The sequence below is a fragment of the Nonomuraea sp. NPDC001699 genome, assembly GCF_053596455.1.
This window is the reverse complement of sequence record NZ_JBSFGF010000010.1, coordinates 57,672-115,342: the sequence shown is the minus strand read 5'-3', so window position 1 is coordinate 115,342 and position 57,671 is coordinate 57,672. Positions and strand designations below refer to the sequence as shown.

The window sequence follows — 57,671 nt, the reverse complement described above, 5'->3', positions numbered from 1 at the left end:
GAGTGGTGGACAGGCCGCCGGTGTGCCGGGGGAGTCCCGTCTTGTCGAGGGCGCCGAGCGGGGCCAGGTAGTCCAGGTGCGGCAGGTAACCGGTCGCGTAGATGACCGTGTCGATGGTCTCGCGTTCACCGTCGGCCCAGATGACGTGGTCGCCGTCGAAGGCGGTGAACATGGGACGGCGCTGCAGGCGACCGTCGTCCAGGGCTGCGGCGTAGTCGCCGGTGTCCATGACCAGGGTGCCGGTGGCGATGCGGGCCAGCCAGGCGGGCGGAAGCTGGTCGAAGCCGGTGGTGGTGTGCCAGTAGTGCACGTCCTTGCCGCCGACGATCTGTGGCATGAGTTGCAGCGGCTGGCGTGAGGCGATCGTGACGTCGGCCATGTCGGCCAGTTCGTAGGCGACCTGGATGGCGGAGTTGCCGCCGCCGACCACCACGACGCGCTGCCCGGCGTAGTGCTTGGGGGTGCGGTAGTCGGCCACGTGGAGGGCTTGGCCGGTGTAGCCGTCCTGGCCGGGCAGGGCGGGGATGTAGGTGTTGCCGAAGGAGCCGCTGGCGGCGATCACGCCCATGGCGTGGAGGGTGTCCCCGGCGGCGGTGTGGACGTGGAAGCCGCCCGAGCCGTCGGCTTCCGCCGCGGTGACGTGGGTGCCGGTGCGGATCTCGACGTCCAGGCTGTCGGCGTAGCGCTGCAGGTAGGCGACGACTTCGTCGCGGGTGGGGTAGTGGTCGCCGTCGCCGGGGAAGTCCTGGCCGGGCAGGGCGCTGTAGCGGGCGGGCGAGAACAAGGTGAGGCTGTCGTAGTAGCTGCTCCACGAGCCGGTGGGCGTGTGCCCGGCTTCGAGGATGACGGGGGTGCGGCCGGCGTCGCGCAGTGCGCGGGCGGCTGCCAGGCCGGACTGGCCGGCGCCGATGACGATGGTGTCCATGCCGCCGGATCATATCCTCATATACAGAAATGACAATACGGTAGAGTCGTGCCATGCAGACGGCAGGCAGCGGCATCCAGCTCACCGACGCGGCGCGAGGCTTCCTCAAGGCCCTGGCCAGCGACACCCGCCAGCAGATCCTGTTCCTGTTCGAAGGCGGGGTCGAGTTGACCGTGGGTCAGGTGGCCGAGCGTCTGTCGCTGGCCCAGTCGGCCACCTCCACGCATCTGGCGACGCTGCGCGAGGGCGGGGTGCTCGCCTCGCGGCGCGAGTGGAAGACCGTCTACTACCGGGCCAACCCCGATGGGGTGCGGCAGGCGCTGGCCGACCTGCAGGCGGCCTTGGCTGCGTGCTGCCCGCCCGGCGAGGGGCCCTCTGTCGGCGGTTGCGGCTGACGGGAGGAGGCGGACGTACGTCAGAGTCTGAGTGCTCTGCTGATTTGACAAACTTCTAAGCAGTGGCTCAGAATCTGAGCTGTTTAGATGAAGTTCTATTCAGGAGGTGCGCGATGCGCGCTCTGCTCACCAACCTGCGCCGCCCGGCCGACACCTCGGAATTCACCTTCAACGAGGCCACCGCGGAGGTGTGCGACCGCGTCTGCCGCGCCGACGCCGCCATCGAGCGCGCCCGCACCTCCGCCCTGTCGTCCTTGTCCTTCCGCTGACCCGCACGCCATCTGGAGAGCCGTCATGAGTGACAGTTGCTGCGGCACCGTTGCCGTCGAGATCGAGCAGTTCGCCACCCCTCAGCAGGCCACCTCCGGGCAGACGGGCGACCTGCCCGTCGCCGTGATCGGCGCAGGCCCGGTCGGCCTGGCCGCCGCCGTCCACCTGACCGAGCGGGGCATCGACTTCCTGGTTCTGGAGGCCGGTGAACAGGTCGCCGCGTCGATCGCGCAGTGGGGACACGTACGGGTGTTCAGCCCGTACCGGTACAACATCGACGCCGCGGCCCGCCGCCTGCTGGAGGCCGACGGCTGGACGGCTCCTGTCTCCGAATGGCTGCCGACCGGCGCCGAGATCATCGACGACTACCTCGCCCCGCTCGCCAAGCTGTTCGGCGACCGGGTCCGGCTCGGCGCGCGGGTGAGCGCGATCAGCCGCCTCGGCTACGACCGGGTCCGCACAGCCGGCCGCGAGCAGGCCCCGTTCCTGATCCGGCTCGACGACGGCACCGAACTGCAGGCCCGCGCGGTCATCGACGCCTCCGGCACCTACACCAGCCCGAACGTGCTCGGCGCGAGCGGCCTGCCCGCCCACGGCGAGAACGAGGTGTCCGTCGACCACGCCCTGCCCGACGTCCTCGGCGCCGACCGCGACCACTACGAAGGCAGGCGCGTGCTGGTCGTCGGCGCCGGCCACTCCGCCGCCACCACCCTGCTCGCCCTGGCCGAACTGGAGAACACGCCGATCACCTGGGCGATCCGCGCCGGCAACGCCACCCGCACCTACGGCGGCGGCGACGCCGACGCCCTCCCCGCCCGCGGCGCGCTCGGCACCCGGCTGCGCGCCCACGTCGAATCCGGCCGCATCCAGTTGCTGCCCGGCTTCTTCACCCACCGCGTCAACGCCACCGACCAGGGCGTCGAGGTGGTCAGCCGCGACCCGTCAGGCCAGGAGCAGGCCGTCATCGTGGACCGGATCGTGTCGGCCACCGGCTACCGCCCCGACCACTCCATCGCCGCCGAACTGCGGCTCGACCTGGACCCGGTGCTCGGCTCCCCCCGCGCCCTGGCCCCGCTGATCGACCCCAACCAGCACTCCTGCGGCACCGTCCCGGCCCACGGCGTGGACGCACTCGCCCACCCCGAGCCCGGCTACTACGCGGTCGGCGTCAAGAGCTACGGCCGCGCCCCGACGTTCCTCATGGCCACCGGATACGAGCAGGTCCGCTCGATCGTGGCGGCGATCGCCGGGGACTGGGAGGCGGCCCGCGACGTTCAGCTCGACCTGCCCGAGACCGGCGTGTGCTCCTCCAGCCTGGTCGAGGCCCAGGAGCAGCGGGTCGGCCTGGCCACCGGCATCAGCGGCGGCCTGCTGTCCACCCCGCTCCCCCTCGCCACCGTGAGCGCCACCGCCGAGTCCGGCGGCAGTTGCTGCGGCTGAAAGGAAACCCCGGATGTCCGACGGCTACCCCACCGCCGCCCAGAAGGAGGCGCTGCGCCTCATCTGCGACCACGAGCCGATGCCCGCCCGCCAGTTGGCCGACGACCTGGTCGCCGCCCGCAAAGCCAGCACCAACCCCGGCTACGCACCGGCCATCGCCCGGATGGCGGGAACGCTCGCCTGGCGGCTGCAGGCCCAAGGCTTCATCGCCGAGACCCGCGCGGGCGGCTGGGCGACCACGGCTGAGGGCCGCGCGCTGATCGCCTGCCCGGCGTGAGTTCCCCCGCCGAGACCGCCGCCCTCGAACGGCAGGGCGGCGGTCCGCCGCGTTCCGGACACGGCCGGCGGGTCGTCGCCGCGCTGGCCGTCACCCAGACCATCGGATACGGCGTGCTCTACTACGCCTTCTCCGTCTTCCTCGCCCCCATGGCCCGCGACCTGCACGCCAGCAACACACAGATCGCCGCGGCGCTCACGCTGTCCGTCCTGATCGCCGCACTGTGCGCGCCGCTGGTCGGCCGTCTGCTGGACGCCCGCGGCGGGCGCGTCCTGATGACCGCAGGGTCGGTGCTCGGCGCCGCGGCGGTGCTGGCCTGGTCGCGGGTGGAGACCTTGCCACAGTTGTACGCGGTGTTCGCGCTCGTCGGCCTCGCCTGCTCCTTGGTGCTGTACGAGGCCGCCTTCGCCGTCATCGTCTCCCTGTACGCAGGCAACGAGCGTGGCCGGGCCAACGGGCTGCTGGCGCTGACCATCGTGGCCGGGTTCGCCTCCTCGATCTTCCTGCCGCTGACCGGCCTGCTCGTCGACCGGTACGGCTGGCGTACGGCGCTGGTGATCCTGGCCCTGGTCTACGGGCTGGCGGCGATCCCGCTGCACGCCCTCGTGCTGCACCGCCGCGCCCGTACGGCGAGGACGCAGGCGTCCGCTGAGGCGCAGGAGCGGGCCGCCATCGTCAAGGCAGCCACCCGCCGGCGGCCGTTCTGGCTGCTGGTGATCGCCTTCACCGCCAACGGCGGCGCGGTCGCCATCGTGGCGGTCCTGCTCATCACCTACCTGGTCCACCTCGGCCACTCACCGGTGCTGGCCGGGCTGCTGGGCGTGCTGTCGGTGACCGGACGGCTGGTCACCACCGGCCTGCAGACCCGGCTGCCGGCCGCCCTCATCGCCGCCGCCATCTTCGCCCTGCAAGGCGTGGCCGTGCTGTTGCTGCCGCTGGTCGGGCGCAGCGTGGCGGGCGCGATCGGCGCGGTGCTGCTGTTCGGGCTGGGTTTCGGCATCGCCTCGATCACGCTGCCGCACCTGCTGGTCGGCCGGTACGGCACCACCGCCTACGCCTCCCTCGCCGGCCGCATCGCGATCTTCTCCGTCGCCGACAAGGCCCTGGCCCCGCTGGGCGCGGTCGCCCTGGCCCAAGCCGTCGGCCATGGCTGGGTGATGGGCGCGGTCGCCGCCGCCTGCGGGATCGCCGCGTTCGCGCTGCTGGCCTATCATCGCCTAGGATTTAGACAAGCTTCGAATCAGGAGGGCTTGTCATGATCGTCCCGACGGGCCAGTGCTGCGCCCCGATCGCCCGCGAACCGCTCGGCGAGGTCGACGCCGCCGAGCTGGCCACGCTGCTCAAGGCCGTGGCCGACCCGGTGCGGCTGCGCCTGCTGTCCATGATCGGCTCCCACGCCGGCGGCGAGGCGTGTGTCTGCGACCTGACCGGAACCTTCGACCTGACCGCGCCCACCATCTCCCATCACCTGAAGGTGCTGCGCACCGCCGGGTTGATCGACGGCGAACGCCGCGGCACCTGGGTCTACTACCGGATCATCCCCGAGGTGGTGAACAAGCTGGGCGCGCTGTTCACTCCGCTCGCCGAGTCCGTTCCCGGGCCCGCCCCTCAGCCCGCTGAGGGACGCACCGAGCTGGAGCTGCTGCCCGCATGACGGCCGCCCCCCGGCCCGTCGACGTCCTCGTGATCGGCGGCGGGCAGGCGGGCCTGGCCGCCGGCTACTACCTGCGTCGCGCGAAGGCCGACTTCGTCATCCTCGACGCCCAGGACAGCGCCGGTGGAGCCTGGCAGCACGCCTGGGACAGCCTGCGCCTGTTCTCACCGGCCCAGTACAGCTCACTGCCCGGCCGCATGATGCCCATTCCGCCGGACGGCGGCTACCCCAGCGCCGCCGAGGTCGTCACCTACCTGACCGACTACGAACGCCGCTACGACCTGCCGGTGCTGCGCCCGGTGACGGTGAACGCCGTCCGGCGCGGCGACGGTCACCTCCTGGTCGAGACCGGCCACGGCACTTGGCAGGCCAAGAACGTGATCAGCGCGACCGGCACCTGGTGGCGCCCTTACGTCCCGCACTACCCCGGCATCCGCGACTTCCGCGGCGAGCAGCTGCACACCGCCGGCTACCGCGGCCCCGAGCCCTTCCATGGTCGCCGGGTGCTCATCGTGGGCGGCGGCAACTCCGCCGCGCAGATCCTCGCCGAACTCTCCCGGGTCGCCCGGACCACCTGGGTGACGTTGCGCCCAGCTGTAGGTCTGCGGCCCCGGACCATGACCCGGCCTACACCTGCGCGTTGACGCCGTGAGGGTCAGGCGTGACGGGCCATCTTGACCGCTGAGATCAGCAGGACGACAGCAAGAGCCGGAACGAGAACGGGAGCGGGGATCGCATCGAGCATCAGGCCACCCAGGAGAGCGCCGGCGACGGACCCGGCGGCCATCACGGCCAGGAAACGCAGATGCGCGCCCAGCACTGCGAAGCTGCCATCGCGGCTGTAGCGGGCGAAAGCCGCCAGCATGGTCGGCAGCGATACCAGCAGCGACAGGCTTCCGGCGGTCTTGATGTCGAGCGCGTACAGCAGCACGATCGTCGGGATCAGCAGCTCGCCGCCGGCCACGCCCATGATGGCCGCGACCACGCCGATCCCGAACCCAGCCGCCACCCCGGCCATCGCCTGGGCCGCGCCGGGAAGCGTGAGCGTGCCGAGGGTGGTGGTGTGGGTCAGAGCGAGGGCGGCGGCCATGAGGACCATCAGGGCGGCCAGCACCTTATACAGGGTGGCGGCGCGCATCCGCACCGTCCAGGAGGCGCCCGCCCATGCGCCGACCAGGCTCCCGGCCAGCAGGTTGACCGCGACGGTCCAGTGTCCGGTCAGGTCCGCGAACGGGACGGCGGCCAGCCGGGCGGGCAGCGCGACGAGCACCACGACCAAGCTGACGGCCTTGTTGAGGATGACCGCTGCCAGTGCCGCGAATCCGAACACGCCGATCAACAGCGGCAGCCGGAACTCCGCCCCGCCCAGGCCGATCATCCCGCCCAGCACGCCCACGACCGCCCCGGCGGCGAAGACCAACGCGGGCGAGCGCAGCGCACGGCCCGGCACTCGGCTGTCCTGCTCGGCCGCCCCCGTCACATTTTCCTCTTTTCGAGTAGGAATTACTCGATGGTAGCGGGGATCGGCCGGCTCACGGCTGTTCGCGGATGGTCACAGCTGTTCGTGGAAGGCGGGCAGGCCGCCGGTGACGTCGGCGCGGGCGAAAGGGAAGTGGTCAGGAGCGCCAATTCTTTCGTCCTGATGAGCGACCTGAAGATCACAGTCGACCTCGGAGTCATGCATATCCTGCCCCGTACCGCCGCCGCCGTAGGTGCCGCGATCGTCACCGCCACACTGATTTCCGTGCCCGCCCAGGCGGCCGGGGCCTGTCCTGAGCACTTCGACCGTCGGCAGAACCGCTGGATCAATGACGGCAGGGAGGGGGACTTCGGTATCCCCAACGGCCCCGGCAGCGGCATCTACGTATGCCGCAACGGCGTCTGGGCGAGGTGGTAGCAAAATACTCACGGCACGAAGAGCCGCACCCGGCTGTGTGTGGGCGACGCCTCGGCCGGGTGCGGCCACGTGATGGCCTTACCTGTTTGGGCCACGCCCGTCCGGGTGACCTCAACGCCCAAGGGGTGAAGTGTCACATGATTGCGGCCCCTTGGCGCTAGGCCCACTCGGCGCAGGGGGCAACAAGAGACGGATGCCGATACGTCGGGTGCAACGTACATAGTCAGACAGGTAAACGTATTGTAATCATCCAGCTACCGAACGTATCTTCTAGGTGGTGCTTCACAGACGACGGCCCCTTCACCTGCCGTCCCACCGCCCTCTGATCGGGAGGTAGCCATGCCAAGCAATCCCACCACCCCCGCCGCCAACACCACGGGTGGCTCGACCTGGCTCCAGACGGACCCGCTCAACTTCAGCCACACCATCACCGGCGCCGACCGCGTCTACGAGCGGATCTCCGAGGTCCCGGAACTCAAGATCCCCTTCCCTGGCGTGTGGGAGGTCTCCTACCACGCCCGCCCCATGCTCGCCGTGACCAGCAGCGCGAACGCACTGTTCGTCCACACGGCCATCTTCAAGAACGGCGCCGTCATCTCCGGCAGCGAGGCAGTGACCGGCATCCAGAGCCCAGCCCACGGAAGCCAGAACACCGCCGGGCAGACGTTCCTGCACATCTTCGCCGCCGGGGACGTCGTCACCCTCCACGGCTTCCGTATCGGGCAGGCCGGCACCGCCGCCGTGGCCAGCAACTCCGACGGACGCACTGGAGTGATGGCCCACTGGGTGGCCCCCGGCTTCTAGGCCATTTCCCGTCAGAGCCTCCCCCGCCCGGTCCTGGGCGAGGGGGCTCTGGCTTGTGATGTGACGCGCCGTCTGGCGCTGAGCCGTTCCCCATAGATTGCCCGAACTCGGAGCCGCAGGTCGATGCCGTCCCGGGTGCTGGAGGGCGACGACACGGGCACCCCTGCGGTTTGACCGCTCCGCATGCAACGCGGCCTCCGGAGCGGTTCTCCAGAGGCCGCAATGGCAGGCGACGACGCGGTTCTACGGCACAGGGACTTCGCGCACGAGCCTGGAGGTCCAGGGGCACCAGACGAGGCCGGGCAGGAACGCCGCGCCGGCCTCGTCCAGGTTGTCCTCGACGTACGGGATGGTCGCGTCGCAGACCTCGAACGCCTGGTCGAAGAAGTCGACGGTCTCGGGGTTGTAGTGGTAGCTCCAGCGCGGGTTGTAGAGGGCTTGGCGCTTGAGGATGCGCCCGATGACGTGCGGTCGATCTGTGGTCTCGCCGTTCACCAGGTCGCGGGCGTGCTGGATCTTTGCGGGGTCGGTGAGCCTGATGATGAAGCGCTCGCGGGTGATGTCGGTCATCTCGAAGTAGGCAGCGTTTGCTGCTTGAGCGGGTGCGGGGGCGGCGACGCCGAGCGCCGTGATGGCGGTGAGAGTTGTGACGACTTTTCTCAGAGTGCGGTTCATGGCGCTGCCCACCTCGCGTGATTACTTAGCGTTGTATTTATGTGCGCTAAGTAATCACGCGAAGATCGGCCATGTCCTCTGCCGTGATAGTGATAAGACCGTCACTTTCTGTTGTGGCGCATAGGGCATGCTGACCGCCGCGGGCTTGGGGATTCGGTCGATGCCTCCACAAGGCCCGCCATCCACCTAAGCGGCACAGAGGGATACGACACCGCCATCGCCGCACGCCTCGGGCTGGACAACATTTCCCGCACCCCGCTGTACGTGCTCGGCGCCGGACACCCAGCCCCCATCCCGACCCTGACAGCGGACACGCATACCTCGGCGGGCAGGACGCCTTCCGCGCCACACCCCTCAGGTGAGCCAAGGCATGCAGACCTCCGGCAGCCTTGAACGCGAGCCCGGAGCATGCGCGCCGTCCGCTCTGCGGCGTCGCGGTCCATCGGCGGGCCGGGGTGGCTCCGGCACATGTGCAGACGGGCGCCGGATCCAACAGTACGGATGAGACGGATATGGGCGAATCCTTTGCAGTCGGACGTGACGAGCCGAGAACATGCACCGTGAGCCGAAGAAGAAACCGCCCGCCCCCCGACAGGCCCTGGCTCGCTGGGGCGCCGTAGGAGCACGCATTACCGCCATGGTCTTCGCCGCTCGTTCGGCTCGTTGACGCACGCCAGGCGCTGGGGCATCGGACCGAGGATCGTATGCTCGGCTCCTGGAGTCCGCCGGCAGATGAGCAGGGTCTCGTCGTACGGTGCCCGGCCTCGTCCTGAGCCCTCGCCGCGGGCAAGCGCCGGCCTCCCGTGCAGCCGCTGTACGACTTACGAGTGGCAGGGTCCGGCGCGGTCATGGCGATCCAGGCGTACCACGACCAACACGTAGCCGTCTGGGGCCCATCTGCCCGCCCCCGTGCCCTCAGCCCGTGGGCAGAAGCTCGTTGATCAGCTTGTCGACGCGGGTGCGGATCTCGTCGCGAATGACGCGCACGGCATCGATGCCCTGACCGGCGGGGTCGTCGAGCTTCCAGTCCTCGTACCGCTTGCCGGGGAAGATGGGGCAGGCATCGCCGCAGCCCATGGTGATGACCACGTCGCTGGCCTCGACCGCGTCCACAGTCAGGACCTTGGGCTGCTCAGCGGTGATGTCAATGCCGACCTCGCGCATGGCCTCGACGGCCGCGGGATTGACCTGATCAGCGGGAGCAGAGCCGGCGGATCGCACCTCGACGCGCCCCTCGGCCAGCTGGGTCAGCCACCCGGCGGCCATCTGGGAACGGCCGGCGTTGTGCACGCAGACGAACAGGACGCTGGGCTTGTCATGCATGTACGGGCTCCTTGGTGAACAGACGGCGGCCGGCCAGGCTGACGTAGACCAGGGCGACCAGGACGGGAACCTCGATCAGCGGGCCGACCACACCGGCGAGCGCTTGACCGGAGGTGACTCCGAAGACCCCCACGGCGACGGCGATGGCGAGCTCGAAGTTGTTGCCCGCAGCGGTGAAGGCGAGCGTGGTGGAGCGCTCGTAGCCCAGGCCGATCAGCTTGCCGATCAGGAACGAGCCGCCCCACATGATGGCGAAGTAGGCCAGCAGCGGCAGCGCGATGCGGGCGACGTCTCCAGGCTGGGAGGTGATCGTGCCGCCTTGCAGGGCGAACAGGATGACGATGGTGAACAGCAGCCCGTACAGCGCCAGGGGACCCACGCGCGGCAGGAAACGCTCCTCGTACCAGGTGCGGCCCTTGGCGCGCTCGCCCAGCTTCCTCGACAGATATCCGGCCAGGAGTGGGATGCCGAGGAAGATGAGCACGTACTGGGCGATGTCCCAGGCCGAGACCTCCAGCGCGGACTGCGCGAGGCCGAGCCAGCCGGGCAGCACCTGCAGGTAGAACCAGCCGAGCGCGCCGAAGGCGATCACCTGGAAGACGGAGTTGAGCGCGACCAGGACGGCGGCGGCCTCGCGGTCGCCGCAGGCCAGGTCGTTCCAGATGAGGACCATGGCGATGCACCGGGCCAGCCCGACGATGATCAGGCCGGTGCGGTACTCGGGCAGGTCGGGCAGGAAGATCCACGCCAGGGCGAACATGATGGCCGGGCCGAGGATCCAGTTGAGCACCAGGGAGGAGAGCAGCAGGCGACGGTCGCCGGTGACCGTACCGAGGCGGTCGTAGCGGACCTTGGCCAGCACCGGGTACATCATGAGCAGCAGGCCGAGCGCGATCGGCAGCGAGATCTGTCCGATCTTGACGGCGTCCAGCGCGGTGTCCAGTCCGGGCACCAGGCGTCCGAGCAGCAACCCCACGCCCATGGCCGCGATGATCCACACCGGCAGGAACCGATCCAGTACCGACAGGGCGCCGATCACGCCGGCCGACGGCGCGGTGGCCTGTGCGGGGCGAGCCGACATCACGGCGACACCACCACCGCAGGGGCCGGACCGCCGGCGGGCAGGGTCAGCAGCGCCGACAACTCACCCAGCGTCTCGGGCACCAGGCGGTAGTAGACCCAGGAGGCGCGCCGCTCGGAGGTCAGCAGCCCGACTTCTTTGAGCACCTTCAGGTGGTGGCTGATGGTCGGCTGGGACAGCTCGAAGGCGTCGGTGATGTCGCACACGCACACCTCGCCGCTGGCGCGGCTGGCCACGATGGACAGGATGCGCAGCCGCACGGGGTCGCCCAGTGCCTTGAACACGCGCGCCACCCCGGCCGCCTGCTCGCTGTCCAGCGGTTCACGGGTCAGCGGCGGGCTGCACTCCAGGATCTCCAGCAGTTCCATCCACTGCCCTTTCCGTATAGACGTTCATCGAAATAGGTATATGTCTATATTGACATCTGTCTCTGCGTGCTCGGAACGAGGAGTGCTCTCAGCCGGCCGGGACGCCGATGTCGGCCAGCAGGGCGCGGACCCTGCGCTCGACGTCGTCGCGGATCGGGCGGATCTGCTCCGGCGTCTTGCCGTCGGGGTCGTCCAGGTCCCAGTCCAGGTAGCGCTTGCCCGGGTAGACCGGGCAGGCGTCTCCACAGCCCATGGTGACCACCACGTCGGCGGCCTGGACGATCTCGCTGGTCCACGGCTTGGGGAACTCGCCGGTGATGTCGATGCCGCGCTCGTGCATGACCTCGACGACGGCCGGATTGATCAGCTCGCCGGGCTCGGTGCCGCCGGACCAGCCGAGCGCTCGTTCGCCGGCCAGGTGGGCGAAGAAGCCGGGCGCCATCTGGGAGCGGCCGGCGTTGTGCACGCACAGGAACAGCACGTTCGGCACGCCGCTGCCATTCTTGCCCTCGACGCGGGCCGGCGCGCGCAGCCGCTGGCGGGCGAACCGCTCGGCCAGCAGCGGCAGGTAGTTGGCGATGACGGCACGGCCGGCGAACTGGTCGTAGCTGGTGTGCAGGAACCGCTCGATGGTCTCGGTGCCGAAGGTGCCGGCGAACTCCTCGGCGAGCGTGCGGGCTGCGGTGAGCAGGGCGTGCTGCTGATCGACGGTCAGATCGGCGTGGCGGTAGGTGCTGTCCATGAAGGGCTCCGGCGGCGTCGCTCATATCGACGGCTGTCGATTTCGATGCTCATCGATATTGGCAGCCGTCGATGTCATGAGGATGAACGCCAGGCCAACTTCGGCCCTCGTGGTTGCTCAGGCGCCGATCAGCGCGCTGCGGCGTTCGATCAGCATCACGTCCCGCCAGACGCCGTGGTGCCGGCCGATGCGCTCGCGCGTCCCCACCACGTGGAACCCGAGTGCCTGGTGCAGGCTCAGGCTCGCGGCGTTCTCGCCGAACACGCCCGACTGGATCGTCCACACGCCGGCGTCCTCTGTGGCGGCGATGAACGCCGTCAGCAGGGCCCGCCCGATGCCGTGGGCCTGGCAGCCGGGATGGACGTAGATGCTGTGCTCGACCACGCCCGCATACACCGGTCGGGACGACACCGCCGAAGCCGCCACCCAGCCGAGCACCTCGCCGGAGTCGCCATCGGTCGCCACGTACCGCAGGTGTGGCAACCGGCTCGCGGTGAATCCTTCCCAGCTGGGTGCGGTGGTCTCGAAGCTGGCCTGGCCGGTGTCCAGGCCGGCCTGGTAGATGGCCAGCACCTCGGCGGCGTCGCTCTCGCGCATCGGCCGGATCTCCAGGCCGGGCCCGATGGCGGGCTTGACGGCCTGGACGATGGCCGAGTGCACCCCGTCGCCGTGATCGGCGCTCAACGTGATGGCGACCTGGACGAAGCCGGCGGCGACGAGCAGGTCCCGGTACTCCTGCACGGTGAGCGATCCGGCGGCGCAGCCGATGCGTTGCTCGGCCCGCTGCCGCGCCTGCTTGTCGAGCACCTGCGCGGTGACGACGTCGCTCACGCCGAACCGGCCGCCAGGCCGCAGCACCCGGAACGCCTCGGCCAGCACCGCCGCCTTGTCGTCGGACAGGTTGATCACACAGTTGGAGATGACCACGTCGACCGTGTGGCCGGGCAGCGGGATGGCCTCGATCGTTCCGTGCAGGAACTGCACGTTGGCCACGCCTGCCTGTTCGGCGTTGTGCCGGGCCAGTTCCACCATGGCGGGGCTGGCGTCCAGGCCGAAGGCGGTGCCGTACGGGCCTACCCGGCGGGCTGACAGCAGCACGTCGATGCCGCCACCGGAGCCGAGGTCGAGCACCGTCTCACCGGCACGCAGCTCGGCGACGGCGGCCGGGTTGCCACACCCCAGACTGGCCCGAAGCGCCCCGTCGGGAAGGGCGGCGGTGTCGTCGTAGCCGGCCGGGCCGAAACCGCCGTCGGTAAAGGCGGCGGGGTCGCAGTCGGCGATGCGTTGCCCGTTGAGCGCGTTGCGGGCCAGGGCGGAGTAGTGGTCGACGATCTCGTCGTGTGCCATGGGATCTCCTCAGTCGCAGACCGGTGCGGCCGGCACGGGGTTGCCCATCACCACGTCCGCGGCGGTGGGGAAACAGCTCACGCAGTTCTCGTTGATCCGGTACAGGCTGGAGGTCCCCTGCCGCTCCACCAGGACGAACCGCACCTCGGACAGGATCTTCAGGTGGTGCGACACGGTGGACTGCCCTACTCCGGAGGCGGCCACGATCTCGCCCACGCTCATCGGCTCGCGCCGCCGCGCCAGCAGCGACACGATCTGGATGCGGGTGGCGTCGGCCAGGGCCTTGAACCAGCTCGCGTACTCCTCGGCCTCGGCACGTGGCAGAGGCTCCTTCGCTTCATTCATCGAACATCGACGATAGACGATTAATTGCGAAGAGGGAAGCCCGGCTTGCGGACTTCGACGTAGGGCATCGGCCGTCGCGTTCGGGATCTACGCCATCCGTGCCGAGAGCCTGGTGCGCATCTGCCGCAGGCCCCCTGGACTCGCGCGTCTCGTTCGGGAGGACGGCGCGGGAAACAGACCCAGATGCCAACAGCGACCTTCGGCGCAGGACGACCCGCACCGGCCTTCAGCGAGTAGGCAACAATCGCCAGACAGGACAACCAGTAGTCATGCCGGTCAAGGCCGGGACGGTACTCGAAGGAGCCTTGGAAAGTATCACCGAGCCGCATGACTTGACCGGAGAAATCTCGGATCGATTTGATGCGCGAAGTAGAGCACAACAGGCTTGACCGGTGCTTGGGCGAGTATGCGATCAAGCCCGGCGTGTTCCGGCCGTTTATCTTTCCATCCGGCCCTGCTGGTGGGCGTTGTGCGGTCGAGGCGCGCGGTAGTCGACAGCTCGAACCCAGACATTTTGCCCCGCTGTCGGGTCCCAATGCGCCGGGCGCGTGCCGAAGAGCATGTGATGAGCATGAACTCGGTCATTCTCGCCTCTCGGAAGAGGCTCAGGAACCGAGAAAGCCCAGGTCGGGTAGGGTGTGGAGTGTAGGGCGCCCGGGGCTCGAACCCGGAACCTACGGATTAAAAGCCCGCAGCTCTGTTTGTGCGTGTCAGAGCATGCCGCATTGTGTCCCACGCGTTCACAAGGTGTCAGCGCGAATGCGTCGATGTCGGGACATGCATGCACGAAGCGACCGTCGGTGATCCGTCCGTATATGTCGAGAGTAAAGCCATGCGCTGCTGCTGATTGCTGGAGCTGCTCGGCTCGGAGTCCGATGCCGGTTTGACCAAGAGTTGGCCTCCCATCCTGTCCTAACTCGGCCTTTCTGGCCGGTATTTAGATCAGTGACAGGGGTGATTGGCCCGCCAGATCGGGGCGTCCGATGGTGACCGTACAGTCCAGCTACTTCGCCGGATCTTCATGTGCCTGTCGCGCAAGCTGAGGCTGCCGCCGTGCGATCGGCGAGGGGCTCTCTGCGTGAGGCTGGCGTTCTCCGGCGAGGCATGTAGCCCGAGGGCCCGGTCCTGGGTGCGACGTGGGCCGGGGCACTGTGACCAGCGGATATCGCTTGACATGGGTGGTGAAGGTGGGCGTCGATATCGACCGCCCCGGGTCAGCCGGTGGCGCCCGCGTCCCCCGCTACGGTCCCTTAACGGCCCGTACGGGCCGACCGGTGCCGCTGTCGGTGGCGTCTAGCAGCGGCCGAACCGTACGGGGCGCCGGTGTGGGAGCGCCGCAGGAAGCGCGACGTCAGGCAAGCCGGCGACGCGAAATCAGCGAACAAAGGAAGGCGCAACAGCGACGATGAACGGAACCACCTTCAAGACGTGTTCCTGCCGGAATGAGGCGACCGGCAAGAAACTGGGCAAGGCATGCCCGAAGCTGCGCCGCCCCGGCGGTGGGGAGCGGTGGAGCAGCACCCACGGCCGGTGGGCCTACCAGCTGGAGCTGCCCGCGCACGCCGACGGTCGGCGACGCAACCCGCTGCGCCGCCAGGGCTTTGCCACGCTGGAGGAGGTGGAGGCCGAACTGGAGCACGCCCGCGCGCTGCTGGCGCTGGATGAGGACCCGCACATCCAGCGGAAGATCACCGAGCTGATGCTCTCCATGCTCAAGGACACCAAGGCGCTGCCGCCGGTGGAGGAGGTGCGGCGCAAAGTGCGCACCCGCCAGGACCTCAACCCCACTGTCACGGTCGTCGAGTGGATGGACGAGTTTCTGCGGCGTAAACGGAAGATCGACGTGACCATGCGCCGCTCGTAAGAGGCGCACATCCGCCTGGATCGGCTTCGGGTGTCCGATGTGGCGGGCATGTTCGATGCGATCGAGGAGTTCAACGATGTCATCACCACCGCCCGTGCCAGCGGCGACCCTGAGGAACAGGCCAGGGTTCGGTATCGGCGCCCGGTCGGTCCAGCCACCATGCACCGCATCCGCGCCACTCTCCGGCATGCGCTGAACATCGCGATCAAGCAGGACCGGCTGATCGACTTCAAGCCGGCTGCGGTGGTCGAGCTCCCCGACGCCGAACGCCCGAAGGCGCTGGTGTGGACCGATGAGCGGGTGGCCGACTGGAGTCGTGACCTGCTGCATCGGCTCGGAGTGGAGGAGCGGCGGCGCGGGGCCCAACTCAGCCGCGCCAGCATGATCAACGTGTACGCGTCTGTGCCGCGGCCATCGCCCGTGATGGTCTGGACGCCCTCCCACACCTACACCTTCCTCGCCCAGGCGGCCACCCACCGGCTGTCCGCGCTCTACCGGCTGATCGCTCTGCGCGGGCTACGCCGGGGCGAGGCGGTCGGGCTGCGCTGGAAGGACGTCGACCTGAACGCCGGAACGGCAGGGGTGCACTGGCAGATCACCCAGCTAGACCGGGAACCGGTACAGGGCAGGCCGAAGACCGAAGCCGGCGACCGCACCATCGCCCTGGATGAGGACACCGTCATCGCGCTACGCGCGCACCGCAAACGGCAGACGGCTGAGCGGCTGGCCGCGGGCGAGGCGTGGACGGATAGTGGGTTCGTTTTTCACCGACGAGACTGGCCGGACCTTGCATCCGCAGCAGGTCAGTGACCAGTTCTACCTGCTGGCCTTCCAGGCGGGGTTGCCGCCGGTGCGGCTGCATGACCTCCGCCACGGCGCCGCGTCGATCATGCTCGCTGCCGGAGTCGATCTGAAGGTCGTGCAGGAGACGCTCGGACATGTCTCGTCCACCTTCACCCGAGACACCTACACCAGCGTCTACCCAGAGGTGGCCCGCGCCGCCGCTGAATCCACTGCCGCCCTCATCAACACTGCAGCGGCTGGCGCTCAGAAGGTGCGGCTGATCAGCCTGCCGAGTCGAATCGGTGCGTCCCCCATCTGAACCGCTGAACGACGCAGGCCCGCCGACCCTTCGGCGGGCCTGCGTGCTTGGTTCTCCACGGCCAGCATACGGACGGTTCAGCTGGTCTATCCCTAGCTTGCGCTGCAAGGAGGCGAAAGGATCGGTGCGAGAAGCGGCGGATCTTTTATCTGCTGGTCAGAAAATGCCTGTTGAGCTCGACGGGGCGGCTTGGGTAAGACTTGACCCGGCGAGAGCTCATCGCTGACTCACGGGCGCCGTGCAGGTCTTCCGGCTTGGTCTTCTGTCGGTCGTCGCCGGGGTCTGAACTGACGATGGCGGTCTAAATGATCTACCGGCATACACGGTGCGTACACAAGAGCAACCATCGAGCAACCAGCCATGATCAACAACAAGATCCGAGGGTGGCGAGAAGCGAGAAACCCCAGGTCGGATGCGGTTTTGATGAGTAGGGCGGGTGGGACTTGAACCCACGACCCACGGATTATGAGTCGGCTCGATTGGTGCCGCTCCGTGCCACTGAGTGTCGTTTTGTGTCGATGGAGCCGGGATTCTCCCCGCCGTCGTGTTGTCCTGTGCCGACGCGTGCCGTGCTGTATCGCGTACACGCGAGCAACCGCCGAGCAACCCTGCGTTCTTGACCATCGGCATTATGTGTCATTTATCCCTATGGCGAGACTGTTGTGTAGGGCCCTGGTTCCGAGATGAGGCCCGAGCCCCACGTAGATTGCATCGTATGAGCACCCGCCGAGCAGCCCATCGGCCGGCGATCCCGTCCGTGAGCCAGGAGGACTTACCGTTGATCTCGGGTGTGATGCGCAGCCTGCTAGGCGTGCATGGATGTGGGTTTTCGGCAGGTGCAGAGTTGCGGGGTGAGTGAGGTCGTCACGGTGGTGCCGTCCACGATCTGCGCTGGCGTGATGGCCGGGGCCGAGATGTCGACTCGGAGGCGGGCCCGCTGGTGGTGATGGTCAACGTGGGCGGGTAGTCGTCCTCGTCGAGTTTTCCGACGCGGTGAACAAGTGCGCGCTGTGGAGTACTCCTGATCGCTGGTGAGCTAAACCGGCATCCCCCCGATGTTCGCTACCGGATCCGGAGCTACGAGATTGCGGTCGCTGGTCGCTGGTCGCTGGTCGCTGGTCACGCAGAGGCACGGTTGCTCGGTACTCAACCAGCGCCCGAGGACCAGTCAGACGTACTCAGACGGCCGAGGTTGTGTCACTTGAGCTGTCCAACGACTATCCGTCGTTGGAGGATACTGACGCGTCTGTCGGCTGTGCTGCTAGACCGCACGGGCGCGGGCATCATGGAGCTGGTGAAGGAGTCCAACCAGGCTCGGGCAGATCTACCGCGTCCGGGCGACGTCACGGCTGAGACGACACGCCAACCAGCTGAGGGCCGGGTACAGGCGGGCGTGAGAGCCTTGGCGCAGGCCATCCGAGCTTGACAGAGGACCTGTATGCGGAGCGGATGATCGAGTAAACCATGAAAATTGTCGGTGTTCTTGGGCAGAATTACCACAGAGAGGAGGGGGCATGTCTCAAGATGGCCGTGACGTTGACCAGCACACACCCCCGCCGAACGGGTGTAGATGGTGCGGAATCGAGGAACGCAATCACCTCCAGCGCTGGAAGCCTGAGGTGGGCTGGCATCAGTGGGTGGCGCCAACGTCGGAGCAGCGCAAGGAACGCATGCTGGCCCGAAGAAAGCGCCAACGAGCTGAAGATAAAGCTCAGTTCCTACAGCTCAAGCCGCTCTTATCCTGAGTTCTCTGAATATATCACGCAGTTGATCGGGTACCTGTGAAGGCTCTGTCAGGGCCAGCGCAAGCTGGAACATCATGTCCGGCTTCCCGCCCGGTCCCTGATCGCTCTGTTCCTGCAACATAAGCTGCACCTTCGCGCTGAATTTTCCATTGCCGCGGAGCACCTTGAAATCTTCAGCTCTCCAGGAGAATTCGTTCCTGGGCCATATCTCATTGGCGACCGAAGCCCACAAATCGTCGTTGAAGAGTTCCTCGAACTCGTTGAATTCTCCGGGCTCTCCGATCATTTTCACGATCTGACTGGTCTCTGCGCCAAAGGTCTGACGCAGCCGTTCTTCCTTGAACATGCCTCGCCCCGCAGTGCGACTGTCGGCGTCCACGGCAACCATGACAGATCGACCGTGTTCGACCAGGTAGCGAGCTAGATGCAGCGCCCCCTCGTTGTTGCAGCACGCCCAGAGGGCGATCCCAGCCGACTGAAGGGACATTCCCTCGGAGAGACGGAAGAGTAAGGGAATCGCCCGCTGCTCCGAGGGGCCCTCGACCGCGAGGAAGCAGCGTTCGTGCAGGAGGACAGAGTTACGAAGCCCCAAAGCGGCGGCGATCTGTTGCAGGTGCTTGTCGATGCTGTCGTGGTCGCTCGCTCCGAGACGCTCAACCACGGTACGGCCTTGCTGCAGTTTCAAATTCACCACGTCAGAGATGTCGACGCCATCGATCAGGTTCATCGAGTGCGTGGCAACCATGACGCTGACATGGGGAAGTGACGACTGCTCACGGATGAGCTGCATGATCTGACGCTGATGACCGTAGTCCAGATGGGTGTCTGGCTCGTCGTAGACAATGATCGTTTGCGTGCGAGGCGGGCTGGCGCTGCCGTCATCTTCCTCGGTGACGGTCGGCTCCACACTTTTCTGGCTGGACAAGAGCTCGCTGGTCCATTCCCAGACGGCGAGTGCGACACGCCGCGCACTGCCCTGGCCGGAGCGTTCCAACCCCACATGCTCGCCAGAAGATCGCGCCAGCCGTATGCGGGCCGCTCGAAAGCCCTGCGTGAAGGAAACCTCCGGCTCGACGAAAACATCGGTGAAGTCAGGGCAGCGACTCTGGATGTGATCGCACAGAGACTTGGCGTCTATGCGCAGCCGCTCTTTGACCTCGGCTTCAACTGTCTGTAGCCGCTCCTGCAGGGACTCATCCGCTACGTGTGCTTGGAAACGGCCCTGCAAGACGGACCTCACAGAGTCTTCGGCGGGCTTATGGCCGCTGAAGGCCACTACCTGCGGCAACCTGCTCGCCACGCCCGATGGGACCCCCACCCAGCCGACGGGGCCTGAATGCTCGGCGGCATAGGCGCGAAGGACCTCCTCTAGGTCGGCGCGCAGCTGCGGGAGAGGCGAGATCCCGAACTCTTTCGCCAGTTCTTTCAGCCCGGGCACTCTGTGAACTGACAGATCGCGCAACCGATCATCGTCAGGGATCGGTAGCCAGCATTCGAGATGGGGGATCAAGTCCTCGCCTGCGTACCGTCTGATCCGGAGCCGAGGCGGGAGCTTGAGCGTTTGCTGTTCCCACTCGTCGAGCGTGAAGACCCCTTCTACCTCGGTTTTCTCATGACGCTGCGCAACGTCAGTCTCGCCGTCGTCGCGATTGCGCGCCATGTACGTTCGGTCGTCCTCGACCACGCTGTAGTCGCCGACCAGAAACTGCAGAGCGGCGAGTACGGCAGTCTTTCCGCCATCGTTGTGACCGGCCAGGATGGTGGGTGCGCTGACAGGGATGTCTGCGACCTTGGTGAGCGAGCGGAAGCCGCTGACGGAGAAGCTGCTGAGATGCACGGTTCCTGGGCACTCCGTTCGTTGCGTAAGGGCCGGTAAGCGGACCCAAGAAGCCCTCTATCCGTGGCAAACTCCATACGCCAAGGGCTCACGTGTACCAGAGCCATCGTAGATCCCATTCTCCACACTGCGTGACAGTTTCCGCCACCAAGTCGGAGCGAAGAGCCACTGCGGGAGCAGCGCTTCCGCCGAGGCTGAAGGCAGTCGGATCTCGAAGGGCCGACTGCGTCCTGAACGACGGACGTCGCGACATCACCGCATCCTCCACCGGCAAGGCCCAGACTGGCCGCCCAGCGTCTATCCCGATGGCCACACGTATTCGGCTTCGGCGCTCGACGGTACAGCGGGCAAACCGATGTCCCTCGGCGGTAGTTGCTGCAGACCTTGCGGGCGCCGTAGACGCTGTAGTCGTCGGCGTGGATGCCCTGGATGTGGGTGTCCAGTTCGGCCTCGCACAGGAATCGAGTCGATCAGCGCCCAGGCGCACATCCGTGCGTGCCATCCTCTCTGAGTAACAGTCTTCTCACCATCTGCTGTCATCAAGCGGACATGCTCGATAGTGTCGGCGTTCATGGCGTCCAAGATCTGGGAGGCCTCGATGTACATGGTGCAGGGCCCTGCCTGGAGCACCACTGGGCTCGACGTTGCCGCGGGCAGGTATCCGCTGTCGATCGAGCGGCACGTGATGCGGATGGCCGATCTGCTGGTGCCGGGTGTGACGACGGTGACGCCGCACGCCCGCTACTACAGCCTGCACGCCCTCGTCGCCATCGAGACTGAGCGCCGCCGGCTGTCCCCCCAGCAGGCGCAGGACCTGCTGCGCCGTAGTGAGGTCGTCATGGCGGCGGTGTCGTACGCGCACGACCACGGTGAGACCGGGCTGCCGCGGGCTCACGGCCTCGATGCCCTCGTGGGCCGGTTGCAGGGCGGCGAGGTTGTCATGGCCGAGGCGGCGCTGCCCGTGAAGGGCGGCTATGTGCGCAACGTGTGGGGCTTTTGGAATCCGTACGCGGCTTCCGAGGTCTCCCTTGGGATCCTCGCGCCCGCGAGCATGCCGACCCCGGGCCCCGCCTGTGCGGCCGAGCAGGTAACCGCGGGGCTCGATGGCATCCTGGAGCTGGCGGCTCGCCAGAGCCTGGCCGTGGACGAACTGCGCGGCCATCCGCACCTGTGCGTGTGCGCCGGTGGTGGAGCGACCGACGGGACGTGGCTGGCGAGGCTGCTGTGCCTGCCTGGCGAGCAGCCCGCCGAAGACGCCGGGCTCAGCAGACGGAACACGATCCGGCTGCTCGTGCGGGTGATGCGGACCCACGAGATTGGCGACGTCACCAATGATGCAGACCGTTGATCGCGTATGGCGACTTCCTGACGAGCGACCCCGTCACTGCCCCATTGGAGACGGCTCCGCTCTGGCGCGGGGTGGTGTTACGCAACTACGCGGTCAGTGCCTGGCGGCGCCTCTGGTCATGGCTCGTATCCCGGGTCGACGGCTTGATGCCCGCCGACGACTTGGCCGAGCGGTTCGCCGACAGCATGCCGGACGGAACGCTGGCCGCTTTCATGGATGGGCTGCCCTCCACCGTCACCCCGACGGGCGCCCCCGCCCCGGCCGAGGAGCAATTGCGGACGAGCGACCTGCCCGATCCGGTACGCGAGCTGGCGGTTCTGATTGTCAACGCCCGGCGGGTGAAGGAACTGTCCGGCCGGGTACGCGACGCCTTCCTCGGGCAACGCGGCGTCGAGCTCGGCCCCGAGTGGACGGCGTGGCGGCTGGCCGAGTCGCGGTCCGGCTCCTCGCGTGACTTCGCCCGGCGGCTCACCCACGACCTGCTGACCCGCGGCCGGCGCGTGGCCCTGTCGAAAGCCCGTCGGCGGCCGGATGGGACGTTGTGGCTGCCCACCCGTCTCCACGAACGCGACGGGTTGCTCTTTCGGACCAGCCAGGAAGGGCGCGGCGATGTGGGCCTGCGGCTGGCGCAGCTCACCTCCGTGCTGGCCGGCGCCGGGGTGCTCGAACTGGCCGAGGGGACCTGGCGAGTGACCGATGCCGGGCAGGTGCTCCTTGACTGAGCCGCTGGTGGACTTGGAACTCGCCTCGCCGCTGACGCTGCTGATGGAGGAGGAACGGTACGGAGACCGGCAGGCCGAGGAGGCCTTGTTCCTCAGCTTCACCACCGACCTCGGTTTCTTCGAGACGGTGGCGCTGGGCGTCGCCCAAGCATGCGAGGCACGGGTGAGTCTGGTCGGCGATGCTGCGATGAGCACGATCGATCCGAGGGCCGTGCGCCGTGCCGGACGCGCCTACCTGCCCGGCCAGGCCGTGTGTGGCGGAGCCTTTCATCCCAAGCTGATGGCGCTGGTGGGCCCCCAGCGGGCCACCATCGCCATCGGCTCCGGGAACGCCACGCTCGCCGGCTGGCAGGCCAACGCGGAGTTGTGGACCGTGCTGCGGGCAGACCGACACCACGTCCCCGACCTGTTCGGCGAGCTCGTGTCGTGGCTGTCCGGGCTACCGGACCGGGTCCGGTTTTCCAGGGGCGTGCCGGAGGCGCTGCGCCGGGTCGCCGCCGGTCTCGCGGCGCTGCGCGAGCGGGCCGAGGTCGTGCACCCGGACCTGCGGCTGGTGTCGTCCAGCGGACGGCCCATTATGGACCAGCTCCCCGCAGGCCCGGTCGACGAGCTCGCGGTGTGTGCGCCGTTCCACGATCCCGGCGCCGTGACCCTGCGCCGCCTGGTCGAGCGCATGCGGCCGCGGCGGTTGATCGTCAGCTTTCAGCCCAGTTTCACCGAGCTCGACGGCCAGGCGCTCGCCGATCTCGTTGCCGAACTCGATGCCGACGTCCGCCTCGACGATGAACCTCGCTACCGGCACGGCAAGCTCATCGAATGGGTGGTCGAGGGCCGCCGGTATGCGCTCACCGGCAGCCCCAACCTTTCGGCCGCTGCGCTGTCCACGTCCCTGGAGAATGGCGGCAACTGCGAGCTCGGCCTCATCGCGCCGATTCACGCTTCCCGCATTCCCGAAGGCGCGACCGTGCCCACCGCCGATCTACGGCCGCTGAAGTTTTCGATCCGCCCGCGCACAGAGCGGAAAGGCCCGCTCCTGCTTGGCGCCACCCGGGTCGAGCAGGGCCTGCACGTCATGTTCGCGCGCACGCTCCGCACCGGCGGATACCTGGAGCTGTCCGTCGCCGCGGCCCCGCCCGAGACGTGGGAACGCGTCGGTGAGGTGCCCGCCGACGTCGCCGAGGTCCTGCTGACCAAGCCCGCCGACGGCGGCAGCCGGCTTCGCCTCGTCACCACCCTGAACGGCCAGGCACGTCCCAGCAACATCGTCTTCGTCGTCGACCCCCTCCGCGCGCAGAACCGGTACGGCCTCAGCGGTACCCCCGCACCGACGACCGAGCCCGGCCAGCTGTTCACCAACGAGCAACTGGCCAGTAAGTTCCTCACAGACCTCAGCACACTCGCCACCACGCTGACCCGTCCGCCCGCTTCGACCGCCGCGCTCTCGGCTATGGCACCTGCCGAGACCGTGCGTGCCGAGGTCGTCTCCCGATCCGGTGGCGGCTGGGCCACCTACCTTGACGAATGCTCTGGACGTCTCGGAACGCCTCTGCTGCGTTTCGCCCTCGGACTGCCCGCCCTCCCGGTCGAGCAAGAAACCGCCTACGAGGAGCTGCTGCCGGTGTCCTGGGACGAGCAGTTCGCGGACGACGCCGACGCCGGACTCGACAACGACGACCCCGAGACCGTGGCCGACCCGCCGACCGCCGTCACGCCGCCTCCTGACCTGCGCATCACTGGCGCCGCAGTACGCCTTCGCTACCAGCGGTGGGCCGATCGTCTCACCCAGCTCGCGCCGACACTGGAGCTGCCGGAAAGGATGCTCGTCACAAGGCTCCTGCTCTGGACCGCTGCGGCAGGCGCCTGGGACCGCGATGACCACGCCTGGCTCGGCCTCCTGGCAGGCGCCGTACGTGAAATGGGTGCCGACACGCCTCCCGCCGAGGTGGAACCGCAGGTAGGCAGCCTGGCGGCGGTCGGTCTCGCAGTGCTCCGCGCCCACGCGCCCCGCCACGTCAGCACCGCCACCACGGTCGCCTTCAACCGATCCGCCGCCGTCGTGGACCACCTCCTTCCCGCCGCTGAACCCGAATACGTCGAGCAGTACTGCAAACTGCTGCGGGAGGCGTTCGGTCCGACGTTGAGCCCGGAGGCGGTGCTAAAGCTCGCCGCCGAGATCGTCCAGGCCGACCCTCACGATGAGGCTGTGCGCACGCTCGCAGAGCAGGGGCGCGACGTGCACCGGCACGGTGAACGCCTGCTGCACGTCACCGGCACCTTCGGCAACGCACGGCTCGTTGCCCTCCAAGCTGTCGCGGCAGCCCAGGCATCTGACCTCGTCGGCGCCTGGGCCACCACATCCGGCGGCAGTTGGGCGCTCGTTGTCTGGCGTCGGCCGGATCTCTTCACCATCGAGGCCGGGCCCCGCACCTTGTGGCGCCACTACCGGCTCACCGGTCTTCGCGATCCACGCAGCCTAGCCGCTCAGCGCAGCTTTGACGGCGCCCCGACGGTGTCGCACGGCCCGCTGCGGGGGCCGTTTCCCGAGGCACTCGCCGTGCTGGCGGACCTGAACCTACCTCCTGATCCCCGACCTCCACATGACTGCACTTGGGGCTGAGCGCCGTGCGCCAACGACGTCCTTCCTGGTAGGCAGCTCACCTGTCGACATATGCCGATCCCTGACACGACTTAGATTGTTCTCGCGGGGCCATTGCGGATGCCTGACGTGTGGCGCTTTGTGGTAGTTGGAGGCGATTTTATAGCTGTTAGGATCGGTTGTCCTTTAGTGGATGTCCGGCAGCTTCGCACGCAAAGCAGGTACATCCTGTTCGTTTTGAAGTGCTGTTCAGAAAAGCGCGCTTACAAGCTCAATCGCGAGACATCTTGTTTGTTCCTATGCCTAAACTTGGACGCCGCGCCCCGCGTCGGCGTCGAGCGCAATGAGGTCCGTGTATGGCCGGAGACAGGAGCGATCGCGTTGACCGACCCGCCAGAGCTGACCTTGGACAATCTCGCCGGTGAGGCAGCGGTGCTGCGGGTCTACCGCCAGATCTTCGCGGTGCTCGCTCGCGAGGCCGGAGCGATGATCGTGGACTCGAGCACGATCGATGTTGATGAAGCAATCTTGGAAGCCTTCGCCGAGGCGGGCAGCGAAGGGCTGACCGCGGAACAGGCGGTCGCCGCCTGCCGACAATGGGGCGCTCAGATAGCAGGGCGGCGGTTCGAGGTTCTACGTGAGTACGGCGCGATCAACAAAGTCGTTGACCGGCCGAATGAGCGGTACCACAGGGCAGCGTTTGCGCCTTATGTGATGCTGCTGTTCTTGCGGCGTATGGCAGAACAGGGTGGCCAGTCGGAACTGCGCCAGCTCCTGACGCTGGAGCAATTGAACGTCAAGAGCACCAACGCCACATCCGCCGACGGCGCGGCCTCGGTGCGCCGGTTGACCAAGGTGTTTCGGTTACTGGGTAATGAACTGGCCATCCTGGCAGCGGGCAGCACAGCCGAGACACTCGGCGACAACGCCCAGCTCCTGTGGGGTAACGAGTCGCTTATTGGCCAGGCTAAGGACGTCCATGCTGTCGTGCTGGGTAGATGGCCCGAACTCGATCGCGATTGCGCGGAACTCCGGGTCGCGCTCGCCGCCTACGCGGATGCGATCGACGCGGCGGCGGGCCGTCTGATCGCGCAAGCAGGCACCACTCGCGCGTTGGGCCTGCTTTCAGTGGAAGCATGGCGTACCTTCGGCCGCGATTCGAGCCCCAAGGCGCTAGCCGCGGTGCTCGACCGGTTCGTCTTCGACGCGCCCGCGCCCTGGTTCTCACCACAAGCGCTGATCGAGGCAGTGGAGGCGGGACGCCAGATCAGCACGGCGCGGGTTCCGCCTCCCCGCTCGGACGACACCGAGCTGGAACCTGAGGCCGATGCTGGTATCGCTGATGACGCGGAGGAACTCAGGGCCATCGCGGAGCGATTGCTAACGCACTCGGACTCGGTAAGCGTTGTCGATGTGCTGGATGACGCTGGTGACTGGATGTCCGCACGTCGCGTGCTCGCCGAGGTCACCGCCATTCATCACCACCCTGATCTCGACTACGAACTCGTGTGGCGGGACGGCGTACGGATCGAGCTGTCGGCCAGCCCGTCCTGGACGTCGCATGGGCGCTTCCGGCGCGGTAACCGGGCGTGGGGAGACGTGGGGTGAACGAGGCGGAAACGGCACTGTGGTGGGCGCGCGTCCGCGCCGCCGGCCCGCAGCGCGTAGCACCGAGCAGCGCCTTCCCGGCGGGAATGCAGCGCCTGGTCGAGTCCGATGCCACGGCGGTGTGGCTGCTGGCCGTGCTTCCCGAGGGGGCGAAGCCGAGCGTGTCGGAAGAGTTGGGGCTGTCTGTGCTTGCCATCGAACAACCCAACGACACCGCGCGCGTGCTCGCCGCGTGCCTGCGCTGCTGCTGGGCGGAACCGACCGGACCGATATGGCCAGGGACGCCCGCGTCTAAGGATGAGGTGGCAGCGGTGTTCGGGGAGATCACCAACCGGGACGAGGCCGCCTCCAACCGAGCCTTGCTCGCGGCGCTCCGGCGCCTGGCTGGCGCCGCCTGGCTCCTGTGGGACGAGCCCGGCCAGACGGTGCGGCTCGGTCCGCGAGTCGCGGCGTGGGGATCAGCGGATCTCAGCGCCCTGCGCGAGCTGAGGCGGATGTTGCCCTCCTCCGCCGGCACCGGCCACAGGGACGCGGAAGGGTTGCGATGACCAGCGCGAACGCGGCGCATTCGGTATTCGAGCCGATCCTCGCCGAGCTGAGCGAACAGCACCGCGACGAAGTCCTGGCCGCATTTGCGGCGGTGGAACACAGCGCCCACCCGGTGCCTGAGGTGCAGATGCTGGCGTTGCGGGATGCTACCCTACGCCGGGACCTGCAGCGGCTGTTGCATCGAGTAGGACGGACGCTGGTACCGGTGGGAGACGCGCAGTGGACGTCGGGGTACCGCGACGACATCGCCGCCGAACTGACCGCCGCAGGCTGGAACGCCCTCCCGGTCCTCGATCGGGCCGTGCTCGTGCTGGTGTTGATTCACTCGGTCGCGATTCCCCGTAGCCAGGGAATACTGTCCGGCGACTCCTGGATCTCCGCGCAACCGACGCCGGCCGATGAGTTGCTTCGCTACGCACAGCTGGGAAAGGGCGACGTTCGTGCCGCTCTGCAGAGGTTGCGTGCCGCTGGACTCGTGCAGCTCGCGTCTACTCGTGGACAAGGTTCCGTCGGCGGGTCTGCCTACTTGCCCGGTCCCCAACTTCACCGGCTGACACCTGTGGCACGTCGATCGTTGCAGCAAGAGCTGATTCTGGCCGCCGCACCGCACAGCCCGCTGGCTGCCGCGATACGAGCGCGCCGCGCACATCCCCGAGGAGAACGGTGAGCACAGCCGGAACCTGGTCTGCGGCGGGCGGTGATTCAGGCCCGTTTGACGTTGTCGGCGAGCGGGTGTTGGTCGGCGTCCAAGTGGTCAACATCTCCCGGCTGTCCACACACCCCGTACCGATGGTCAGCCAGGGCTTGGTCACGGTCGCGGGCCAAGGCCCGAAGGACTCCAACGGCGCCGGGAAGTCCTCACTGATCGCCGCGGTGAGCCTGCTGCACGCTGATGAGCAATGGCGGCTGGCCAGTGGCGCTGCCGGGGCCGCGGAGCTGTTGTTCACCGCCGAACTTGCCGCGCAGGAAGGCCGCTGGTCCAACGTCGACTGGGGATATGTGATCGGCGTGTTCGCCGCCCCCCGCGCTGACACGGCCGACGAGCTGTCGGCCAGCGCCCTGACCGTGTGGCTGCGGATCAATCGCAAAGCATCGCACGTACACCTGCGCTGGCAGGACGGCCTCTATGTCCCCTACGGGGCGACTGAGTCAGAACGTGCCGCAGGAGCTGACGCACTGTGGGATGCGCTCCCGACCAGCAACGGACGCACCGACTTTCACGCGAACCGGCTCGCGTCCGTCCTGTACGGCAGACACGTGCGGTGCGTGTCCTTCCTGTCGACCTCGGTGCGTTCCAGCCCAGCGGCCAACCTGCTCGCCCAACCTCTCAACGACCTGGACCCGCGCAGGATCTTCGACGCCATTGCCACGCTGACCGGGTTGGATCGCGAACTCGAACAAGAGCAGGCCCTCAGGTCGGCTGAGCACACTCACCGCACCGACGTTCACGACGCGGTAAGGGATCTCGGTAGCTGGGAAGACGAAATGGCGGTCGTTGAGGCCGGCATCGCCCTGCGCGGGGAAGCTCGTCACCTATTGGGCAATGCGAGCGCGTCGTGGCAAGCCCGTTGCGCCCGGCGCTTCCTCGACGGGGTCGCACGCATCGATGAGATCCGTTTCGAACTCAGCGCGCTGGACGTCCGTGCCGCAGAACTGCAGACACAGTTGTCCACCGTGGATGGCGACCTTTCCGGGCTGACCGACGACGAGGAGTTCAACCGGAACTTCCGCGAAGTCGAAGGACGTTGGAAAGAACTCAGTGGGCGTGACCAGCGCCTGGACACCGATCATCAGGTCGCCGCCCAGAAGTTGGAAGACCTGGACACGAAGTATCGGAAGCTCCGGGATAAGGTTCGCGCTGCTGACGGACGCAGCGTCGAGATCGCGCAGGCTGAGGAGGCCGACGCTCACACAGCCGTTGAACAAGCGCTCGGGGCCAGGGGAGTCGCCGAAGATGCCGAGAAACGAGCGAGCGCGCTGCTGGCCGCCGCCGAATCCGGTGAGGACGTCGCCGCGGACGAACTGCAGGTGCTGCGCGAGGAGGGTATCCCCGCCGCCGCATTGTTGGACGTCGTCCAACTTAACCCCGACCAGCGACGTAGTTGGGAGCCCCGCCTCGTGCCCTATCGCGGTGCCATCGTGGTCCCACGCGGGCTTGCTGACAAAGCCCTGGAGAAACTCGCGGGGCGGCCAGAGGCGGCGACCCTGGTTATCGCCGACCCGCCTCGCCCGCACGCGCCCACCCACAGCACCAGCCTGCCCGCTAGCGCAGATAAGAGGTTCGACCTCACCACGTTCTTGACTGCGATCGTCGACCGGGCGGGTACCCAACCCGCGGAGATCGACGTGGCCGCCGGGGTAATCGTGGTGGGCGAGTTCGCAGAACCACTCACTGGCCGAGCAGCGCGCATCGCCTCGGCCCGCGCTGAACATCGCACGAGAGCCGATCTTCTCTCCGAAGCCAACAAGCTCGTCACCACGGCCCGGCACACGCTGTCTCGAGCCACAATCCGTACCGAAGCAGCCGTGGCCGGTGAAGAAGCGGACGCGACCGCGCTGGAGATGTCCGAACTGCGAGAGGCCAACCGGAAGAGAGAGGAACGACGAGATGCGCTGAAGCCCGTGCTGGACGCCGCCCACCTGGCCTATGCCGACGCGCTGGGCGCAGGGAAAGCACGCGAGGAACGGATCGAGAACCTGCGCGGCACCAGACGCCGTCTTGAGGGTGAGCTTACCGAGCAGGACAAAACCAAGACTAAGCTCACCGATGAGCGGCTGGCTCTGGACCTGCCCGGCCGCGAGGCGGCCTGGGGAGACTCACCCGCATCCGCGCACCGGTTCCTGCTGGCCCTGGATACCGAGCAGCAGGCCCGTACCACCGCAGCGTGGAACGAGGAGACCTGCTATCAAGTCAACGAGGTTGTCCGACGGTGCTTCCGCGAGGGCACACCACACGACGAGATGCCCGCCGAGATCCGGGAACTGCTCATCGAACAACGCTGGCAACACGGCGGACTGGACACTCGAGTCGGACTGGTTCCCGCGCTCATCCGCGCGCTACGTACCCACCTGACCCAGACCGAACAGCACGACCTTTACCAGCAGCAGCAAATCGCCATCCAGCGTACACAACGCACCGGTGACCTGGAGGCGGCTCGGAAAGGCTTGAGCGAAGCTGAGCAGACCTCGCGTGCGCACCGGGCTTCGCTTGCCCTGGGAATCAAGGCCAGGCTCAAAAAAGTCAGCGAAGAATTCGATCGCCTCGACCAGCGATACGGCGGCTACGGAGCGAGCCTGGACTACCCGGAACCAGAGCCGCCCGCAGAGCCTGATCGGCCGTGGCGATGGACCGTTACACCAAGGTGGCGGCGCGCTGAGGGACAACGGATGTCGGGCTACAACCTTCGCAGCAACACCGCCCAAATGGACGAGAAGGCCGTCAAGCTGGTGTGCGCCGCCGCGCTTGCCGGAGGAGGCAGTCGCCCCTTGCTGCTCGTCCTAGACGAACTCGGCCGCAACCTCGGCAAGGAGCATCGCCGTGAGGCGGTCGCTCTGTTCGAGCAAATCGGGAAGGACCGCAACATTACCGTGATCGGTGCACTACAGGATGACATGGAGCGCTACGCCATCGAGGCAACTGGGCTCTACATCAAACTCCGTCGCCGCTCCGACAGCATGGCCTACAACGAAGCACCTGTCATCGTCGGAGACGAAACTAATCGCGCCCGCGTCGAACTACTCCGGGAATGGTTGACCTCCTACCGCCCTGCCGCGGACATCGCCGACGATGAGTCCGACGAGAACAACTCGAATGAGGGCGCGGCATGACCGATTCTTCTTACCCGACAGGGGAATTCCCCATGCCTGGCCACCCCGGCGTGCCCGAGGGACTCCGCGCCTACGCGCAGCCGACACACCCCGATGGGACCTTCGACCACGACCGAGCCGGCCGGCCCAAAGTCCGGCGAGTACACCTGCGCGCGCACCCACCCACGCCACCAAAGCGGCCAGACGGATTCGTCAATAACGCCGACTGGAACTGGGCCACCAGCGCGCCTCGCCGATGGAACACCATCACGACCAGACTCGATGATCGTGCCGATGGCGTGGCGCTCGCCTTGGCCCGAGCAGGATGCGTTGGCCTCGAACACGACTACCGATCAGGCACAATCTGTCATCCACCCCGAGGCTGGGCCCCTAATCCTGACCTGCGGGCGGCCCGGCAAGAGCAAAACAGCCAGCGCGCCGCCCGCCGGGCCGCTCAGGACGACGAGGCATGCCGTCTCGCTGCAGAGCTCACCCGCTATCCCGCCGCCGCGCCACTGGTAGCTCTGCTCAGAGCACAACGGGACGGGCCCTACCGTGACCACGTCATCGAAGCAGCTCGCGCCTTTCCTGCCGACGACGCCACGACCGACACAGGCGGAGCAGCGCCGTGGGCCGCTGTGCACTGGCTTAAGCGCGGAACGAAGGCGGACTACAACAGGGACCACGAGCCACTCGCTGAAGGTGGTCAGGGCGCAGTTTACAGCGGTTCGCACAAACACGCTCAAATCCCCATTGCCCTGAAGCAACTCCGCTACAGCGATGAAGACGCCCTACACCGCATGCGCCGCGAGATCTCCATCGGGCACCTCTACGGAGAGCACCCAAACGTCATGCCGGTCCTCGACTCCGACCTAGACGGGCGGTGGTTCGTCATGCCGCTCGCGAACGGCAGTGCCGCCAGCCACGCGGAACGCCTACGGCGGGAAACAGGAGCCCTCCGGGAGCTCGTCATAGCGGTCTGCAAAGGACTGCGCCGCCCACACGCCGACGGCAGGATCCACCGCGATATTAAACCAGCCAACGTCCTGCTCCTCAACGGCAAGTGGGTTGTAGCGGACTGGGGGCTAGGCAGACAGCCCCGAGGGGAAACTAGCCTTCCGCGCCGAACTCGGACCGGCACCGGCTTCGGCTCCGAGGGATTCGCTGCCCCGGAGCTGTCGTCCGGAAACCCCCACAACGTTACGGCCGCCGCCGACATCTACAGCATCGGGCGGCTCATCGCAGCCATCCTGACCGGGGAACGACCGGAGCAGAATCTCCCATTGCTGCCCGCCAGGGGACCATGGGTAGCCGCAGTGACGGAGGCTACCCACCACAGGCCAACCGACCGGCCACAAGATGTGGACGAATTCCTCCGCCTGCTCAAGGACATCCCGTGACTGTTCCCTCGCCGTCCCGGCACTGCCAGGCACAGAAAGTTCTGGTCCACCTCAGCTGAAAGGATCATGTTGTTGATGGTGCGCATTGTGCTCGAGCCATACTTCCTGCACCAGGACCAGGTTCAGTCCCTCCTCGGAAAGCAGCGGACGGAGTCCGCGCGGGCGCGGGCGGCCCGCAGGAGCGATCCCGAGGCGGCGCTGCTCTACGTGCTTGCCGCAGAACTCGCCGAGGCGCTCTCCTCACTGGGAGTCGGCGAACTGGCGAGGCGTGTACTGGAGCGGGATCTACGTGTGGGGCAAGTCGTCGGCACCGAGCTGGAGTTTGCGTTCCAGCGAGACCGGGACTGCGACGCTCCAGGCTTCAAGCCCGCGAGCTTCACAGCGGTGCTCGACGCGGGCGACCCGGTGCGCGTCAGCGGGACATTTAACGCGGCAAGAATCGCCAGTTCCTCCGCGCCCGGTAGCCTCAGCGGGAACAGGCAGCTCTACCTGATCGGGACGGTCACCAATCTAGATGCAGAGCGAATCGAGCTCAGGCCGGTCTTCATCGGAATTAGATCATTCGTTGATGACGACCTTGCCGCCGGAGGCCCAGCGCCGGGAGCGCGGGTCTACCCCAGCGATATCAGCCAGTTCAGCGGGATCGACTTCGCCTCTCCCTTCACTGAGGCCGAGGGCAAAGCGGTCCTCCGTGTGCCGGAGGACACAGTGAAACGCGCCTTTGCCGGGCTGGTCGGCGAGTCGTACGTTCCGAAGGACTGGGGTGGCGAGCGCTCCGACCTTTATACGTCACGAGTGTTCGCCCGCGGGCGCCAAGTGTCGGCTGCGTGGTTGTTTAAGGGACCGGGCTTCCCTCGTGCGATGGACGTCAAGGCCCTGGGCAAGAACGGTGACCAGATCGACCGGCTGTTCACCGAGCCCGCGGAGCTACTCGTTCTGCAGCACTGTCACCAGATCAAGCCGAGCGTGGTTGGCATGATGGACGCCTACGCCCACGACGTCCGGCACCCCCGTTTCTACATGATCATTGACGGAGCCGATACCGGACGCATACTGAGGTCTCTGGGTCTGCTCCCGGTAGCCCCAGCACGTCCGCCTCTGTAGAACCAAAGGAACAGGAGCCCCACTGCCCTGATGCCCAGGGCGGAGGCCACAGGAAATTAGGGTCGGGTGTCAGAGAGGTGAGGCAGCAGTGCTCATCGGCATCGCCGCTGAAGGCCTTTACCACTTCATAACTCTGCGTCTGCCGACAATCCGATCCGGCCAGGTCATAGCCTTGCGAAGCCCAGAGTGGCATAGGCGGTTTCCGCATCCAGGCAGGAAACTGTGTGCGTGTACCGCTTCATAACCCACCATGTGGTGCTTGGTCTGTGGCTTCCCTCCAGGCGCTGCGTAAGCAAGATCGCGGTCTATGTCGCGCAACACCCCCGAGTCGGTGGCCCTGGGGATGCGGCGTCGGCAAGACCGGCGACACCGACGCCTCCTGCGGGGGCGATGCAACCAGCGGGCGCGAATACCCGAAGGCTTGCGACTATGAGTACCACGGCAATCGGATCAGAGGGCCGTCCTCCGAGCGCATCAGGGTTGTGAAGTGGTCGACGAGGTTGGCGATGGAGCTGGGGTCGTGGATGACAGCGCCGATTTCCAGGTTATCGGTGTAGGCGGTGTCAGTTAGGTTCGCGCTGCCGAGGAAGGCGGTGGCCCAGTCGGCGGCGATGACCTTGGCATGCATGCTGCCATGTCGGCCTCCGAGGCCCTGCCGCTGATCGTTCGCCCATTGCCATAGGTGTACGTCCGGGTGGAAGCGGAGGTCATGGAAGGCGGTGCGGCCGTCGCTATCTCCTCGCAGCTTTCCACCGGCAGAACGAGCAGTCTCCAGGATGAGATCGACGCTGACGCCCCGGTCCGCCGCGGCCCAGATTTCGCTAACGATCTCCCGGACGCCGAACGCGGCGTAGCTCGTAACCAGGAGCTGACTGGTCGCGATTCGGATCACACTGACAGCAACAGACGCGGTCAGTCTGATGGGGACAGCCTCGCTCACTGGGCCGGAGACGGCGATTTCGACACGGTGGGAGGCGAGGTCCTGCTCGTAGCGTTGGCTAGCGGCTTCGAGAGCGAGAGCGACGGCAGGACCCGTCAGCTGTGCGTTGGTGGCTCTCCATGAGGTCGCCAGTAGGCTGGCACGAGGTCCGATTCCCGCGCCCGGGTGGGCAGCGACAAGGAGGGACTCAGTCCGCTCGTCGGGGGTCGCGACAGTGTGCAGGACGCGGATCCAGGCGGCGAGGTGGGTTGCCGGGAGACTGGCGACGAGCCCAGACAGTACGTGGGACAGCGGCGGTACTGCCGGGGGATCGTCGGGGCCGGTCACGTCGTGGAGAACTGTGTGAAGAACCCGCCCGCCCGGCCGCTGAACGTTTCGACGAGCAATTCACGGTCCAAGAAATGGTTGCCGCGCTCGCAGGAGGTTTCTGCGGCGAACAGGCAGGCGTGGCAGGCCGCGCCATGTAGGCGACTGTGGACGACCGGGTTGTGGTCGGCGCACAGGGGGTCCGAGCCGCACAGCCGTGCCGCTTCAAGTGCCTGACCGATCAGTGCGCTGAGCCGGTGCTGTCCGCCGAGGCTGACTAAGCCGCCGAGGGTGCCTTCGCTGTCGGGGGCCGCCGTGTAGAGCAGGATCCCAGCCATGGGATCTTCGCTGGCACGCGCGTAGATCCGCTCTCCGATTCCGGAGGCTCCATACCCGCATTCGAGGGCGACCTCGCGGATCATGACGTGGGCGAAGGTATGCAACAGCACGTAGCGGATGCCCGGCCACTCTGCTTCGACGCGACGTTGGGCGCACCATTTCCGGTGTGCTTCCATCAGGGTTTTCGTACGCTGGATGACGCTTGGATCCTTTTCCCAGGCGGAGATCTCCTGTTCATCGAAGCGTAGAAAGATGCCCTCGCCTCGAGTCTCTGCGCACGGCACCCAGGTTGGTGCGGCGCTGGATAGAGGGGCCCGGTTGATCTCCTCCGCTGAGCCGCCGCTGGTTGCAGAGCCCCATTCTGGCGCGTCGATCCGGCTGAACCCGTACAGGGCCGACACTTCGCGCAGCCGCTTCACCAGGCGGACTTGGCTGAGCCAGGCGTGGTGCGCCGGCGGGACGGGTTCGTCGCTCACGCTGAAGTCTGGGTGGTTCTGTGGGGCGCCGGTGAAGGCCTGCCACTCTGGTCCGGCGATGTCCAAGGCGTCGGAGTCCTCGGATGTGGGGGCCTGATGCGTGTTACCGCGTCGTTTGACCGCCTTTAGCACCTGGTCCACGCCGAAGCGCTCAAGTTGTGGCCACATGATCTGGGTTGGCAGGACCATACGTGCGACCTCAGGTGACAGATCCGCCAGGACGCGCAGCCCGTTCCAGTGTTCGGCCACGGCGCTGTCGACCGGGTCGTTCGCGTGTGGGATGGAGAAGACTCTCAGCTGCATCGCGAACCAGCCGTTCGTCGCGCCCAGTGCCATGGTCCGGGTCTGTTCGGAGCACGGCTCGAAAGTGCCTAGGTGCGGGTGGCGGCCCCGGCAGGCCGGCAGCACCTGCTCGCTGCGAATGCCTATTGCCTCGGCCATGGACCGGGCGTTTACCTCGCAGGAGCATTCGACGAAGATGTTCGCCGCTTCACCGGTGGTACCGCGCTCGATCAGCTTGAGGGTGTGGCCCGGCCCGTACGGTGCGCCGCGGTGAACGAAGTACAACCAAGGAAAATCGTCCACGTGCCCGGCGGGGCAAGCGGAGACGAATCTGGCGGGCACCGCGGTGGGCCTTTTTCGGCCGCTATCGCGGCAGGAATGGACGTAGCGAGTCTGGTCGGGTGCGTAACTGTTGGACAATAAGTGAAAAAGGCCGGAGCCTGCAGGGGCGAGCCGGTTGCACCGGTTGTCGGTACAGCGCAACCAGCCAGGGAAGACCGCGACTGGAACCCCGATCCGGGACCAGGTTCCGTTTACATCTCTGGGATCTTCCGGGATGTACGGCGGCATCCGCAGGTTCCGCACCTGGGAGCCGAGCTTACTGCGCACCGCCGCCAACAGCCGCTCCTCGGGGATGATCGCGGCCTTCTCCAGCGCCCATTCGTCCAGCCCGAGGATCATCACCGAGAGGTTCGGCAGGTCCGCGACCGCACCGACCCCATAGGTGTGCAGCAGCTGGCTGGGCCTCAGCTCCCCGACTCGCAGGTCATTCGCCGACCGTGAGCCGTCCTCGGTGATGGTCATGACGGGTCCCCTTGCTGTTCAGCGTTGTCGGCATCCGGCTTCGGGCGGGGAAGGAACGGGTGCTCGTCATGATCGTCGGCACTGCCCGGCGCGTCCCGCAGCACTAGCCGGATGCCCGGCTCGACCTCCCGCAGTGAAGTGGGGCAGGTCATGCGCCGCCATGGGCCGGAATCCGGGCCATACAGCAGGGCGACGATGTCGTCGGCCTTGCCTTTGGCGTCGAAGACGAGCCGGGTCGCTGGCCGGCGCTGCTCGCGGGCCCACAGGTCCAGGATGCTGTCGAGCTCCTCCCGGACTCGGGTGGCCACCGCCCGTTCGGCGGCGACGTCGCCCGCTCTGCGCTCTAGGTAGCGCACGATGTGGTCGGCCTTGCCACCGCGCGTATCGAAAGTCTGCGCACCGGGATTGCCGTTGTCGGCGGTCTCCAGGTTGCGGGCGAGCGAGACCAGCACCCCGGTCAGGCCACGGTCGATGGCGCGTTCCGCGAACGGGGTGACCGAGAGCGCCTCTACGTGCCGATACACGGTGGCGTGGAAGTGCTCGAAGGTCTCGTAGTGCGATAGGTCGCGTGGCCGGGCCCAGTTGAACACGGTGAAGACCAGGCCGGGGGCGGCTCGGCCGACGCGGCTGGTGGCCTGAATGTACTCGGCGGTGGACTTGGGTTGGTTGGCGACGACCATGACGCCGAGCCGCGACACGTCGACCCCGACCGCGATCATATTGGTGGCCAGGAGGACGTCGATCGGCGTCAGCTTGTTCACCCGCGGGAAGGTGTACTCCAGCTGCTGGAGGATATCGGGGATTTTCTCCGAGCTCAGGCGCGAGGTGAGTTCGTCGAGCCGCAGGTCGTAACGGCGGGTCAGCCCGCGTTCGTTGATGCGCTCCAGCCGGGTGGAGACGTCATCTTCAACCGACAAGCGCATGCCACCGAGGTCACGCAGGCTGTTGAAGTAGCCGACCAACGTCATGTACGGATCGGTCACCGGGTTGTGGCCGTACTTCTTGTGCACGGTCTGCGCGGCGGCGAGCACCGCGACGTACACACGGATCATCGTGGACTTCGTGCGCACCCCCTGAGCGCAGATTCCGATGTAGCGGCGACCCGGATGCGAATCCGTGGGCCGCTGCCGGGCAAAGAAGCTGTCACTGATTTCCAAGCCCTGTGGTGGGAAGACCTCGGTACGCCGGTCGAAGAGCGCGTGGATCTGCCGCTCGGCACGTCTGACCGTGGCCGTCGAGGCGATCACCTTCGGCCGCGCCGACTTGCCGGGCGCATATTCCCAGGTGGCCAAGCGGTCCACGGCGGCTTCGTACAGGCCGGTCAGCGAGCCGAGCGGGCCGGAGATCAGGTGCAACTCGTCCTGGACGATGAGGTCCGGCGGACGCACCTGCATGGCCACGGTGGTCGTCGCGGCCGGATGGCGACCCTCCGCGAGGTGGCTGCCGGCCTCCCAGTCCTCATCAGCCATTTGGGCCGTGATGTAGCCGTGCCGGGAGCAGCTTCGTGAGGCCCGTCCGAACAGGGACTGGGTGCGCCCGTTCCAGGCCAGCTGCGCGAACTTATCGACGGTCGCGATCACCAGGCTCGGCAGCAACCGGTAGATCTCCTCGTCGACCACGACGGCCGGCAGGCCCTCTCCGTCCGGGTCGGCGCTACCAAAGGGGCACTCGAACAGGTCGGGGCAGCGCAGGTAGGTGCGGCGCAGCGTCTTGTCTACCTCGATGTCCTTCCCTTTCTCGATCTTCGTGCCGCACCACGGGCAGCTGGTCAACTGGTAGGGCGAGCCGGAGTCCTGCGCGGGTCTGCCGCTGGCCCGGCGTACTTCCCTGACCCAATCGGAAGCCTTGTCGGTGGTGTTCGGGGAGACCTTTCCCCCGACCCACAGGCCGATCCGGAACGGCGCCTCGCCCCACTGTGTCTCGTCCTTGCGGCGCAGCACCTCGCACGCGCAGATCAGCGCGGTGGCTCGCTGGAACTGCTGGATCGTCAGCAGCCGCAAGGTGTAGCGCATCAGGACCGCGACCCCGTGGGACGCGTCAAGACCGCCCAACCCCGGCCGCAGCCTGCGAATGGCCAGGGTGTAGGCAGTCAGGCCGAGATATGCCTCGGTCTTGCCGCCACCGGTGGGGAACCACAGCAGATCCGCCACCGCCTCAACCCCCGCGGCACGCTCCGGATGCGCCGGATCGGTCAGCGCGGGTAGGTTCAGCAGCAGGAACGCGAGCTGGAACGGACGCCAGGACCGGTTGAGCAGTTGATCTTCGTCGAAGAAGACCTCGTCAACGCTACGGGAGTCGCCCCGTCTTCGGGCTGCGGCGACGCGGGTGTGGATGCGCTGCAGGTGCATCGCACTGTTCGCGAACCGGAACGCGGCCAGGGCCTCCGCGTCCCCCAGCACCAGCTCGATCCCCGCCTCGATCCGGTCCGCCGCCCGTTTAGCCTCAACCAGCACCTCCCCGGCCTGGATCGTGTAGCCGTCGAGATGCTGGCCAGGCTGCCCCATCCGGGCCTCAGCCCGCCAGATCCACGCCCGGTAGCCGGCGACCAGCGGCGTCAGCCCCGCTCGCAGCTCCTGCGGGTCGCACTCGGACAACTTCTTCATGTCGACGAGCAGCTCGGCCAACTCCGGCAGGTCCGGGTCATCCTTGATCGACGGCGCATCAGTCTGCGCGATGTCGTACGCGGGGGCGGCTTTCGTCTGGATCACGACCGCGGTCATCGGGTCGGCACCGCTGGCCGTCGCGTGCACCCCGGTGCCGTGCCCAACCGCGAACTCGGGGCTGAACCGGTAAGCCATCGCCAGCCGCCGCAGCTCGCCCCGGTCAGCGGTGTCACCGCCGGAACCGGGCCCGTGACGAGGTAGGAACACCGCTGCGCCGTCCACTCCGGCCACCTGGAGCTCTGCCTGGAAGACCCAGTGCGGCGCGGAGTTCGCCTCGGTCTCCGTCGTGTTGACCAGGAACAGCGAGACCAGCCAGTCCTCCTGGAAGCGACGCACCCGCCCTCGCAGCACCACGGCCTTGTCCTCGGCGCTGAGAACAACCGGCGCCACCGGCCCCTCGGCCAGCTCGACCTGGGCACTTCCCCGATGTGGCTTACGCCGCCAGATCAGCTTCTCGACGCTCGGGTTCGTCGAGTGGTCGCGGACATAACGCGCCCAGTGCCCAGTGACCTCCAGCTGGTCAACGTCTCCCCGCACCCGCGCGGTGAACCCGACCGACGACGGACTCAGGCTTGGCACATTCGGCGCGTCGGCGTCCAGCGCCCCCTCCTCCATCCCCAGCAACTCACTGTTTCCAAGCGATGCGTCCTGCTCCTCCGGCACGATCGTGGTGCCGTTCGGTGCGAGCCGCCCGAGCACGTACCAGTCGGTTGGCGAGTCGGGGACCTCCTCCAGGTCGCCGCCCACCGGCCCGAGTAGGTCTCGCACCACTAGCTCGGCCAACTCGTCCCGGATAGCCCCCGGCGACGGGACCGACAAAACCAAGCCGCCGGCTCCACCGGAAAGCAGATCATCACTCATAAGTCACCACCATAAGATTCCGCACCGACAGCCCTATCGCCTATGCCACACGTTCATTACGTCAGAACAAGGCGCCGTCCACGGGTCCGGCAAGCAGCTTCGACTTGGCGGCAGCCTTCTTCTTGTTGTGGAGACCGCGACGAACTTCGTCGGCATACAGGGCGTGATTGAGCTCCAGGAGCCGATCGTTCATCTCGATCTGGACATCCGGATCCACGGTCCAGCGCAGACCGTGGGTGGTTTCATGAAAGTCGTGGTGCAGGACCAGCGGTGTCCAGCCAAACCCCGAAGCCAGGGGATGCGCGAGGTAAGACTCGGTGACCGCCTCGTCAATCTCAACGTGGATCTCCCGCAGTCGCTGGATGTCCGCGTCCCGGTTCGCCTGGTTGTGGACCTCGTTGTACAGATCCGTCATGCCGAGCTGGGGTGTTCGCGTCAGTTGGACCTGACACCGGTAGGTGTCCAGCTCTTCCCCAGCGGTGCGAATCCGGGGAGTCAACTCCGGCTGTGGAAACGTGTCGAATCCATCGGACGGGGTATACCGCGGATCCCCCTTGATCGTCGATTCGCCCTTGACCGTCCACCAGTTGAAGTGCCAGGTGCTAGTCAGGAGCGCGAGCTGTCCGTGCTGGTTAGGATCGCAGAAGACGACGAGAGAGTCGGAATAGACCTGATGATTGGAGACAAGGCATGGCATCCCATACTTGCTGTGACGGCCGATAACAAGCACGACGGGGAAATCGGCGATCGCTGTACGTAACTCCGGGCGTCGCCGATGGTGCTGCCACCAACGTGAGGAATTCCCCGTTCCAGATTCGGTGATCGGCTGGACACGACGCTCCAGCAGGGTGAAAACTTCCCGAAACGATCGAGCGGTGTCGATAGGCATGTCGTCGAAATCGATCGCACAACGAGATGCGCGATAGCCGGGATCGCTATTGACATCATCGTTGATGAGATATGGGAATATTACTTGATCGTTACGATTATCGGCGGCAAGCAGTAGCTGAGCCTGCCCATCATCGATCACAAACGACGAGCGAACCTGATATCCGTTCGGAGCTTGGCCAGCCCAGGCGGCCAACGAGTGGGGCGAGCCCGAGACTCGTGACGGCTTGGTCAGGCTCGAATTGATATGTGGCACGGAAGTCCCGTCGAGTATAACTTTTTCGGTACTGTCGGCATTTCCGAGCCAGATCAGCGAGACAAAGACGCTCGCTTGGCCTGGCCACGGCTGGGATTTAATTGCGCGAAAAATTGTCCGTTCATGAGTTGTCGCCCGCGCGAGGCCGACATCCCGCGAATCACCCTGAGCGATAGTGTTCACGACGATGAGCCCAGTACGTCGATCCTGGGCAAGTTTCAGGTTGCGCAACAGGAAGTATGTGCAGAGGTCAGCGCGGCCGCCGGAGGTAAAGCCGGCTGAAACCACCTGGCCAATGTAGCTGAGGCTGTCCTTGCCGATGCGGCTGCTGATATCAGTGCCGCTTATGAATGGCGGATTGCCCACCACAGCATCAAATCGGTGGTTACCGCGGATCGGATCGGCGATGATTTCGGGGAACTCGAGGGGCCAATGCAGCGGGCGCAGAGGCGCGGTGCGGGGTCCATCGATGGGACCGAGAAGCCAGCCATTGATGATGGTGCGGGCCTCGCCTTCGGCGTCCTTGTCTCCCGATAGGGCTCGTTCGACTAGGTCGGCGATGGAGGCGAGGCGGTCGTTGTAGGCGTCGTCGGACTTCGTTGTCGCGGTAGAAAGTTTTGCCGCCACTACCGCATCCGCGGCGAGACGTAGCTGATCGGTCAGTGCTTCGGCTTCCGCGAGTTTTGCTGCCTTAGCGAGCGCGTCTCGGATATCAAGTACCTCGTGCTCCTCGATATCGCGGCGTAAATCTGCAGCCTTGGACAACAGCGGGCCAAGTATTTTATCGATTTCGTCGGTCAGGCGGACCTTCATTCGGCCCTCGCTGGGGATGAGGTGGAATGCCTCAATCTGATCGGTGGTAAGGCAGCCGATGAGGGAGTCGCCGCAGCGCAGAGCGTGGTCCACGAAGTTAAAGGGACGGCCTTTGGCGAGAGTGACGAGCCACAGCGAGAGCTTGGCGAGTTCCACGGCCATCTCGTCGATGTCGACGCCGTAGAGGCAGCGGTCAGCGACCATACGGCGGGCTTCGAGAAGCAGCGCGTCGCGATCCTCACGCTGTTCACCGAGGCGTGAGAGGACCAGGTCCGGCAGTCCGTCGCGCTCCCAGGCCTCAACGACGCGTTCGGACAGATATCGGCATGCTGATACCAGGAATGCACCTGACCCCATCGCGGGATCGAGGACCTTGAGAGACAGGAGTTCCGAAGCCGCCCGCACCTGCCACTCGGACGGCTGAGTCCCGTCGACGGGCCGGGGGATACCGTCTGGGGAACCTGGTGAAAAACACAGTGGGTCGAGGGTGTGCAGGACGACCTCTTCAGCGAGGACGCGCGGTGTGTAGTGCGTACCCTGATCGCGTCGGTCGCCGACCTGGGCGACGGTGACCGTCCCCGCAGGATGGACGATCGGCTCGTCACGCAGATCGGGACGGAGCAGGCCGAAGAATGGGCGGACGCGGGCCGCGAGCACGGGGTCGTTATCGCAGGCCGCGTCGATTTTTCCGATGTCATCACTGATAGGTTCAGTCGCGAGATGGCTGGCGAACTGCTTCGCTGTCAGCCCGGCGAGCTTCGTGACCTTGTTGGCGAGGCGACCGGTGGCGTGCCAGGTCTCCAGATCGGCGAGTTTGACGTCGGCCCCTACCTTGCCCTTGAGCCCGAGATAGGTTTCTTCATACCGGACCGCGGAGTGTTCCAGGAGGCCTTCGTAGACGTGGCCGATCTGTTCAACGTCGAGACCCTTGTAGGACAGACGCTCCGTCGAGGTGACTTTGCCCGTCGACGAGACGCGCTTGAGCCTGATCAGCGCGTCGAGCATGGCGAAGACAACCCGGTCGGTGACCTTGGTCCGTTCCAGCCAGGAGAACCGGACTGGGTCAAACAGAGATCCCCCGTACGCAGGGATCCACATGTCCGGGTGGCGGGCACCGCCGTGGATCGCCCGGAAGGTGGCCAGCAATGCGGGCCAGGCGGCCTGCCAGCGGTCGGCGATGGCCGCGTCGTCCTGGTCGAGGCGGTCGTGGAGCTTCGTGACCGAGTATGAGTCGGCGTACAGTTCGTCGCCCGAGGGCAGTAGGTTCTGTTCCTCCGCGTACAGGAGGAACACGATGCGCATCATGACGGTCAGGGCGGCGCGGTAGACGGTGCGTGGAGGGATGTCCGCCAGCAGGGTGCCGCCGGCTTCGCGGTCGAGGCGGGAGAGTTCCGCGACGAGGAGTTCGACGGCTTCGCGGACCTGCTTGCCGAGGGTCTTGGTGACAGTGGTGGTGTCGTCGGCGGTGCGGGTGAACAGGGCGGCGAGGGAGCCGGTGTTGTTGCCGTCACGGTCCTTGGGCACGATGGCGGCGCAGCGGATGCCGAGGAGCGAGACAAAGGCGCGCAGCAGCAGCGGTTCTTCGGACCAGGTGTCGGCGTCAAATACCGCGACGGAGGTCGGCGCGGCGGGCCGGGCGTGGACGAGAACCCACCGGCGGCCGTTGGTGAGCAGCGCAACGGGGACAGCCCGGCGGCGGCATAACTCAGCGGCCTGCTCGGCCAGTGAAGGCAGCCCTTTGACCGCGCGGGTGAGCGGCTCGTCCCAGGGCCGACGGTAGATCAGGGCGCGTTCGGCCGCGCCTGGTAGGCCGCTGGTAGGGTCTGCCGGCCCCATTAGCAGCGCGTCGGGGCCGGTGCTGGAACCGGTGGCCAGCTCACGCGGCAGCATCGAGCCGTTCCGTAGGGCCTGCCCCTGGTAGCCGAGCAGTTCCTTCATCACCAGGTGCTGCCAGGCGGAGCAGAGCGTGGCGGGATCGGCCTGGAGCTCGGCCCACGCTTGACGGATCCGGGCGCGCAGCTCGGTTTCGACGACGACCAAGCCCTGCGGGAACGCCTCGGCCAAAATCTTTGCGGAGAGGAATGGGCCGTCAGGGCGCAGGAGGTTGAGCCACTCGGCGTGCTGTTCGATCGGCGTCTGCTGCGTCGACTTCGGGAAGCGCGGACGCTTTGCTGTCGTGGGTGCTGACATTAGCGGCCTGCCTGGGGTGAGGTGGCGCCTACTGTCACGGAGGCGGGAACGAGGAAGGTGACTGCGACGGGGAATCTGCGGGCAACTGGGTCGGCGTAGCGGTGGCGCAAGGCATCGGTCTCGGACTCGATCTGCCCGGGGATCGCGGCAAGGCGTTCGGTGAGTTCGTCGTGGTCCTTTTTGAGCTGATCGCGTTCGGCGTCGATGGTGAATAGGGTGTCTTGACGCCAGAGCGGGTCCGTTTTCAGAGCATCGCGGATGTTGCGTTCCAGCTCGGCCAGGACCGCCCGCATCGCCTTGACGTCTTCCTCGCAGCGTTTCTCCAGGACCTTGCCCTGCTTGGTCGCGATCTTCTTGGATTCGGCCGCGAGGGCTCTGCCGAGCGGGGCCTCCAGCGCGGGCCACAGCCCGGCCAGCCGGTCCAGGAGCTCCGGCGGCGGCGCGTCCTGCGACGCGGCGGCCAGCCAGTGCTCCAGAACTTCGGGGTTCTTCTCCACGACCAGCTTGCCCTGCTTGATGGTGCCGCCGGCCAGGGCGATCTGCTCGTGCAGGCGCACGCCGCGGTTCCCGGTGAGCACCACACGGCCATGCGCGATCACCGCCGGGGTACGCAGCAGGTCACCGGGGACGACTCGGGCGGTAACCCGGGTCAAGTGCGCTCCGTGTTCCCCTTGAGACCACAGCTCGGCGCGGAGCAGCCTCAGGCACAGGTCAACCAGGCGGTGATTCAGGTGCAGCAGTACGACGTCGTTGCGTCCGGCGTAATTCTGGTCGAAGGTGACCGGCCGTTCCTTGCCGCTGACCGGGTGCCGCAGGCCGTCGTTGCGGGCCTGCGCCCACCCCTCCTTCAAGTCAGGGAGCTTGAAGCATCGCGCGTTGACGCCCTTGGGCGATGGGACCTCGACGAGGTCTTTGTTGTGGGCCAGGCGCAGCGCGGTGCGTACCACCTGCTCGATCGTCTTGGGGTTCAGGTTCAGCTCGGTCCGGGTCTGGGTGAGCTGTTCCTGCGCCTGCTGCAGGTCATGCGCCAGATTACGCTCGATCTTCAGCACGGCCTTGCCAGCGCGCTGCTTCATCTCCTTGTCGCTGCTCTGCCAGCTGGAGCGCTTGCCGAGCATCTTCTGCGTCACCTGGCTGGCGATCACTTCGCCGACGCTGCCGAGGTCGGTCCGGATCTGGTTGACCTTCCGTACAGCGACACCGAGGAACGCCATCGCGTCCTCCAGGGTGCCCTCAGCGAACCCGGTATCCTCTTCCTGACTTCGGTCCCAGCCGCTGGGCACGAAGTGCACAATCTCGACCTTTGGGGCGCTCTGCCCATGCCGGTCCACGCGGCCGTTGCGCTGTTCGAGCCGGTTCGGATTCCACGGGATTTCCCAATGGAGCACCCGGTGGCAGTGGTTCTGCAGGTTGATGCCTTCGCTCGCAGAGTCAGTGGCGAGCAGGATCCGCATGGGGTGCAGGTCTGGGGAGTCCTGGAAGACGTTCTTGACGCGCTCGCGCTCGTCGCGGTCCTGGCCGCCATACAGCTGTCCGATTGCCTCGCTCGGAACCCCTGCGCCGATAAGCAGGTCGAGCAGCCAGCGTTGGGTGTCGCGGTACTCGGTGAACACGATGACGCGTTCGCCGTCCCAGCGGCCTTTCGCCCCGCCTGTGCCTCCGGTCTGTACGATCGCTCGTAGCCAGTCGAAGAACGCGGTGAATTTGCCGTCGTCTCGGCCCGAGTTGTTCCGCCCCCAGTCGCGCAACTCCTCCAGGAGTTTCCGTTCGGGCAGAGAGAGCGGTGGGACTAATCGGCGGACGGTGGTCAGGGCCTGGCCCTCCGCGTCCCCGAAGGCCTCGTCGTCTTCGGCAGTCTCGTCTAATCGCTCGATCATCGTGGCGAGGATCTTCTCCACGACTGAATCCGTGCGGCGGTCGTCAGCTCGATCGTCGTTGTCCTGCCTCTCCCGTGCGGCCATCGACTTCAGATGGGCCTCTACGGTGTTGGCGAACGCCATTGGGCTGGACAGGAAGCGTCGCTTGAGCAGTGTGACGACGAAGTCCGTGGCTCGGCTCGGTGCGAGCCCAGCCAGAGACTGCTGCCCGGAGACCGTCTTCCGACGAGATTGCGCGTACTCGTTGAGCTTGGCGTAGGCGTCGCGGGTGGCGGCGTCGTAGACGACCTCCATGGGATGGTCCAGATCCCGTTCCGGAAAGCGCGGGGTACCGTCCCAGCGTGGTGGCAAGTCCCGCTTAAGTCGCCGCACCATCACCTGTGCCTTGGCCTCTTCCGACGGCACCAAGGTGCGGGCGAAACGGTGGTTATCCAGCAGGGCCAGCAGCGCGGTGAAGGACTCCAGGTAACCGTTGTGCGGGGTCGCCGAGAGGAACAGCCGGTGCTCGGTGTGCGGGGCGAGCGTCTTGATCGCGACCGTGCGCTGCGAATCCACCGCGTATTTCCCCGTGCCCGAGGGAGCACAGGTATGTACCTCGTCGACCACTAGGAGGTCGAAAGTTCGCGGATATTGCGGCACCGGTGGCAGGATCGAACGCAGCAGCGCTAGAGGCCGCTCTCGCTTGAGCCAGTCGATCGAGACGATCAGCCGCGGGTAGTGCGTCCACGGGTTCGCGTACACACCGCGCGCTCTCCGAAGGTTTCTCAAGAACTCCGCGTCCAGGACCTTGAAGGCGAGGCCGAACTTGTCGCGCATCTCGTCACGCCACTGCAGCGTGAGCGAGGCCGGGCAGACGATGAGCATCGTGCGCGCCCGGTGACGCAGCATCAGCTCCTGCATCACCAGCCCCGCCTCGATGGTCTTGCCAAGACCGACGTCATCGGCGATCAGCAGGTTCGTACGAGGCATCTGCAACGCCCGCACCACCGGGTCAAGCTGGTAGTCCTCCGGCTTGACCCCGGAGCGGAACGGGGCCTGCAACAGCGTCTTGTCCGCCGTCGCCACCGAGCCCCAGCGCACCGCGTCCAGGAACGCGTCCAGCTTCGCGGGCTCATCGAATCCTCGAAGAGGAGAAGGCAAAGCGTGTTGCTCTCGCGCCGTGGCGCCGGGCTCGAGCTCCCAAAGGACGCGCAGTTCCTCGTCACCGGCATCACCGTCCACAGATACCAGCGAGACAAGGTGTTGCGCTTCAGCGAGTAGCGGACTACCCGGCTCTTCGGCGGCGATAGAGGAACGGTCCACCGCCGTCGCCACCCAGTTTCGGTTACGCACTGTTACTAGCTGGCCGACTGCCGGCACCGCCGTGTCTTGTGCAAAGAGAGGAGCCTCGTTGAGCACTTCGGCACTCATCCACTTCCGTCGTTCGATGCGTGTGTCCCGTGGGGCTGCTGAACTTCTAACAGATCGAGGGAACTACGTTTTTATCATCCAAATAGAACTATCGCGGCAACTCTCTGCTGCTACCCGATATCGGCTGGCCTGAAAATCATATTTTGGGCATTCAGAGTGGTAGCGAGCCGTTTCTCCATGCCTGCGCAAGGTATGTGTGAGGGCTGCAGTGCCATCCGTGGCCGGGGAAGGCGTTGCTTGTCGCAGGCGGCATGAGTGCTGAGCCGACGGGGTTGGGAAGAGGTGATCGGTGGGTTTCTGGACCGCTTTCGCCATGAACCCGCTCCGCGGCAAGATGCGTCTGCGCCTGTGCTTCACCAATTGGATCCTCGGCATGGTCGCCGCACACTGCGTGCCCGCGCTCCAACAGCACCCTCGGTACGCCGTCCGCACCACCATGCGGCGGCGCCTGTACGAGGACACCACGGTTCTGGCGTACCTGGACGCCACCGCCCAGCGCCTGCTCGCTGAGCATCGCGCCCGCCTAACGCCGCCTTGGCCTGCACGACACCCCGCTCGTCGGCTACGGCAACGGCACCTTGCTGTTCCCCTTCCGCGGCGACGCCATCATGACCACCCTCGCCCTGGCCCTGCAGGCCTACGGCGTCGACGTCGTCGGCTACGGAGCCGTACTGCTGATCAGCGACACCCTCCCGCACACAGCCGCCGATCTTCCGGCGAATTTGGCCGCCGACGACGTTTCCGATGCCCTCGCCCTGGGCGCGCTGATCCCCGACAAGCGCGTAGACAAGTACGACGACGTCATAGGGCAGGAACTGCTCTTCCTGCGTCCGCCGACTCGACGTGCCCGAGACCCAACAGTCCATTAGCGCTCCGGCAACCACAACCCGCGATACCCGAGCGGTCAGCCAGGAGCCGCCGCAGGCCGCCGCACCACAGCGTCAGCACCGCATCGGGTCGCTGCCATGCGCCGTTGTCGACATCGAGACCACTTGCCTCGACACCCGCAAGGCTCGCGGGTGAGCCGTCCTCAACCAGCCCCCACCTGTGCCGCGTTCGAGCATCGGGATTGTCGGTGCCGCCTGGCATGCTATTGACCTGTCAGTATGCGTCGCGTCGTTCGGGTGGCGAATCTTGCAGCAAGGACGGACTGGGCGTTGATGACGATGTACGTCGTTTGAGCCCCGGTGCCCAGGGAGACGAGAGATCCGTTTGAAAGGGTGGTGCAGTAACTGATGCAGCCAGGTAATCGCAATACGCCACTTCTGTCCTTCAACTACCTCCCTGTCCGCTTCAGGGCGAACAGCTTCGAGGGCGGTGTGATTACGTTCGAGTCGAAGGAGCAGCTAGCAGCGATCCGGGCCGAGCTGGCCGACAGCCATGTGGTCGCTCGGACGAAGGGCCAGATTGCTTGTATCCCTTGGGTCGCCAAAGCAGAGGCGCATGGCACGGAGACCGTCTTCGCAATCAAGGAGCATCAGGCATTGACGATGCGTCTGGTGCAAGAGGCGCTGCTGCGGGCCGTCATCGGTTGGCGCTACAAGTTGCGCCGGCTTGCCCCACCCACCTTTGTCTCCCGGATGCCGGGTAAGGATCTCCTCGAACCGTTGATTCGAGGTAGCAGGGTCGGCGAGTTGGCGTCGCTCCATGTTTACCCGCAGTTCCGGCTGGATAGCCGAATGGTTGGGCCGTCCGGGCGGCCCGGCGTCGTGGTGGGTATCAAGACGCGCTACGAGATCGACATGACGGTCCAGGACCTTCTGCGATGCGGTATCGATGTTATCGGACACTACGTTCTCGGGCATGATGACAGGCTGGCCCTTCATCCAGTGCTCGATGCCTATGCCACTCGACGAGCCGTCGGGGCTGTCGAGCGGGTAGAAGGAGATCGGCTCATTCTTCGTGATGCTCCCGAGCTAGCCAGTATTTCGGCCGACGCAGCTTGGTTGGAAAGCCGCCGAGAGACCTTCATCGATGTGGTCACGACTTTGGCTGGTGTGGATGCCTCCCGGATTGCTAAGGAACTTGAGGTTGCTACCTTCGACCTCTTGGGTGCTGCAGGCAGGTTGGGGAGAACGGTTGACATCGCCGACCGGCTCTCCCGGCGCGGCGAGGTGGAGATCGCCAACGGGCTTTCGATCGCTATTGAGCAGCCTGTGGGCACATCCAAAGGTCGGAAGGTATCTTCGGCGCGTTACACTTCACCGACCTTTCTGTTTGACCAGGGTGGTGACAAGACAAGCCACTCGGCCGACCGTGGCCTGGACGAGTACGGCCCGTTTGATGCGGAGTTCTTCGCCAAAAAACAGCCCCGTATTGCTGTAATCGCACCCAAGATACACAAGGGCACAGTTGAGAATTTCATAGCCAAGTTTTTGAACGGTGTCCGCGGAGCGAAGGTCTTCAATCTGGGATTTGTTCGCAAGTATCACCTGGGCCGAGTTGATATTTCTATGCACACCTTCTCAGGTGACGCCACGGATGCCGCTGCTTATCGCCAGGCATGTCGTGATGCCTTGAAAAGTGGTCCCCCGGATCTCGCTATCGTAGTGACGAGTGAAGCGCAGGAGCACTTGACTGGTGACGATAGTCCCTATCTGGTTGCCAAGTCCGTTTTCATGGGGCAAGGCGTGCCTGTACAGGATGTGCAGATCGAGACCATGCGGTTGGGCAACATTGCCTACCCGCTCAACAGCATCGCCTTGGCATGCTATGCCAAGCTTGGTGGTATCCCCTTCGTTATCGCTGCGCCAAAGGCTCTTGCTCACGAGCTCGTGTTCGGCATTGGTAGTGCGCATATCAAGTCGAGTCGGCTGACCGACCCTGAGCGCGTGGTAGGCATCACCACTGTCTTTAGTGCAGACGGCAACTATCTTCTATCGAATAAGTCCCGTGAGGCTGACTATGATGACTATGCTGATGCACTCCTGCAGTCGCTCAAAGAATGTATCAGCGATATCAAGGCCAGAAATGCTTGGCAGAAGAGTGATGAGCTTCGGCTTATATTCCATGTTTTCAAGCCGCTCAAAGATATCGAGACTATTGCTGTCAAAAATCTGGTCGAGCAGCTAGCGAAGCAATATGCCAAGGTTGAATTCGCGTTCGTGCATATTAGCACTGATCACGATTGGACTATGTTCGACCGAGCGAGTGTCGGTATCAGAAGCTCTGGCGCTGCCAAGGGTCGTCTGGTGGCGGATCGTGGACACGCAGTCCCCATCGGCGCAAGGGAGATGCTGCTTTCCGTCAGTGGGCCGTACGACCTCAAGAGCGAACTGCACGGTGTCCCAAAACCGTTGCTAATCAAACTTCACAAGGAATCGACCTTCACGGATATCGAGTATCTGTCAAGGCAGGCGTACCGTTTCACATCGATGTCGTGGCGTAATATGTATCCGTCTCATATGCCAGTAACAATCCTTTATTCGGATCTCATAGCACGCCTACTCGGTCAATTGCGCCACGTCCGAAACTGGAACGCCGATGCCGTCGCGACTCAACTACGAGGTAGCCGGTGGTTTCTCTGACGCACCAGCCCGAGGGAGATGACAGGTCATCCTTCGGGCAGCAGCTGAGTGAACGGATTGCCCTGCTAGAGGATTTGATCTGTCGATCGAATCAGCCGGGCCATCTTGACGGGTTGCTTGCCCACTATATTCTGGGTGACAAAAGTATGGGATTTCAGTGGAACGTTGATCCCATGGCCGAAGCCTGGTTTGCAGACAATGAGCATCGCCTGTCCTATACTCCGGCTCTGGCTGTCCTGGGCTATGGACTAGCAGCCTTTTCCTCTGCTCTGTCGCAGCGGGCAAGAGATCTTCTTATCGATCGCCTGCCGCACCTGATGCGCAAGGACCCCTTCCAGCTTGACGGGGTGACCTTTGTCAACGATCCGACTCAAGTAGTCGGCATAGCGCTTGCCGTCAATGCGATTCGCGACCAATTTCCTCATGCCCGGACCTGGCTGACTGGGGTCCTCCAGGATGAGCGACTTCAGGCGGCCACGCCTCTGCTGGGGATTTTCCATCAACATGCTCGGCAACTCCTTGGTGTCACCGTAGACCAGAACATTGAGTTGCGAACAATCACCGACCCCGTCGATTTGGCATCCGTGTGCTGGCTTGCCGCAGTAGACCGCGACCCGGTAACGACCGACGTGAAAGAGCTGCGCGAGGCGCAGAACCGTATCCTCAACGGTCTTGTGACGGGTCGAACTGACCAGCTGACGGCACCACGTGCAGCGGTTCTGATGGCGGCAGTCTCCCGCATCCTCGAGATGAGCATTGATCAGAGCGTCTTGACGAGCAGTCATGTCGGTTCAGTCCTTCGCCGTTTCCAGGATGCAATGCGACGATGGCGTTACGATGACGGCGGCCAGGACCAGCCGATTCGCTGGCCAATCACCTCCGAGCGAGAGGTTCAGGATATTCTGTGGATGATTCTTCGATCGATATTTGATGACGTAGTTGACGAAGAGACGCTTCGGAAGGTTGGACATAGCTCCTACCGTGCCGACTTTGGTATCCCATCACTCGGGCTGCTGATCGAAGTGAAATATGCGCGTAAAGCCAGCGACTTCAAAGTATACGAGAAAGAGATTTTTCAAGACTATGTGGCATACCTTAAAGACAATCATCCCTACAAGGAGATGATTGTCTTTATCTACGATGAATCCTCCTCGGTGCAAGAGCATGGCACTACTCGGCAAGCTCTTCTGGGCCTAGAGAACGTCACTGACGTGATAGTTGTTTCTCGTCCGAGCCAGCTTCCATTGCCCGCTCCTGAGTCGTCTCGGCCACGCCGAAGTCGTGGATCGAATAGGAGCCGGCGGCCGTCAACGTAGAAATGTTGCGCTCAGTTGTAGGTTCCTTCGCATGTTCGCTTGGCCTCTTTCGTCAATGATGTAGAAGATGTTGCCGTCGCCGGTGGTCCCTGGGATGATCATCAAGCCGCGTAGTCACTTTGGAGAACTTCAAATCGAATCTGATGCGATGAGCTTTGGCGTGGTGGAGGTTCTGGTTCTTGGAACTAAATCAGAAGATATTCGTCCGCATGAATCGTTGCAGGGTTACATTGCGCCTGTCGAAAATCTCATCCATGCAGGTCATGCGGCATGTGAGTACTCGTGGAGGACGCCACCGGGCCGTTCTCTTCGGCGGATGTTCAGGTCGACAATTTTGCTCGGGATCTGTGATCGAATCGGAGACGGTGCGTTGTGGAGCCGCTTGGCCCAGGGTTTGGTGGGCTCGAGGTCGGTTGTAGGGTAAGCCCGTACTTGCGAAGAGCGTGCCGCAGGTGGTGTTCGTTCCACGGGGGGCAGCGAGCCAGAGGCGTTATTGAGACACTCCTTTTCAGGGGGTTGATCATGCCTTTTCTTAAATCTAATGAGTCGCTGAGTCCACTCGCTTCACGTCCCGGAAGCTCATGCCGAAGAGCACATTCGGTGCCTCGTACTTGAAGGTGTAGCCAGCGATGAGAGCGGCGGCAATGAAAGCGCCATTAGTGACGTATCTGCCGGTTGCTCGCTCCATCACGTGCTTCATGGAGTAGCTGCCGACGGTGGGAGTCTTGATCGGCGTAATGTTCTCACGAAGCCACGCGGCGGTCTCCATCACCATGGCCTCGCTTCCGGCCAGTTCCTCGCAGTCAGCGGCGATCTCGGTCCGGCGCTGCTCAGCTGTTTTGCGCAGCGGATTGAAGGCGCCGATGCCGAAGGAGTTGAGCTGCGGATGCTGCTGCATCACCTCGGCAAGAGTCGGCGGAGAGATCTGTCGGCGGGCCACCATATACGCCGTTCCGGTGGCTTCCTCGTGGGCGCTGAGCTTGATCTTGCGGCGACGGTTTCTGGTCATCATGTGCTCCATGTCGCGGGACAGCCCACGTCCGCCCCGCCGCGGATATCGGATGATCTGGCGGAACGCTGCTGCACGATTCGGGGAACCTTGTCTTCGCCGCAACGATGGACGTAGGCCACCATGACTCCAGGGCTTCGGCAAAGTGGCGTTGACGGCCATGGTGTCCGGTTCGAGCTGAAGGGCGGGTATGGCCAAGCCGAAGCGCGATACGACGGCGGTCGGCGTAAACGAACAGGCACGACCTTCGGGATCATGAGGTTCTCGACGCCAAATGATCAGAGAAGACCGTGCCTGCCCCCTCATCATTGCCGATCAACCCTGCCCTGGACCACTTGACCGCGATGAGCGGCCGCTCCTTGCCCGTAGCGGTCGCCGAGTACGCCAGCCTGCTGGACCAGCTGCGGCAGGTTCCCGATCCACGCGGACGGCGCGGGATCCGACACGCACTGGCCTCGGTTCTGGCGATCGCCGCGGCGGCGGTCCTGGCCGGGGCGCGGTCCTTCACCGCGATCGGCGAGTGGATCGCCGACGCCCCGGTCCAGGTCCAGGCCGCATTGGAGATCCGGCACGACCTCGTACTCGGAGTTCATCAGCCACCGCACGAGGCGACGATCCGCCGGGTGCTGGAGGTCATCGACGCCGACGCTTTGGACGCGATCCTCGCCGCGTGGCTGGCCGCTCGCCTCCAGGCGCAGGCCGGCACCGCGCCCGCACCCCGGCATGGGCGGCGACGTCGCCGGGCCATCGCGGTGGACGGCAAGGCGCTGCGGGGCGCCCGGCTGGGCCAAGGCGCCACCGTGCACCTGCTGGCGGCCCTCGACCACACCACGGGCCTGGTGCTGGCTCAGAGCGATGTGGAGGGCAAGACCAATGAGATCACCCGGTTCCGGCCCTTGCTTGAGGGCCTTGACCTGGACGGATGCGTTCTCACCGCGGACGCTCTGCACACCCAGCGCGATCACGCCACCTTCCTGGTGACCGAGAAGAACGCCCACTACGTACTGATCGTCAAGAAGAACCAGCCCACCCTGCATACCCAGCTCAAACGGCTGTTGTGGAAGCAGGTCCCGGTCGCTGACCGTCAGTGCGACCGCGGACACGGCCGCGACGAGCGCCGCACCTGCTCTATCTGTTTGGGACGATCCGCCGACGCAGTACCAGGCTCGAGATTCGAGACCGCCGAGCTGCACATGCTGGTGGCTCACAAGGTCACGGACTCGGGGGTCGCAGCTCTACCGGCAGCGCAACACGGTGGAACGCTGCATCAACAAGATCAAAGAGTGGCGCGGGCTGGCCTTCCGCTTCGACAAGGCACCCGAAAGCTATCTGGCCGGCCTGCATCTACGCGGAGCCGTCCTGTGGATCCGCAGCCTTCAACCCATCTGAAGATCCAAAGTTCGTACAGGCCCTAGCTAAGTGGCGTAGATGGAGGCGACGATGTCGCGTGCGAGGGTGAGGCTGGAGGCCGCCACGAACTTCTGTCGTCTGTCCATCGCCTTGTTGATGTCAGCCATGCTGCCGAACTGGTAGTCCAGTGGCAGGGGGTTGCCTTCGAGGTCGAGGACTGCGCCGCCCGCGGCGTTGAGAACGTAGTGTCCTGGTGCCAGGTCCCAGACGGCAAAGCCCTTCGCGAACTCGATCGTCGCGTCGGTGAAGCCCGCCGCGACGTGGCACAGGCTGACAGACCCGAAGTCGACTCCGATGCGGCCGCGAACGGCGCCGTCCGCCGAAGGTTGGTTGAGCGCGTCGAGCAGGCGGGTCTGGCGACCGAGCGGCTGGAGTCGTTCAGCAGGCTTCATCAGGTAGTTCGTGATCAGTGCCTCGCGCAGTTCTGCGAGGCGGCGCACCTTCAGCTCGTGTGCCTTGCCGTCTTGCGTGTAGACGAACGCCTGGTCGTTGCCGTCCTCGTCGCGGGCCGCGAGATACATCTGGAGATGATGGAAGATGTCGCCCACCACCGCGGCGATGGGCCGGGCAAGGCTGCGGGAGTACACCATCACGTGCGTGTAGCCGTAGAGGGCGCGAACGGCCAGCTCGCTGGTGTCGAGGGGATCGACCAGGACGCACAGATCCGGCTCTGGGTCGGCTCCGACGACTTGAGGGTCGGCCTCTTCGGAGGCGTAGATGTATGAGGGGATGATCGGGGTCAGGAGCTCTCGGTAGCGCTCATGCATCCACAGATCGTGGGCGGACAGGAAGTTGTCGGAGTGGCGCAGGTTGGCGGCCTCTGATCGTTCACCTGATAGCGCGGCCTGGATCAGGCGGGGACGGATCTCCCCGATCACCTGAGAGACCAGCTCGGCGAGGCTCTGGGCGAGGCCGGGGAGGGCGGGAGAGGTTGTCACGATGGGACCTCCGTACTGTTAGCGCAGCTCCAGCGGCGGTTCGATTCCTGGTGGGCTCATCGTCGCGGCGATGAACACCGCCTTGAAGCTTGCCGCTCGCATGATGCCAGCGCCGGTGAGATCGTCGAAATCGCTGACTTCGAGCTTCCCCTTGGTCATGGCTCCGAACACCGCGAAATAGATCTGCGCGCCGGGATAGCGGTCACGGATCTCGCGTGAGATGAATCCGACCACATCGGCATGCTTGACCTCAAAGTCGCACAACACTATCTCTGGAGCGTCTGGCAACTCCGGGAAGATGGACGCGGTGTCGAGGCTGATGAATTCGCGGCTCTTGTTGCATTTGAGATAGCCGATGGGGCAGCGCCCGAATTGGGCGGAGGCGAGGAAGGTGGCCATGACCAGGCCGGCCTCGTTGATCCCGAAACAGGCGTCTACATCGGTACGGCGCCCGAGGTTTTTGATCTGGTGGATGAGGCGCTCGATGCCGTAGCCGAAGGACGCCCATGTCAGGTTAAGAAGCTGGCCGGGGGCGGGGTTGGGCAGGGAGTAGACAAGCCTGTCGGGAGTGCCGTATTCGACGGTGGGGGCCGCGATGATGAAGTCGTGGCCCATGGCGCTGGATTCGGCCGGTGTCGTACTGGCGGTTGTGTCATCTGGCTCTGCCGTTGCCGGCGCTGTGACGGATGGCAGGGGAGCGGACTGGATGGTGGCGTACCTCTTCAAGGCGAGTTGGTCTTCTACGGCCAACCGCTCGTACGCTTCGGCTACCAGATCGCTGGGGGAGACGTCCTCCTCGGCGACACCTGTGGGGCCACCTCCGTAGGCGGCGGCGAGGATCAGCAGGCTGGTGAAGCTGGGAGCCGATCCGGCCCTGCTGCGTTCACGGGCCCAGGTCTCCCACGCATTGATGGACGTGCCGCCCAAGCTGGTCTGGTGGCCGGTCATCTGGTTGTAGCGGACGGCGGCTTGACCCTGAGAAAGGCCACATGCATACCGGTGCGCCTGAAGGCTACAAACGACCGGATAGCGGCGCATAAGTTCCGTAGCTGCCTTCTTGACCGATCCCGTCTCTAGCCACAATTCGTTTCCGATTCGCGCCAATCGGCGCCCTCGCGCCTGCGGACTCGAGTCCTGACCCTGCTTCGACATCTCACTTCCCCCTCTCGGAAGCGCCACCAGGTTACCCATTGGCATGGGTAATGGCAGATGCCTCCTGAGAATATGCAGGTGAGGGCCGCCCAGAGACCGGGGCGATTGCGGACTTACTCCGAGGTGTAACAGATACGCGCCCATGACTACTGTCAACTGTCATGCTGCTGGCACAAGCAACTGCTTCGGAGAACCCGATGACTACGCATGGCGTAGAAGCCACGAGCCCTAACCGCCTCGCCGTTCGCCGAGTGGCCCGGTCGACGACGATCCAGATGTGCGATCTGATCGACTCCGAGGACATTGCGACGATGGGCGCCAAATGCTGGCTTGATCTCCTGCGCGACATTCGGAATGACAAGCTACGTCCGAAGCAGGACGGTGAGACCGTCATCATCGCCATCCACGATGCGGCCGCAGGTCAAAGCCCTCACCCGGTGCGTACCACCAAGCGGGCATACACCGAGTTCCAGAAGGCCGCCGTAGATGGCCGATTCGATGGGTTGAAGCCTGCGCCGTTCGGCCTGGGGTTCGGTCCGTGGATCTGGGCGGAGGGTGTCGTGGAGGAGACAATGGCCAAGGCTCTGGACGGGGTCGCATGAGCGCCCCCGGCCCGGGTCTGGAGGGGACCCCGTCGAGTGCATTGGGGCCGCTCAAGAAGGCGCGTCTCTCGGCCGTGCTTACCCCGCTGTGGGGAAGGTCCCGACCCTCCAAGCCGGTGACTTGCCGGCCGGGGGGCTTCGCAAGAAGACAACTTGGGCTGAGACGTCGGCATCAATCGATTCGACAGGTCCGCACCACAGCCGGTTTGGTCCCCAGCGACTCTTCCGCGGGCTGGGGGAGGGGCTTTGGCTGTCTTCACATGCCCGTGCTGACCGGCCAGAGCTCCGTCGAGTTCATCTTCGACACCAGGGCGCGACGACCGAGGCCGTCTCTGATAAGGCTACTGCCGCGCCCGTGACCGGAGGCGCCATCAAGGCCTTCACACG

42 protein-coding genes and 3 pseudogenes (1 of these 45 only partly in view) are annotated in these 57,671 nt (G+C 65.7%); 27 read left to right on the top strand and 18 right to left on the bottom strand.

The window, feature by feature from the left end; translation table 11 throughout:
• Positions 1–925 carry the 5' portion of a flavin-containing monooxygenase gene (locus ACWCSU_RS28770; protein WP_449939053.1) on the bottom strand. The gene continues 143 nt to the left of window position 1, outside the view, so only the first 925 of its 1,068 coding nucleotides appear in the window; its start codon is at positions 923–925; its stop codon lies beyond the left edge, outside the window.
• Between the two features lie 53 nt (positions 926–978).
• On the opposite strand from ACWCSU_RS28770, the gene ACWCSU_RS28765 reads away from it, so the two are divergent.
• The 7 genes and pseudogenes from ACWCSU_RS28765 to ACWCSU_RS28735 form a co-directional block, all read left to right on the top strand.
• Positions 979–1,320 carry an ArsR/SmtB family transcription factor gene (locus tag ACWCSU_RS28765; RefSeq protein WP_189653957.1) on the top strand — a complete coding sequence of 114 codons (342 nt, stop codon included), beginning with the start codon at positions 979–981 and terminating at the stop codon, positions 1,318–1,320.
• A 113-nt stretch (positions 1,321–1,433) separates the two neighbouring features.
• Positions 1,434–1,589, top strand: a complete 156-nt coding sequence (locus tag ACWCSU_RS28760; protein ID WP_449939052.1) for a hypothetical protein — start codon at positions 1,434–1,436, stop codon at positions 1,587–1,589.
• A gap of 25 nt (positions 1,590–1,614) precedes the next feature.
• Complete coding sequence (locus ACWCSU_RS28755) at positions 1,615–3,030, top strand: FAD-dependent oxidoreductase (RefSeq protein ID WP_449939050.1); 1,416 nt, start codon at positions 1,615–1,617, stop codon at positions 3,028–3,030.
• A gap of 13 nt (positions 3,031–3,043) precedes the next feature.
• A complete protein-coding gene (locus tag ACWCSU_RS28750) occupies positions 3,044–3,307 on the top strand; it encodes a hypothetical protein (RefSeq protein ID WP_449939049.1) in 264 nt (87 codons plus the stop codon).
• Positions 3,304–4,566: an MFS transporter gene (locus ACWCSU_RS28745; RefSeq protein ID WP_449939048.1), complete on the top strand. Its 1,263-nt coding sequence runs from the start codon at positions 3,304–3,306 to the stop codon at positions 4,564–4,566. The genes ACWCSU_RS28750 and ACWCSU_RS28745 overlap by 4 nt, the downstream gene beginning before the upstream one ends.
• Entirely contained in the window at positions 4,563–4,961 is a 399-nt protein-coding gene (locus ACWCSU_RS28740; protein WP_449939046.1) for a metalloregulator ArsR/SmtB family transcription factor, read from the top strand. The genes ACWCSU_RS28745 and ACWCSU_RS28740 overlap by 4 nt, the downstream gene beginning before the upstream one ends.
• Positions 4,958–5,554, top strand: a pseudogene (locus tag ACWCSU_RS28735) (FAD-dependent oxidoreductase); the annotation flags it as partial. The gene ACWCSU_RS28740 and the pseudogene ACWCSU_RS28735, both read left to right, overlap by 4 nt.
• A gap of 62 nt (positions 5,555–5,616) precedes the next feature.
• On the opposite strand, the gene ACWCSU_RS28730 reads toward ACWCSU_RS28735, so the two are convergent.
• On the bottom strand, positions 5,617–6,441 hold the full coding sequence (locus ACWCSU_RS28730; RefSeq protein ID WP_449939045.1) for a sulfite exporter TauE/SafE family protein: 825 nt from the start codon (positions 6,439–6,441) through the stop codon (positions 5,617–5,619).
• A gap of 30 nt (positions 6,442–6,471) precedes the next feature.
• Between ACWCSU_RS28730 and ACWCSU_RS28725 the strand changes: the two genes are divergently transcribed.
• Both ACWCSU_RS28725 and ACWCSU_RS28720 read left to right on the top strand, forming a co-directional pair.
• Positions 6,472–6,858, top strand: coding sequence for a hypothetical protein (locus ACWCSU_RS28725; protein ID WP_449939043.1), 387 nt, complete (start codon positions 6,472–6,474; stop codon positions 6,856–6,858).
• A gap of 339 nt (positions 6,859–7,197) precedes the next feature.
• On the top strand, positions 7,198–7,662 hold the full coding sequence (locus ACWCSU_RS28720) for a hypothetical protein (RefSeq protein ID WP_449939041.1): 465 nt from the start codon (positions 7,198–7,200) through the stop codon (positions 7,660–7,662).
• A gap of 243 nt (positions 7,663–7,905) precedes the next feature.
• Here the strand turns inward: ACWCSU_RS28720 and ACWCSU_RS28715 are convergent, their stop codons facing one another.
• From ACWCSU_RS28715 to ACWCSU_RS28685, 7 genes are all read right to left on the bottom strand, one after another.
• Positions 7,906–8,337: a BP74-related protein gene (locus ACWCSU_RS28715; RefSeq protein ID WP_449939039.1), complete on the bottom strand. Its 432-nt coding sequence runs from the start codon at positions 8,335–8,337 to the stop codon at positions 7,906–7,908.
• 915 nt (positions 8,338–9,252) lie between these two features.
• Complete coding sequence (locus tag ACWCSU_RS28710; protein ID WP_449939037.1) at positions 9,253–9,660, bottom strand: arsenate reductase ArsC; 408 nt, start codon at positions 9,658–9,660, stop codon at positions 9,253–9,255.
• A complete protein-coding gene (gene arsB, locus ACWCSU_RS28705) occupies positions 9,653–10,741 on the bottom strand; it encodes an ACR3 family arsenite efflux transporter (RefSeq protein ID WP_449939036.1) in 1,089 nt (362 codons plus the stop codon). The genes ACWCSU_RS28710 and arsB overlap by 8 nt, the downstream gene beginning before the upstream one ends.
• Complete coding sequence (locus tag ACWCSU_RS28700) at positions 10,741–11,109, bottom strand: ArsR/SmtB family transcription factor (RefSeq protein ID WP_449939035.1); 369 nt, start codon at positions 11,107–11,109, stop codon at positions 10,741–10,743. Before ACWCSU_RS28700 ends, arsB begins: the two co-directional genes overlap by 1 nt.
• An 88-nt stretch (positions 11,110–11,197) precedes the next feature.
• Positions 11,198–11,851: an arsenate reductase ArsC gene (locus ACWCSU_RS28695; protein WP_449939034.1), complete on the bottom strand. Its 654-nt coding sequence runs from the start codon at positions 11,849–11,851 to the stop codon at positions 11,198–11,200.
• A 117-nt stretch (positions 11,852–11,968) separates the two neighbouring features.
• Positions 11,969–13,198, bottom strand: coding sequence for a GNAT family N-acetyltransferase (locus ACWCSU_RS28690; protein ID WP_449939033.1), 1,230 nt, complete (start codon positions 13,196–13,198; stop codon positions 11,969–11,971).
• A gap of 9 nt (positions 13,199–13,207) precedes the next feature.
• A complete protein-coding gene (locus ACWCSU_RS28685; protein ID WP_357700938.1) occupies positions 13,208–13,543 on the bottom strand; it encodes an ArsR/SmtB family transcription factor in 336 nt (111 codons plus the stop codon).
• A 1,405-nt stretch (positions 13,544–14,948) separates the two neighbouring features.
• On the opposite strand from ACWCSU_RS28685, the gene ACWCSU_RS28680 reads away from it, so the two are divergent.
• The 3 genes from ACWCSU_RS28680 to ACWCSU_RS28670 are packed head-to-tail and all read left to right on the top strand — an operon-like array spanning position 14,949 to position 16,509.
• The gene (locus ACWCSU_RS28680) at positions 14,949–15,407 is read left to right on the top strand and encodes a hypothetical protein (RefSeq protein WP_449939031.1); all 459 of its coding nucleotides are present in this window, start codon (positions 14,949–14,951) and stop codon (positions 15,405–15,407) included.
• Positions 15,408–15,455: 48 nt separating this feature from the next.
• Positions 15,456–16,217, top strand: coding sequence for a hypothetical protein (locus tag ACWCSU_RS28675; RefSeq protein ID WP_449939030.1), 762 nt, complete (start codon positions 15,456–15,458; stop codon positions 16,215–16,217).
• Positions 16,195–16,509 (top strand): tyrosine-type recombinase/integrase, encoded by a 315-nt coding sequence (locus tag ACWCSU_RS28670; RefSeq protein ID WP_449939028.1) that lies wholly within the window; start codon positions 16,195–16,197, stop codon positions 16,507–16,509. The genes ACWCSU_RS28675 and ACWCSU_RS28670 overlap by 23 nt, the downstream gene beginning before the upstream one ends.
• Before the next feature lie 1,725 nt (positions 16,510–18,234).
• On the opposite strand, the gene ACWCSU_RS28665 is transcribed toward ACWCSU_RS28670, so the two are convergent.
• Positions 18,235–20,091: a hypothetical protein gene (locus ACWCSU_RS28665; RefSeq protein WP_449939027.1), complete on the bottom strand. Its 1,857-nt coding sequence runs from the start codon at positions 20,089–20,091 to the stop codon at positions 18,235–18,237.
• A gap of 571 nt (positions 20,092–20,662) precedes the next feature.
• Here ACWCSU_RS28665 and ACWCSU_RS28660 point away from each other — a divergent pair.
• The 9 genes from ACWCSU_RS28660 (at position 20,663) to ACWCSU_RS28620 (ending at position 33,225) form a co-directional block, all read left to right on the top strand.
• Positions 20,663–21,439, top strand: a complete 777-nt coding sequence (locus ACWCSU_RS28660; protein WP_449939026.1) for a hypothetical protein — start codon at positions 20,663–20,665, stop codon at positions 21,437–21,439.
• A gap of 146 nt (positions 21,440–21,585) precedes the next feature.
• Positions 21,586–22,161: a hypothetical protein gene (locus tag ACWCSU_RS28655; protein ID WP_449939024.1), complete on the top strand. Its 576-nt coding sequence runs from the start codon at positions 21,586–21,588 to the stop codon at positions 22,159–22,161.
• Positions 22,154–24,778, top strand: a complete 2,625-nt coding sequence (locus ACWCSU_RS28650; RefSeq protein WP_449939021.1) for a hypothetical protein — start codon at positions 22,154–22,156, stop codon at positions 24,776–24,778. Before ACWCSU_RS28655 ends, ACWCSU_RS28650 begins: the two co-directional genes overlap by 8 nt.
• A gap of 288 nt (positions 24,779–25,066) precedes the next feature.
• Positions 25,067–26,365, top strand: a complete 1,299-nt coding sequence (locus ACWCSU_RS28645) for a hypothetical protein (protein WP_449939019.1) — start codon at positions 25,067–25,069, stop codon at positions 26,363–26,365.
• Positions 26,362–26,913 (top strand): hypothetical protein, encoded by a 552-nt coding sequence (locus ACWCSU_RS28640; RefSeq protein WP_449939017.1) that lies wholly within the window; start codon positions 26,362–26,364, stop codon positions 26,911–26,913. Before ACWCSU_RS28645 ends, ACWCSU_RS28640 begins: the two co-directional genes overlap by 4 nt.
• Positions 26,910–27,581, top strand: a complete 672-nt coding sequence (locus ACWCSU_RS28635; RefSeq protein WP_449939015.1) for a hypothetical protein — start codon at positions 26,910–26,912, stop codon at positions 27,579–27,581. Before ACWCSU_RS28640 ends, ACWCSU_RS28635 begins: the two co-directional genes overlap by 4 nt.
• Positions 27,578–30,742 carry a chromosome partitioning protein ParA gene (locus ACWCSU_RS28630; protein ID WP_449939013.1) on the top strand — a complete coding sequence of 1,055 codons (3,165 nt, stop codon included), beginning with the start codon at positions 27,578–27,580 and terminating at the stop codon, positions 30,740–30,742. Before ACWCSU_RS28635 ends, ACWCSU_RS28630 begins: the two co-directional genes overlap by 4 nt.
• Positions 30,739–32,121, top strand: a complete 1,383-nt coding sequence (locus ACWCSU_RS28625; RefSeq protein ID WP_449939012.1) for a serine/threonine-protein kinase — start codon at positions 30,739–30,741, stop codon at positions 32,119–32,121. Before ACWCSU_RS28630 ends, ACWCSU_RS28625 begins: the two co-directional genes overlap by 4 nt.
• 75 nt (positions 32,122–32,196) lie before the next feature.
• Positions 32,197–33,225, top strand: coding sequence for a hypothetical protein (locus ACWCSU_RS28620; RefSeq protein ID WP_449939010.1), 1,029 nt, complete (start codon positions 32,197–32,199; stop codon positions 33,223–33,225).
• Positions 33,226–33,652: 427 nt separating this feature from the next.
• On the opposite strand, the gene drmC is transcribed toward ACWCSU_RS28620, so the two are convergent.
• The 5 genes from drmC to drmD form a co-directional block, all read right to left on the bottom strand.
• A complete protein-coding gene (drmC, locus tag ACWCSU_RS28615; RefSeq protein WP_449939009.1) occupies positions 33,653–34,492 on the bottom strand; it encodes a DISARM system phospholipase D-like protein DrmC in 840 nt (279 codons plus the stop codon).
• Positions 34,489–36,372: a DrmB family protein gene (drmB, locus tag ACWCSU_RS28610; RefSeq protein WP_449939006.1), complete on the bottom strand. Its 1,884-nt coding sequence runs from the start codon at positions 36,370–36,372 to the stop codon at positions 34,489–34,491. The genes drmC and drmB overlap by 4 nt, the downstream gene beginning before the upstream one ends.
• A complete protein-coding gene (drmA, locus tag ACWCSU_RS28605; protein ID WP_449939005.1) occupies positions 36,369–39,896 on the bottom strand; it encodes a DISARM system helicase DrmA in 3,528 nt (1,175 codons plus the stop codon). Before drmA ends, drmB begins: the two co-directional genes overlap by 4 nt.
• 61 nt (positions 39,897–39,957) lie before the next feature.
• Positions 39,958–44,043, bottom strand: coding sequence for an Eco57I restriction-modification methylase domain-containing protein (locus ACWCSU_RS28600; protein ID WP_449939003.1), 4,086 nt, complete (start codon positions 44,041–44,043; stop codon positions 39,958–39,960).
• Positions 44,043–47,330, bottom strand: a complete 3,288-nt coding sequence (gene drmD, locus ACWCSU_RS28595) for a DISARM system SNF2-like helicase DrmD (RefSeq protein WP_449939001.1) — start codon at positions 47,328–47,330, stop codon at positions 44,043–44,045. Before drmD ends, ACWCSU_RS28600 begins: the two co-directional genes overlap by 1 nt.
• A gap of 608 nt (positions 47,331–47,938) precedes the next feature.
• Here drmD and ACWCSU_RS28590 point away from each other — a divergent pair.
• The 3 genes from ACWCSU_RS28590 to ACWCSU_RS28580 all read left to right on the top strand — a co-directional run bounded on the left by ACWCSU_RS28590 (position 47,939) and on the right by ACWCSU_RS28580 (position 52,173).
• Positions 47,939–48,199, top strand: a complete 261-nt coding sequence (locus ACWCSU_RS28590; protein WP_449939000.1) for a hypothetical protein — start codon at positions 47,939–47,941, stop codon at positions 48,197–48,199.
• A 366-nt stretch (positions 48,200–48,565) separates the two neighbouring features.
• Positions 48,566–50,857 carry an argonaute/piwi family protein gene (locus tag ACWCSU_RS28585; protein WP_449938999.1) on the top strand — a complete coding sequence of 764 codons (2,292 nt, stop codon included), beginning with the start codon at positions 48,566–48,568 and terminating at the stop codon, positions 50,855–50,857.
• Complete coding sequence (locus ACWCSU_RS28580) at positions 50,845–52,173, top strand: PD-(D/E)XK nuclease domain-containing protein (RefSeq protein WP_449938998.1); 1,329 nt, start codon at positions 50,845–50,847, stop codon at positions 52,171–52,173. The genes ACWCSU_RS28585 and ACWCSU_RS28580 overlap by 13 nt, the downstream gene beginning before the upstream one ends.
• A gap of 538 nt (positions 52,174–52,711) precedes the next feature.
• Here the strand turns inward: ACWCSU_RS28580 and ACWCSU_RS28575 are convergent.
• Positions 52,712–53,185: a hypothetical protein gene (locus tag ACWCSU_RS28575; protein ID WP_449938997.1), complete on the bottom strand. Its 474-nt coding sequence runs from the start codon at positions 53,183–53,185 to the stop codon at positions 52,712–52,714.
• A 341-nt stretch (positions 53,186–53,526) separates the two neighbouring features.
• On the opposite strand from ACWCSU_RS28575, the pseudogene ACWCSU_RS28570 reads away from it, so the two are divergent.
• A pseudogene (locus ACWCSU_RS28570) lies at positions 53,527–54,315 on the top strand (ISAs1 family transposase); the annotation flags it as partial.
• A 76-nt stretch (positions 54,316–54,391) separates the two neighbouring features.
• Positions 54,392–54,571 (top strand): annotated as a pseudogene (locus tag ACWCSU_RS28565) (hypothetical protein); the annotation flags it as partial.
• Positions 54,572–54,597: 26 nt separating this feature from the next.
• On the opposite strand, the gene ACWCSU_RS28560 reads toward ACWCSU_RS28565, so the two are convergent.
• Together ACWCSU_RS28560 and ACWCSU_RS28555 are read right to left on the bottom strand one after the other, a co-directional pair.
• Positions 54,598–55,530 carry an inositol monophosphatase family protein gene (locus ACWCSU_RS28560; RefSeq protein WP_449938996.1) on the bottom strand — a complete coding sequence of 311 codons (933 nt, stop codon included), beginning with the start codon at positions 55,528–55,530 and terminating at the stop codon, positions 54,598–54,600.
• A gap of 18 nt (positions 55,531–55,548) precedes the next feature.
• Complete coding sequence (locus tag ACWCSU_RS28555; protein WP_449938995.1) at positions 55,549–56,478, bottom strand: hypothetical protein; 930 nt, start codon at positions 56,476–56,478, stop codon at positions 55,549–55,551.
• Between the two features lie 365 nt (positions 56,479–56,843).
• Here ACWCSU_RS28555 and ACWCSU_RS28550 point away from each other — a divergent pair, with 365 nt between their 5' ends.
• Entirely contained in the window at positions 56,844–57,284 is a 441-nt protein-coding gene (locus ACWCSU_RS28550) for a hypothetical protein (RefSeq protein WP_449938994.1), read from the top strand.
• The last annotated feature ends 387 nt before the right edge of the window (positions 57,285–57,671 follow it).

Excerpts from the sequence above, each read along its gene's own strand:
- ACWCSU_RS28765 (WP_189653957.1), top strand. The coding sequence starts at position 979 with ATGCAGACGGCAGGCAGCGGCATCCAGCTCACCGACGCGGCGCGAGGC.
- ACWCSU_RS28760 (WP_449939052.1), top strand. The coding sequence starts at position 1,434 with ATGCGCGCTCTGCTCACCAACCTGCGCCGCCCGGCCGACACCTCGGAA.
- ACWCSU_RS28755 (WP_449939050.1), top strand. The coding sequence starts at position 1,615 with ATGAGTGACAGTTGCTGCGGCACCGTTGCCGTCGAGATCGAGCAGTTC.
- ACWCSU_RS28750 (WP_449939049.1), top strand. The coding sequence starts at position 3,044 with ATGTCCGACGGCTACCCCACCGCCGCCCAGAAGGAGGCGCTGCGCCTC.
- ACWCSU_RS28740 (WP_449939046.1), top strand. The coding sequence starts at position 4,563 with ATGATCGTCCCGACGGGCCAGTGCTGCGCCCCGATCGCCCGCGAACCG.
- ACWCSU_RS28725 (WP_449939043.1), top strand. The coding sequence starts at position 6,472 with ATGGTAGCGGGGATCGGCCGGCTCACGGCTGTTCGCGGATGGTCACAG.
- ACWCSU_RS28720 (WP_449939041.1), top strand. The coding sequence starts at position 7,198 with ATGCCAAGCAATCCCACCACCCCCGCCGCCAACACCACGGGTGGCTCG.
- ACWCSU_RS28715 (WP_449939039.1), bottom strand. The coding sequence starts at position 8,337 with ATGAACCGCACTCTGAGAAAAGTCGTCACAACTCTCACCGCCATCACG.
- ACWCSU_RS28710 (WP_449939037.1), bottom strand. The coding sequence starts at position 9,660 with ATGCATGACAAGCCCAGCGTCCTGTTCGTCTGCGTGCACAACGCCGGC.
- arsB (WP_449939036.1), bottom strand. The coding sequence starts at position 10,741 with ATGTCGGCTCGCCCCGCACAGGCCACCGCGCCGTCGGCCGGCGTGATC.
- ACWCSU_RS28700 (WP_449939035.1), bottom strand. The coding sequence starts at position 11,109 with ATGGAACTGCTGGAGATCCTGGAGTGCAGCCCGCCGCTGACCCGTGAA.
- ACWCSU_RS28695 (WP_449939034.1), bottom strand. The coding sequence starts at position 11,851 with ATGGACAGCACCTACCGCCACGCCGATCTGACCGTCGATCAGCAGCAC.
- ACWCSU_RS28690 (WP_449939033.1), bottom strand. The coding sequence starts at position 13,198 with ATGGCACACGACGAGATCGTCGACCACTACTCCGCCCTGGCCCGCAAC.
- ACWCSU_RS28685 (WP_357700938.1), bottom strand. The coding sequence starts at position 13,543 with ATGAATGAAGCGAAGGAGCCTCTGCCACGTGCCGAGGCCGAGGAGTAC.
- ACWCSU_RS28680 (WP_449939031.1), top strand. The coding sequence starts at position 14,949 with ATGAACGGAACCACCTTCAAGACGTGTTCCTGCCGGAATGAGGCGACC.
- ACWCSU_RS28675 (WP_449939030.1), top strand. The coding sequence starts at position 15,456 with ATGTTCGATGCGATCGAGGAGTTCAACGATGTCATCACCACCGCCCGT.
- ACWCSU_RS28660 (WP_449939026.1), top strand. The coding sequence starts at position 20,663 with ATGGCGTCCAAGATCTGGGAGGCCTCGATGTACATGGTGCAGGGCCCT.
- ACWCSU_RS28655 (WP_449939024.1), top strand. The coding sequence starts at position 21,586 with ATGCCCGCCGACGACTTGGCCGAGCGGTTCGCCGACAGCATGCCGGAC.
- ACWCSU_RS28635 (WP_449939015.1), top strand. The coding sequence starts at position 26,910 with ATGACCAGCGCGAACGCGGCGCATTCGGTATTCGAGCCGATCCTCGCC.
- ACWCSU_RS28625 (WP_449939012.1), top strand. The coding sequence starts at position 30,739 with ATGACCGATTCTTCTTACCCGACAGGGGAATTCCCCATGCCTGGCCAC.
- ACWCSU_RS28620 (WP_449939010.1), top strand. The coding sequence starts at position 32,197 with ATGGTGCGCATTGTGCTCGAGCCATACTTCCTGCACCAGGACCAGGTT.
- drmB (WP_449939006.1), bottom strand. The coding sequence starts at position 36,372 with ATGACCATCACCGAGGACGGCTCACGGTCGGCGAATGACCTGCGAGTC.
- drmA (WP_449939005.1), bottom strand. The coding sequence starts at position 39,896 with ATGAGTGATGATCTGCTTTCCGGTGGAGCCGGCGGCTTGGTTTTGTCG.
- ACWCSU_RS28600 (WP_449939003.1), bottom strand. The coding sequence starts at position 44,043 with ATGTCAGCACCCACGACAGCAAAGCGTCCGCGCTTCCCGAAGTCGACG.
- drmD (WP_449939001.1), bottom strand. The coding sequence starts at position 47,330 with ATGAGTGCCGAAGTGCTCAACGAGGCTCCTCTCTTTGCACAAGACACG.
- ACWCSU_RS28590 (WP_449939000.1), top strand. The coding sequence starts at position 47,939 with ATGACCACCCTCGCCCTGGCCCTGCAGGCCTACGGCGTCGACGTCGTC.
- ACWCSU_RS28585 (WP_449938999.1), top strand. The coding sequence starts at position 48,566 with ATGCAGCCAGGTAATCGCAATACGCCACTTCTGTCCTTCAACTACCTC.
- ACWCSU_RS28575 (WP_449938997.1), bottom strand. The coding sequence starts at position 53,185 with ATGATGACCAGAAACCGTCGCCGCAAGATCAAGCTCAGCGCCCACGAG.
- ACWCSU_RS28555 (WP_449938995.1), bottom strand. The coding sequence starts at position 56,478 with ATGACCGGCCACCAGACCAGCTTGGGCGGCACGTCCATCAATGCGTGG.
- ACWCSU_RS28550 (WP_449938994.1), top strand. The coding sequence starts at position 56,844 with ATGCTGCTGGCACAAGCAACTGCTTCGGAGAACCCGATGACTACGCAT.